Annotated in this window: 52 protein-coding genes (1 of these 52 only partly in view); 28 read left to right on the top strand and 24 right to left on the bottom strand. The window is 61.5% G+C overall.

Going from position 1 to position 56,585, the window contains the following annotated elements; genetic code table 11:
- Nucleotides 1-18 precede the first annotated feature (18 nt).
- Entirely contained in the window at nt 19-378 is a 360-nt protein-coding gene (locus M5G18_RS20340; RefSeq protein ID WP_273897664.1) for a hypothetical protein, read from the top strand.
- Between the two features lie 4 nt (nt 379-382).
- On the opposite strand, the gene trxA is transcribed toward M5G18_RS20340, so the two are convergent.
- Genes trxA through M5G18_RS20325 form a run of 3 tightly spaced genes read right to left on the bottom strand, consistent with a single transcriptional unit; the run spans nt 383 to nt 2,412 of the window.
- Nucleotides 383-1,255, bottom strand: coding sequence for a thioredoxin (trxA, locus tag M5G18_RS20335; RefSeq protein WP_007955581.1), 873 nt, complete (start codon nt 1,253-1,255; stop codon nt 383-385).
- 39 nt (nt 1,256-1,294) lie between these two features.
- Entirely contained in the window at nt 1,295-1,951 is a 657-nt protein-coding gene (locus tag M5G18_RS20330) for a class I SAM-dependent methyltransferase (RefSeq protein WP_273897665.1), read from the bottom strand.
- Nucleotides 1,948-2,412 carry a YbaY family lipoprotein gene (locus M5G18_RS20325; protein WP_273897666.1) on the bottom strand — a complete coding sequence of 155 codons (465 nt, stop codon included), beginning with the start codon at nt 2,410-2,412 and terminating at the stop codon, nt 1,948-1,950. The genes M5G18_RS20330 and M5G18_RS20325 overlap by 4 nt, the downstream gene beginning before the upstream one ends.
- 128 nt (nt 2,413-2,540) lie before the next feature.
- On the opposite strand from M5G18_RS20325, the gene nrdR reads away from it, so the two are divergent.
- From nrdR to M5G18_RS20265, 12 genes are all read left to right on the top strand, one after another.
- Nucleotides 2,541-3,005: a transcriptional regulator NrdR gene (gene nrdR, locus M5G18_RS20320; RefSeq protein ID WP_003228656.1), complete on the top strand. Its 465-nt coding sequence runs from the start codon at nt 2,541-2,543 to the stop codon at nt 3,003-3,005.
- Nucleotides 3,002-4,135: a bifunctional diaminohydroxyphosphoribosylaminopyrimidine deaminase/5-amino-6-(5-phosphoribosylamino)uracil reductase RibD gene (ribD, locus tag M5G18_RS20315; RefSeq protein WP_273897667.1), complete on the top strand. Its 1,134-nt coding sequence runs from the start codon at nt 3,002-3,004 to the stop codon at nt 4,133-4,135. Before nrdR ends, ribD begins: the two co-directional genes overlap by 4 nt.
- A gap of 47 nt (nt 4,136-4,182) precedes the next feature.
- Nucleotides 4,183-4,845, top strand: a complete 663-nt coding sequence (locus M5G18_RS20310; RefSeq protein ID WP_007955571.1) for a riboflavin synthase — start codon at nt 4,183-4,185, stop codon at nt 4,843-4,845.
- A gap of 16 nt (nt 4,846-4,861) precedes the next feature.
- Nucleotides 4,862-5,953, top strand: a complete 1,092-nt coding sequence (gene ribBA / locus M5G18_RS20305; RefSeq protein WP_007955569.1) for a bifunctional 3,4-dihydroxy-2-butanone-4-phosphate synthase/GTP cyclohydrolase II — start codon at nt 4,862-4,864, stop codon at nt 5,951-5,953.
- Between the two features lie 91 nt (nt 5,954-6,044).
- Nucleotides 6,045-6,521 (top strand): 6,7-dimethyl-8-ribityllumazine synthase, encoded by a 477-nt coding sequence (ribH, locus tag M5G18_RS20300; protein WP_003228649.1) that lies wholly within the window; start codon nt 6,045-6,047, stop codon nt 6,519-6,521.
- Complete coding sequence (gene nusB / locus M5G18_RS20295; RefSeq protein WP_007955566.1) at nt 6,518-7,018, top strand: transcription antitermination factor NusB; 501 nt, start codon at nt 6,518-6,520, stop codon at nt 7,016-7,018. Before ribH ends, nusB begins: the two co-directional genes overlap by 4 nt.
- Before the next feature lie 27 nt (nt 7,019-7,045).
- The gene (gene thiL / locus M5G18_RS20290) at nt 7,046-8,011 is read left to right on the top strand and encodes a thiamine-phosphate kinase (protein ID WP_273897668.1); all 966 of its coding nucleotides are present in this window, start codon (nt 7,046-7,048) and stop codon (nt 8,009-8,011) included.
- Nucleotides 8,008-8,511, top strand: coding sequence for a phosphatidylglycerophosphatase A family protein (locus tag M5G18_RS20285; RefSeq protein WP_007910933.1), 504 nt, complete (start codon nt 8,008-8,010; stop codon nt 8,509-8,511). The genes thiL and M5G18_RS20285 overlap by 4 nt, the downstream gene beginning before the upstream one ends.
- A 28-nt stretch (nt 8,512-8,539) precedes the next feature.
- Complete coding sequence (locus tag M5G18_RS20280; RefSeq protein WP_207984086.1) at nt 8,540-9,265, top strand: substrate-binding periplasmic protein; 726 nt, start codon at nt 8,540-8,542, stop codon at nt 9,263-9,265.
- 133 nt (nt 9,266-9,398) lie between these two features.
- Entirely contained in the window at nt 9,399-10,016 is a 618-nt protein-coding gene (gene ribA / locus M5G18_RS20275; RefSeq protein ID WP_007955551.1) for a GTP cyclohydrolase II, read from the top strand.
- Nucleotides 10,013-10,432, top strand: a complete 420-nt coding sequence (locus M5G18_RS20270; RefSeq protein ID WP_273897670.1) for an MFS transporter — start codon at nt 10,013-10,015, stop codon at nt 10,430-10,432. Before ribA ends, M5G18_RS20270 begins: the two co-directional genes overlap by 4 nt.
- Complete coding sequence (locus tag M5G18_RS20265; RefSeq protein ID WP_273897671.1) at nt 10,432-11,232, top strand: cobalamin-binding protein; 801 nt, start codon at nt 10,432-10,434, stop codon at nt 11,230-11,232. Before M5G18_RS20270 ends, M5G18_RS20265 begins: the two co-directional genes overlap by 1 nt.
- 109 nt (nt 11,233-11,341) lie before the next feature.
- Here the strand turns inward: M5G18_RS20265 and M5G18_RS20260 are convergent, their stop codons facing one another.
- The 5 genes from M5G18_RS20260 to M5G18_RS20240 all read right to left on the bottom strand — a co-directional run bounded on the left by M5G18_RS20260 (nt 11,342) and on the right by M5G18_RS20240 (nt 17,722).
- Complete coding sequence (locus M5G18_RS20260; protein WP_273897672.1) at nt 11,342-13,225, bottom strand: TonB-dependent receptor domain-containing protein; 1,884 nt, start codon at nt 13,223-13,225, stop codon at nt 11,342-11,344.
- A gap of 154 nt (nt 13,226-13,379) precedes the next feature.
- Nucleotides 13,380-15,278: a 1-deoxy-D-xylulose-5-phosphate synthase gene (gene dxs / locus M5G18_RS20255; protein ID WP_273897673.1), complete on the bottom strand. Its 1,899-nt coding sequence runs from the start codon at nt 15,276-15,278 to the stop codon at nt 13,380-13,382.
- 91 nt (nt 15,279-15,369) lie between these two features.
- Nucleotides 15,370-16,257, bottom strand: coding sequence for a (2E,6E)-farnesyl diphosphate synthase (gene ispA, locus M5G18_RS20250; RefSeq protein WP_273897674.1), 888 nt, complete (start codon nt 16,255-16,257; stop codon nt 15,370-15,372).
- Nucleotides 16,254-16,496, bottom strand: coding sequence for an exodeoxyribonuclease VII small subunit (locus M5G18_RS20245; protein WP_007894317.1), 243 nt, complete (start codon nt 16,494-16,496; stop codon nt 16,254-16,256). Before M5G18_RS20245 ends, ispA begins: the two co-directional genes overlap by 4 nt.
- Before the next feature lie 80 nt (nt 16,497-16,576).
- The gene (locus tag M5G18_RS20240) at nt 16,577-17,722 is read right to left on the bottom strand and encodes a Fic family protein (protein ID WP_273897675.1); all 1,146 of its coding nucleotides are present in this window, start codon (nt 17,720-17,722) and stop codon (nt 16,577-16,579) included.
- Nucleotides 17,723-17,998: 276 nt separating this feature from the next.
- Here M5G18_RS20240 and M5G18_RS20235 point away from each other — a divergent pair, with 276 nt between their 5' ends.
- From M5G18_RS20235 to M5G18_RS20210, 6 genes are read left to right on the top strand one after another with little or no spacing between them, the layout of a single operon-like run.
- Entirely contained in the window at nt 17,999-18,790 is a 792-nt protein-coding gene (locus M5G18_RS20235; RefSeq protein WP_102716662.1) for a YfaP family protein, read from the top strand.
- A gap of 35 nt (nt 18,791-18,825) precedes the next feature.
- Entirely contained in the window at nt 18,826-20,538 is a 1,713-nt protein-coding gene (locus tag M5G18_RS20230; RefSeq protein WP_273897676.1) for a DUF2138 domain-containing protein, read from the top strand.
- Complete coding sequence (locus M5G18_RS20225) at nt 20,508-21,173, top strand: DUF1175 domain-containing protein (protein WP_273897677.1); 666 nt, start codon at nt 20,508-20,510, stop codon at nt 21,171-21,173. The genes M5G18_RS20230 and M5G18_RS20225 overlap by 31 nt, the downstream gene beginning before the upstream one ends.
- Complete coding sequence (locus M5G18_RS20220; protein WP_273897678.1) at nt 21,170-25,735, top strand: alpha-2-macroglobulin family protein; 4,566 nt, start codon at nt 21,170-21,172, stop codon at nt 25,733-25,735. Before M5G18_RS20225 ends, M5G18_RS20220 begins: the two co-directional genes overlap by 4 nt.
- A 1-nt stretch (nt 25,736) precedes the next feature.
- On the top strand, nt 25,737-27,356 hold the full coding sequence (locus M5G18_RS20215) for a DUF2300 domain-containing protein (RefSeq protein WP_273897679.1): 1,620 nt from the start codon (nt 25,737-25,739) through the stop codon (nt 27,354-27,356).
- 3 nt (nt 27,357-27,359) lie between these two features.
- Entirely contained in the window at nt 27,360-28,172 is an 813-nt protein-coding gene (locus tag M5G18_RS20210) for a YfaP family protein (protein WP_273897680.1), read from the top strand.
- 102 nt (nt 28,173-28,274) lie between these two features.
- On the opposite strand, the gene M5G18_RS20205 is transcribed toward M5G18_RS20210, so the two are convergent.
- The 10 genes from M5G18_RS20205 to exaC form a co-directional block, all read right to left on the bottom strand.
- On the bottom strand, nt 28,275-28,448 hold the full coding sequence (locus M5G18_RS20205) for a hypothetical protein (RefSeq protein WP_273897681.1): 174 nt from the start codon (nt 28,446-28,448) through the stop codon (nt 28,275-28,277).
- Nucleotides 28,449-28,851: 403 nt separating this feature from the next.
- Nucleotides 28,852-29,592, bottom strand: a complete 741-nt coding sequence (locus M5G18_RS20200) for a S24 family peptidase (protein ID WP_273897682.1) — start codon at nt 29,590-29,592, stop codon at nt 28,852-28,854.
- A gap of 221 nt (nt 29,593-29,813) precedes the next feature.
- Nucleotides 29,814-30,341, bottom strand: a complete 528-nt coding sequence (ppa, locus tag M5G18_RS20195) for an inorganic diphosphatase (RefSeq protein WP_007933577.1) — start codon at nt 30,339-30,341, stop codon at nt 29,814-29,816.
- Between the two features lie 114 nt (nt 30,342-30,455).
- Nucleotides 30,456-31,268, bottom strand: coding sequence for a M90 family metallopeptidase (locus tag M5G18_RS20190; RefSeq protein ID WP_273897683.1), 813 nt, complete (start codon nt 31,266-31,268; stop codon nt 30,456-30,458).
- 4 nt (nt 31,269-31,272) lie between these two features.
- The gene (locus M5G18_RS20185) at nt 31,273-31,923 is read right to left on the bottom strand and encodes a DedA family protein (RefSeq protein ID WP_273897684.1); all 651 of its coding nucleotides are present in this window, start codon (nt 31,921-31,923) and stop codon (nt 31,273-31,275) included.
- Nucleotides 31,924-32,150: 227 nt separating this feature from the next.
- Nucleotides 32,151-32,612, bottom strand: coding sequence for a GNAT family N-acetyltransferase (locus M5G18_RS20180; RefSeq protein WP_007958617.1), 462 nt, complete (start codon nt 32,610-32,612; stop codon nt 32,151-32,153).
- 116 nt (nt 32,613-32,728) lie between these two features.
- A complete protein-coding gene (gene eutC / locus M5G18_RS20175; RefSeq protein ID WP_420793309.1) occupies nt 32,729-33,562 on the bottom strand; it encodes an ethanolamine ammonia-lyase subunit EutC in 834 nt (277 codons plus the stop codon).
- Complete coding sequence (locus M5G18_RS20170) at nt 33,559-34,953, bottom strand: ethanolamine ammonia-lyase subunit EutB (protein ID WP_273897686.1); 1,395 nt, start codon at nt 34,951-34,953, stop codon at nt 33,559-33,561. Before M5G18_RS20170 ends, eutC begins: the two co-directional genes overlap by 4 nt.
- An 80-nt stretch (nt 34,954-35,033) precedes the next feature.
- Complete coding sequence (gene eat, locus M5G18_RS20165; RefSeq protein ID WP_011336115.1) at nt 35,034-36,404, bottom strand: ethanolamine permease; 1,371 nt, start codon at nt 36,402-36,404, stop codon at nt 35,034-35,036.
- Nucleotides 36,405-36,605: 201 nt separating this feature from the next.
- Complete coding sequence (exaC, locus tag M5G18_RS20160; RefSeq protein WP_007958625.1) at nt 36,606-38,126, bottom strand: acetaldehyde dehydrogenase ExaC; 1,521 nt, start codon at nt 38,124-38,126, stop codon at nt 36,606-36,608.
- 299 nt (nt 38,127-38,425) lie between these two features.
- Here exaC and M5G18_RS20155 point away from each other — a divergent pair, with 299 nt between their 5' ends.
- From M5G18_RS20155 to M5G18_RS20140, 4 genes are all read left to right on the top strand, one after another.
- Nucleotides 38,426-40,345 (top strand): sigma-54-dependent Fis family transcriptional regulator, encoded by a 1,920-nt coding sequence (locus tag M5G18_RS20155; RefSeq protein WP_273897687.1) that lies wholly within the window; start codon nt 38,426-38,428, stop codon nt 40,343-40,345.
- A 266-nt stretch (nt 40,346-40,611) separates the two neighbouring features.
- Nucleotides 40,612-41,961: a UDP-N-acetylmuramate:L-alanyl-gamma-D-glutamyl-meso-diaminopimelate ligase gene (gene mpl, locus M5G18_RS20150; RefSeq protein WP_007958628.1), complete on the top strand. Its 1,350-nt coding sequence runs from the start codon at nt 40,612-40,614 to the stop codon at nt 41,959-41,961.
- Entirely contained in the window at nt 41,958-42,605 is a 648-nt protein-coding gene (ubiX, locus tag M5G18_RS20145) for a flavin prenyltransferase UbiX (RefSeq protein ID WP_007958630.1), read from the top strand. Before mpl ends, ubiX begins: the two co-directional genes overlap by 4 nt.
- Nucleotides 42,598-42,882 (top strand): YceK/YidQ family lipoprotein, encoded by a 285-nt coding sequence (locus M5G18_RS20140; RefSeq protein WP_273897688.1) that lies wholly within the window; start codon nt 42,598-42,600, stop codon nt 42,880-42,882. Before ubiX ends, M5G18_RS20140 begins: the two co-directional genes overlap by 8 nt.
- Nucleotides 42,883-42,925: 43 nt before the next feature.
- Here the strand turns inward: M5G18_RS20140 and M5G18_RS20135 are convergent, their stop codons facing one another.
- The 4 genes from M5G18_RS20135 to M5G18_RS20120 form a co-directional block, all read right to left on the bottom strand.
- Complete coding sequence (locus M5G18_RS20135; RefSeq protein ID WP_273897689.1) at nt 42,926-45,520, bottom strand: hypothetical protein; 2,595 nt, start codon at nt 45,518-45,520, stop codon at nt 42,926-42,928.
- 244 nt (nt 45,521-45,764) lie between these two features.
- Nucleotides 45,765-46,406 (bottom strand): oxidoreductase, encoded by a 642-nt coding sequence (locus tag M5G18_RS20130; protein ID WP_007958634.1) that lies wholly within the window; start codon nt 46,404-46,406, stop codon nt 45,765-45,767.
- Between the two features lie 27 nt (nt 46,407-46,433).
- Nucleotides 46,434-48,161: a C13 family peptidase gene (locus M5G18_RS20125; RefSeq protein ID WP_273897690.1), complete on the bottom strand. Its 1,728-nt coding sequence runs from the start codon at nt 48,159-48,161 to the stop codon at nt 46,434-46,436.
- Nucleotides 48,162-48,271: 110 nt separating this feature from the next.
- Complete coding sequence (locus tag M5G18_RS20120; RefSeq protein ID WP_007909575.1) at nt 48,272-48,727, bottom strand: MaoC family dehydratase; 456 nt, start codon at nt 48,725-48,727, stop codon at nt 48,272-48,274.
- A 193-nt stretch (nt 48,728-48,920) separates the two neighbouring features.
- Here M5G18_RS20120 and M5G18_RS20115 point away from each other — a divergent pair, with 193 nt between their 5' ends.
- The 3 genes from M5G18_RS20115 to M5G18_RS20105 are packed head-to-tail and all read left to right on the top strand — an operon-like array spanning nt 48,921 to nt 50,600.
- Nucleotides 48,921-49,283: a CidA/LrgA family protein gene (locus M5G18_RS20115; RefSeq protein ID WP_007958636.1), complete on the top strand. Its 363-nt coding sequence runs from the start codon at nt 48,921-48,923 to the stop codon at nt 49,281-49,283.
- A complete protein-coding gene (locus M5G18_RS20110; RefSeq protein WP_007958637.1) occupies nt 49,283-49,999 on the top strand; it encodes an LrgB family protein in 717 nt (238 codons plus the stop codon). Before M5G18_RS20115 ends, M5G18_RS20110 begins: the two co-directional genes overlap by 1 nt.
- 10 nt (nt 50,000-50,009) lie before the next feature.
- On the top strand, nt 50,010-50,600 hold the full coding sequence (locus M5G18_RS20105; RefSeq protein ID WP_273897691.1) for an LON peptidase substrate-binding domain-containing protein: 591 nt from the start codon (nt 50,010-50,012) through the stop codon (nt 50,598-50,600).
- A gap of 12 nt (nt 50,601-50,612) precedes the next feature.
- Here the strand turns inward: M5G18_RS20105 and M5G18_RS20100 are convergent, their stop codons facing one another.
- Nucleotides 50,613-52,106, bottom strand: a complete 1,494-nt coding sequence (locus M5G18_RS20100; RefSeq protein WP_273897692.1) for a hypothetical protein — start codon at nt 52,104-52,106, stop codon at nt 50,613-50,615.
- Nucleotides 52,107-52,293: 187 nt separating this feature from the next.
- The gene (locus M5G18_RS20095) at nt 52,294-55,794 is read right to left on the bottom strand and encodes a calcium-binding protein (RefSeq protein WP_273897693.1); all 3,501 of its coding nucleotides are present in this window, start codon (nt 55,792-55,794) and stop codon (nt 52,294-52,296) included.
- A 184-nt stretch (nt 55,795-55,978) separates the two neighbouring features.
- On the opposite strand from M5G18_RS20095, the gene M5G18_RS20090 reads away from it, so the two are divergent.
- Both M5G18_RS20090 and M5G18_RS20085 read left to right on the top strand, forming a co-directional pair.
- A complete protein-coding gene (locus tag M5G18_RS20090; RefSeq protein ID WP_273897694.1) occupies nt 55,979-56,170 on the top strand; it encodes a hypothetical protein in 192 nt (63 codons plus the stop codon).
- A 48-nt stretch (nt 56,171-56,218) separates the two neighbouring features.
- A protein-coding gene (locus M5G18_RS20085; protein ID WP_273897695.1) for a hypothetical protein crosses the window boundary here: on the top strand, nt 56,219-56,585 show its 5' portion. 212 nt of this gene lie beyond the right edge of the window; only the first 367 of its 579 coding nucleotides appear in the window; the start codon lies at nt 56,219-56,221; the stop codon falls past the right edge of the window.

Raw genomic sequence — 56,585 nt, 5'->3', positions numbered from 1 at the left:
TGTGCGGGAGCGAAGCTTATGTTGCGGATACGCGGAACCGTCGGCGAGTTGCCGGTGGATTTGACCCTGGAACTGGATGAAAGCGACTGGGCGCGGCTCGGTGCGCAGTTTGGCGTGCAGGTGCAGACGGCCCAGCCGCAGACAGCAGCGGCGGCGCCTGTGGCGAAACCGGTGAATCAGGATGATACGTTGTGGCAGGTCGCCAGGGATCTGTTGCGCAAGGCCGGACAACTCAGCGGGCCGGAATTGCTGGATCAGCTCGAAGGGCTGACCGGCAGTGCGGCGGCGGGCAAGCGCTTGCTGGTGCGCCTGCGTCATTCGGCCGATGTGAAAGTGCTGAGCGGCGGGGATACGCCGCTCTACAGCTGGATCGAGTAAGCGCTTAGTACAGCGCCGCAAACACCTTGCGCCGGTAAGCGGTCACCAGCGGGTGATCGTTGCCCAGCAGTTCGAACACTTGCAGCAAGGTCTTGTGCGGCAGGCCTTCGCCGTAGCTGCGGTTGCGGATGAACAGCTTGAGCAGTGCGTCCAGCGCCGCTTCGTATTGCTGACGGGCCAGTTGCTGGATCGCCAGTTGATACACCGCTTCATCGTCCTGCGGGTTCTGCGCCAGACGGCTTTTCAGGTCGGCGGCATCCGGCAGGTCACGGGCCAGACCAAGGAACTTGATCTGCGCCTTGGCACCGGCCAGTGCAGCCTTGTGCTCGTCACTCTTGACCGCGTCGAGCACGGTTTGCGCCTCGCCCAGCTCACCGCGTTCGGTCAGGCAGCGAGCGTAGAGGATCAGCGCCTTGGCGTTGGTGTTGTCTTCGCCCAGCAGCGTAACCAGTGTCGCTTCCGCGTCGGCGTAACGGCCTTCGTCAAACAAGGCCTGAGCCTGTTCGAACGGATCGGCGGCGGACGGCGCGGGCATCTGCACATGCGGTTCAAGCAGGGCGCGCACGGCGGATTCCGGTTGCGCACCGGCAAAGCCGTCCACCGGTTGACCGTCCTTGAACAGCACCACGGTCGGCAGGCTGCGGATACCGAAGCGGGCAACAATGTCCTGTTCGATATCGCAATTGACCTTGGCCAGCAGCAACTCGCCCTGATAGCTCTCGGCGATGCCTTGCAGCATCGGCATCAGCGCCTTGCACGGCGCACACCATTCGGCCCAGAAATCCACCAGCACCGGTTTTTGAAAGGAAGCCTCGATCACCGACTGGTCGAAGTCGGCCGTCGTGGCGTCGAAGATGTACGGCGTTTGCTGACTCATGGGGTATCTCGTAAAAGCGTGAATGGGGCAACTATACGGTCAGGCGCGGGCCGCATGGTAGAGGCTGACATGGCGAAACTCTTCGGGCTCGGCCAGATCCGGCAGGGTCATGGCTTCGAGCATTTCGATGCGCCGGTACAGCGGGTGACGGAAATCCCGGACCCGCGAATCCGCCACCAGCGCTTCGCGGCCACGGCTCAGGAAGGCCTCGAGCAACGGCAGGTTTTCCCGGTCGTACAAGACGTCGGCCACCAGGATCAGATCGAAGCGATCCGCCTCGGCGAAGAAATCCGTGGAATAGCTCATCTGCACATCATTGAGTTCGGCATTCGCCCGACAGGCGGCAATCGCCAACGGATCGAGATCGCAGGCCACCACCTCCAGCGCGCCGGCTTTCACCGCTGCAATGCCGGCGATTCCGGAACCGGCGCCGAAATCCAGCACCCGCTTGCCCCGAACCCATTCGGGAAACTCCGCCAGATAGCGTGCCACCGCCAGACCGCTGGCCCAGCAGAAACTCCAGTAGGGCGGTTCATGCAGGATTCGTTGGGTTTCCTCCTGGCTGAATTCGCGCGCCATGTTGTCGCCGTCAATCAGCCACAGCTGCAAATCGGTGTCCGGCAACGCACAGGCTTTCAGTCGCGCGTCGCCGAGCAATTCGCCCAGCGACTGTTGCAGGTCTAGCGGAGCATTCATGGTGCTTTGACAAATTGCAGCTGGCCCAACGCCTGGGTGGTCGGCTGAGTGATGGTCTGCGACGGCAGGTGCAGGATCAACTGGCCGGACTGGCTGGCGCGGCCGCGCAGTTCAACCCGCGCCCCGGCCGGAAAAGCCTCGGGGTTGAAGCGCAAGTGGAACGGCAGAATCTGGTTGTTGCCGATCAGGCTGGAACTGGCGAGCAATTGTTGCGGACGATCCTTTGCGTCGATCACCAGCAGCGCCAGTTCGACTTCGGCGCCGGCCGGCACGCCTTGCAGGGTGCCGCTCAGTTCCCGTTGATACGCGGGCAGCGGGCCGAGATCGGCGGCTTCCCGGGCTTTTTTCTGCGCCTGTTGCGGCGCCGGGCCCGGCGTGGGCGGCTGAGGCTTGGGCGCATCGCTGCCACAGGCCACCAGCAGGCTGAAAACACTGAGCAAAACGAGCGGTCGTAGGGACATTGGCGGCTCCAGCAAAATGAAATCCATGGATCAAACGATCATGGCAGTCTGTATACCGCAAAGCCTATGGCTTGTCTTGCCACCGGGATGCGCTACCATGGCCCTCCCTTTTTTTGTTGCCAGCCACCATGCACTGTCCCTTCTGCGGTGCCAACGACACCAAGGTCATCGACTCGCGTCTGGTCGCCGAGGGCGAACAGGTGCGCCGCCGGCGTGAATGCCTGGCCTGCGGCGAACGTTTCACGACGTTCGAGACGGCCGAACTGGTGTTGCCGCGCCTGATCAAAACCGACGGCAGCCGCCAACCGTTCGACGAAGAAAAACTCCGCGCCGGCATGCAACGCGCCCTGGAGAAACGTCCGGTGAGCGTCGAGCGCCTCGAATCCTCGCTGGTCCATATCAAGCACAAGCTGCGCGCCACCGGCGAGCGCGAGGTCAAGTCCCTCGTGGTCGGCGAACTGGTGATGGCCGAGCTGCAAAAGCTCGATGAAGTGGCCTACATCCGTTTCGCTTCCGTGTACCGCCGCTTCCAGGACCTCAACGAATTCCGCGAAGAGATCGACCGCCTCGCCCGCGAACCGGTGAAAGAATGACCACCGCCGCCGAGCAGGCCATCCTCGACGCCCACTTCATGGCCCGGGCCCTGGAGTTGGCGCGCAAGGGTCATTACACGACTCATCCCAATCCACGGGTTGGCTGCGTGATCGTGCGTGACGGGCAGATTGTCGGCGAAGGCTGGCATGAACGCGCCGGCGAACCCCATGCCGAAGTCCACGCCCTGCGCGCCGCCGGTGAACTGGCCCGGGGCGCCACGGCTTACGTGACCCTCGAACCTTGCAGCCACCACGGCCGCACACCGCCGTGCGCCGATGCTTTGGTGAATGCCGGCGTTGGCCGGGTGGTTGCGGCGATGCGTGATCCGAATCCACAAGTCGCCGGACGCGGTCTGCAGCGCTTGAGCGATGCCGGCATCGCCACCGAAAGCGGCGTGCTGGAAGCTGAGGCGCGCAAGCTCAATCAAGGTTTTCTGAAGCGCATGGAACACGGCTTGCCGTTCGTGCGGGTCAAGCTGGCCATGAGCCTCGACGGCCGCACGGCGATGGAAAGCGGCGAGAGCCAATGGATCACCGGCCCTGCCGCGCGTTCGGCGGTGCAGCGTCTGCGCGCCCAGGCCAGCGTAGTGCTGACCGGCGCCGACACGGTGCTGGCCGATGGCGCACGCCTGACTGTTCGCGGCGATGAGCTGGGGCTGGATGCCGAACAAGCCGCGCTGGCCCTGAGCCGTCCGCCGCTGCGGGTACTGATCGACGGACGTCTGCGGGTGCCGCTGGATGCGCCGTTCTTCAAGGCCGGCCCGGCGCTGGTCGCCACCTGCGTGGCCATCGAAGAACAGTACGCCCACGGTCCGGAATGCCTGATCGTGCCGGGCGATGACGGTCAGGTCGATCTGCATCAATTGCTGATCGAGCTGGCCAACCGTGGCGTCAATGAAGTGCTGGTCGAGGCCGGTCCGCGACTGGCCGGCGCGTTTGCCCAGCTCGGTCTGGTCGACGAGTTCGTGATCTTTATCGCCGGCAAGTTCCTCGGCTCCACGGCGCGTCCGCTGCTGGACTGGCCGCTGGCCTATATGAAGGATGCGCCGGAGCTGAAAATCACTGAAATTCGCGCGGTTGGCGATGACTGGCGAGTCACTGCAATCCCTGTCTCATCGGCGAGCGTATAATTCCCGGCCATCGCGTTAGCGCTGGCTTCGTTCTCAAGGAGAACCCCATGTTTACCGGCATCATCGAATCCATCGGCAGTATCCGCGCACTGACCCCAAAGGGCGGTGATGTGCGGGTGCATGTCGAAACCGGCAAGCTCGACCTGAGCGACGTCAAACTCGGCGACAGCATCGCGGTCAACGGCGTGTGCCTGACCGCGGTTGAACTGCCGGGCAACGGCTTCGCCGCCGACGTCAGTCGCGAAACCCTCGACTGCACCGCCATGAATGACCTGAAAAGCGGCAGCCCGGTCAACCTGGAAAAAGCCCTGACCCCGACCACCCGTCTCGGCGGACATCTGGTCAGCGGTCACGTCGACGGTGTCGGCGAAGTGGTCTCGCGCAGCGATAATGCCCGCGCCGTGGAATTTCGCATCCGCGCGCCGAAAGAGCTGGCCAAGTACATCGCCCATAAAGGCTCGATCACCGTGGACGGCACCAGCCTGACCGTGAACGCGGTCGATGGCGCCGAATTCCTGCTGACGATCATTCCGCACACCCTGAGCGAAACCATCATGGCGTCCTATAAGCCAGGTCGCCGGGTGAACCTGGAAGTCGACTTGCTGGCGCGTTATCTGGAGCGTCTGCTGTTGGGCGACAAGGCTGCAGAGCCAACGTCCGGTGGCATCACTGAAAGCTTTCTGGCCGCCAACGGCTACCTCAAATCCTGACTGAAGGGGGTGCCTTGTGGCGCTCAATAGCATCGAAGAACTGGTTGAAGACATCCGCCAAGGCAAGATGGTCATCCTCATGGATGACGAAGACCGCGAGAACGAAGGCGACCTGATCATGGCCGCCGAATGCTGCAAGGCCGAGCACATCAACTTCATGGCCAAGCACGCCCGTGGCCTGATCTGCATGCCGATGAGCCGCGAGCGCTGCGAAACCCTGAAGCTGCCGCTGATGGCGCCGCGCAACGGTTCCGGTTTCGGCACCAAGTTCACTGTCTCGATCGAAGCCGCCGAAGGCGTGACCACCGGCATCTCCGCCGCTGACCGCGCACGCACCGTGCAAGCGGCCGCTGCGAAGGACGCGAAAGCCGAAGACATCGTCAGCCCGGGCCACATCTTCCCGCTGATGGCCCAGGCCGGTGGCACCCTGGCCCGCGCCGGTCATACCGAAGCCGCCTGCGACCTGGCGCGCATGGCCGGTTTCGAGCCGAGCGGCGTGATCTGCGAAGTGATGAATGACGACGGCACCATGTCCCGTCGCGCCGAGCTGGAAGCTTTCGCGGCCGAACACGACATCAAGATCGGCACCATCGCTGACCTGATTCACTACCGGATGATCCACGAACGTACCGTTCAGCGGATTGCCGAGCAGCCACTGGACAGCGAACTGGGCCAATTCAACCTGGTGACCTATCGTGATTCCGTGGAAGGCGACGTGCACATGGCACTGACCCTGGGCACCGTTTGCGCCGAAGAACCGACCTTGGTTCGCGTGCACAACATGGACCCGCTGCGCGACCTGCTGATGGTCAAGCAACCTGGCCGCTGGAGCCTGCGCGCCGCCATGGCTGCGGTCGCCGAGGCCGGCAGCGGTGTGGTGCTGTTGCTCGGTCACCCGCTGGATGGCGACGTGTTGCTGGCGCACATCCGCGAAACCGGCGATCAGGCGGCGGTGAAAAAACCGACCACCTACAGCATCGTCGGTGCCGGTTCGCAGATCCTGCGTGACCTCGGCGTGCGCAAAATGCGCTTGATGTCTGCGCCGATGAAGTTCAATGCGATATCCGGTTTCGATCTGGAAGTTGTAGAATACGTGCCCTCCGAATAATGACCGGTTGTTTCCGGCTCCGAATTCGCGGCAAATAAATCACTGAGGGACGCGAAACAGACGCGTCCCGGCTCTTTAAGAGATCTGACGAATGACCCTGAAGACCATCGAAGGTACCTTCATCGCCCCTAAAGGCCGCTACGCTTTGGTAGTGGGCCGCTTCAACAGCTTCGTGGTTGAAAGCCTGGTCAGCGGTGCAGTTGATGCCCTGGTTCGCCACGGCGTGAGCGAAAGCGACATCACCATCATCCGCGCACCTGGCGCCTTCGAAATCCCGCTGGTTGCGCAGAAAGTCGCCCAGAAAGGCGAGTTCGCAGCAATCATCGCCCTGGGCGCGGTCATTCGTGGCGGTACTCCGCACTTCGAATACGTGGCTGGCGAGTGCACCAAGGGCCTGGCCCAGGTGTCCATGGAGTTCGGCGTACCGGTCGCTTTCGGCGTCCTGACCGTTGATTCCATCGAGCAAGCCATCGAACGTTCCGGCACCAAGGCCGGCAACAAAGGTGCTGAAGCTGCCCTGTCCGCTCTGGAAATGGTCAGCCTGCTGGCGCAGTTGGAGGCCAAGTGATTAGCGACGAAAGCGATCGTTTCAACCCGCGCGATCCGAAACCTGCGGATGCCGGCAAGCCATCGAAAAGCGCCAAGCGCCGCGAAGCCCGTCAGCTCGCGACCCAGGCCCTGTATCAATGGCACATGGCTCGGCAGTCGTTGAACGAGATCGAAGCGCAGTTCCGGGTCGATAACGATTTCACCGATGTCGACGGTGCTTACTTCCGCGAAATCCTGCACGGGGTTCCGCAGTTCAAGACCGAAATCGACAACGCGCTCACGCCTTGCCTGGACCTGGCGATCGAAGAGCTGGACCCGGTTGAGCTGGCGGTTCTGCGGCTGTCCACCTGGGAACTGCTCAAGCGCGTCGACGTGCCGTACCGCGTTGTGATCAACGAAGGTATCGAACTGGCCAAAGTGTTCGGTTCGACCGACGGCCACAAGTTCGTCAACGGCGTGCTCGACAAGCTGGCTCCGCGCCTGCGTGAAGCTGAAGTGAAGGCGTTCAAGCGCTGATCCGCGCTTGAATACTTTTTCTCGGCCATGGGCGAGTTTGAGCTGATCCGCAATTTCTTCGCCGCCGCGCCTTGTGCGCAGGGCGGCGAAGGCGTTGCACTGGGGATCGGCGACGACTGCGCCTTGCTGGCGGTTCCTTTCGGGGAACAGCTGGCGGTTTCCACCGATACGCTGGTGGCCGGCGTGCATTTCGCCGATCCCTGCGATCCGTTTCTGCTCGGTCAGCGCTCGCTGGCCGTGGCGGTCAGCGACCTCGCTGCCATGGGCGCCACGCCCGTCGCCTTTACCCTTGCCCTGACTCTGCCGACGGTGACTGCCGATTGGCTGCAAGCCTATGCCCGCGGTTTGAACCGCATGGCGCAGGGCTGCAGCGTGGCACTGGTTGGCGGCGATACGACGCGCGGGCCGTTGAGCCTGACCGTCACCGTGTTCGGCCGCGTCCCGGCCGGCAAAGCGCTGACCCGCAGCGGCGCACAACCGGGCGATCTGCTGTGTGTCGGTGGTGAGCTGGGCAATGCCGCCGGCGCTTTGCCGCTGGTGCTGGGCCAGCGTGACGCCGAACCCCATATCGCCCAGCCGCTGCTCGATCATTACTGGTCGCCGCAACCGCAACTCGCCCTCGGCCAGGCCCTGCGTGGCAAGGCCACCTCGGCGCTGGACATCTCCGATGGCCTGCTCGCCGATTGCGGTCACATTGCGCTGGCCTCGAAGGTTCGCCTCGAAGTCGAGCGCGAGCGTGTTCCGCTGTCGGATGCGCTGGTGGCGTTTCTCGGTCAGCGCGGCGCCGAGCGTGCGGCGTTGAGCGGTGGCGATGATTACGTGCTGGCCTTCACCTTGCCGTCCGTCGAGTTACCGGCGCTGCTCGCCGATGGCTGGCCGATCCATGTGATCGGCCGCGTGACGCAGGGTCAGGGCGTGGTGCTGCTGGATCGCGACGGGCACGACATCACCCCGCAAATCCGGGGTTATCAACATTTTCAGGAGTCACCGTGACAGATCACCCGAAACAGGTTCCGGCCGAATTCGTTCCGCCGTCGGTCTGGCGCAATCCCTGGCATTTCCTCGCGTTCGGCTTCGGCTCGGGCACCTTGCCCAAGGCGCCGGGCACCTGGGGCTCGTTAGTTGCGCTACCCTTTATCCCGTTGTGGCAGATGCTGCCGGACTGGGGTTACTGGCTGATGCTCGGGATCACCATGCTGTTCGGCTTCTGGCTGTGCGGCAAAGTGGCCGACGATCTGCGGGTGCACGACCACGAAGGCATCGTCTGGGACGAAATGGTCGGGATGTGGATCACCCTGTGGCTGGTGCCGGAGGGCTGGTACTGGTTGCTCGCCGGGTTCCTGGTGTTCCGCTTCTTCGACATTCTCAAGCCATGGCCGATCCGCTGGATCGACCGGCATGTTCACGGCGGCGTCGGCATCATGCTCGACGACGTGCTGGCCGGCGTGTTTGCCTGGCTGGCGATGCAGGGACTGGTGTGGATTTTCGCCTGATTTCCAGGCGTGGATGAGGGACACAGGGATGACTCGACGCTGGTTGGCGATAGTGGTTTTGACCTTGCTTGGCGCCATGGCCCAGGCACAGGACGCGCCGCCGTCGGTCATTCACCTGGCCAGCGAAGAGTGGGAAGACTACACCGCCGCCGACGGCCATGGCCTGGGCTGGGATGTGTTGCGCAAAGTGTTCGAGCCAGCCGGCGTGACCTTGGATATTCGCACCGTGCCCTACACCCGCTCGGTGGGGTTGGTGCAGTTGAAGGAAGCTGACGCGCTGGTCGGTTCCTATCGCGGTGAAGCCGAGCAGGTGCTGTACCCGAAATGGAATTTCGACTCCGACCACATCTACGCGCTCGGCCTGGCCAGCAATCCTTCGCCGACCCAGGCGACGCTGGGTAAATACCGACTGGCCTGGGTACGCGGCTATCGCTACGAAACCTATTTGCCGAATGTCAAACGCTTCAACCAGATCGAGCGCCGCACCGGCATCCTGTCGATGCTCAAGCAGGGGCGGGCGGATTACTACATTGATGCGCTGACGGAAATCGAAGCAGTGGTGAGAAACGCCGCCGACCCGTCGCAGTACCGTTATTCGCATCTGGCGGAATTGCCGCTGTACCTCGGTTTCGCCGACACCCCGCAAGCCCGCGCACTGATGTCGATCTACGACCAGCGCATGGAGCAACTGGTGAAGAGCGGCGAGTTGAAGCCGATCTTCGAGCGCTGGAAACAACCATATCCCTTCGAATGAACGCGATAAGGGCGAGCCTGTTATCAAACTTTTTGATCGTTATGGCCGATAATTCAGCCTAAGCGCCTGCGGGAACCTGCTGTTACAATGCCGCCCAGCGAATCTTCAGACTTTTCAGATCAGGAGCACACCGGTGCCTGTCGTTTTTGTCGCCGCTTCCAAGCTGCCAACGCCTTTTGCGCAATTCACCATGCACGGTTTTCTCGATGAAGCCACCGGCCGCGAGCACGTCGTGCTGAGCCTGGGTGAGATTGCCGACGGTGCCCCGGTACTCGGCCGTCTGCACTCCGAATGCCTGACCGGCGATGCCTTGTTCAGCCAGCGTTGCGACTGCGGTTCGCAACTTGAAGGCGCCCTCAAGGCCATCGCTCGCGAAGGTCGTGGCGTGTTGCTGTACCTGCGTCAGGAAGGACGCGGCATCGGTCTTTTGAACAAGATCCGTGCCTACGAATTGCAGGACGGCGGCGCCGACACCGTTGAAGCCAACGAGCGTCTGGGCTTTGCCGCCGACCAGCGTGACTACGCCATGTGCCTGCCGATGCTCGAGCATCTGGGCGTCAAATCGCTGCGCCTGATGACCAACAACCCGCGTAAGGTCAAAGCCTTGACCGACATGGGTATCGTCGTCGCCGAGCGCGTGCCGCTGCACACCGGCCACAACCCGCACAACAAACTCTATCTGGCGACCAAGGCCAGCAAGCTCGACCACATGATGGGCAACGAGCATCAGGGCGAGGTAGACCGGGCGTGACCCGCGGGCAAGTGCGGCGCCGTCTGTCGATCACCTGGTGGAAATACCTGGCGCTGGCACTGGTGCCGCTGTTCGTGATCAACGCTGTGTTCGGCCAGGGCGAGGCCATTCTGCCGGTGCTGGCGATGCCTTTCTTTATCGCTGGCGTGGCCTCGATGTTTGTCAGCCTGAAGTTTTTCGGGCGCTACAAACATGCGCTGATCGCCACGCAAAAAGCCCTCAATACCCCTGAAGAACCCGCTGCCTGGATCGCCCTGGCGGCCTGCCTTCGCAGTGCATTCGTGGTCGCGGCGCTGCCGGCATGGATCGGCGCGCTGGCGGTGTTTGTCGGCCTTGAAGCGGTGCCGCTGATGTTGCTGGCGCTGTCCACGGCGGTGCTGTTCTACCTCTACCGTATCCCGCGTCAACTCGCTTGATGCGGCGCCTCTGGCTGGCGGTTCTGCTGCTGGCCGTCAGCGGTGAAACGCTGGCCGCCCTGCGGGTGGTCAGCCTCGCGCCATCCCTGTCTGAAATCGTGGTTGAACTGGATTCGGCCGACCTGCTGGTCGGCGTGCTGGATGCCGGTGAGCGGCCATCCGCAATTAAGGACGTGCCTTCGGTGGGCCGTTACGGCCAGCTCGACATGGAACGGCTGCTCAGCCTCAAGCCTGACTTGTTGCTGTTGTGGCCCGGCAGTGTCGGCCCGGCTCAGCGCGACCAGCTCAAACGACTGAATATCCCGACCTTTGTTGCCGAGCCCCACAGTCTCGAACAACTGACCGCGCAGATTGAGGCCATCGCGACACAGCTCGGTCGTCCTGAGCGTGGGAGCGCGCGGGCAAGCGAGTTGCGGCAAAACCTCGATGAGCTGCGTCAGCGCTACTGGCGGGCAGTGCCGCTGCGGGTGTTCTATCAGGTCTGGGACAAGCCGCTGTACACCATCGGCGGCGAGCAGATCATCAGCGATGCGCTTGAAGTGTGCGGCGCGCGCAATGTGTTCGGCGACCTGAGCCTACCGGCGCCGCAGGTGAGCATCGAAGCGGTTTTACAGCGTGATCCCGAAGTGATTCTGGCCAGCGATCAGCCGCAACTGGATGCGTGGAAAGCCTGGCCGCAGGTGGCAGCGGTCAAGCACGGGCAATTGCTGCTGGTCACCGATAAAGGCCTTGAGCGCCCCAGCGGGCAGATGATCGAGGCGACTGCCAAGCTCTGCCAGCTGATCGCGCCAGACCGCTGAGACCTCGGCGTCTATTTCGCGAGCAAGCTCGCTCCCACAGGTTCAGCGTGATCCCTGTGGGAGCGAGCTTGCTCGCGATGGGGCCCGTCAGATCAGTGGAAGTTCTGGATCAGAGCTGCGGCGTCCAGGTCACCCCGAACATGAACGCCCGACCTTCTTCTCGATAGCCATACTGACTGCCGTCATGGCTGTACAGTGCCCGGCTGTAGCCCTTGTCCAGCAGGTTATCGACCTTGAAATCCAGTTTGATCTCGCGGTTCAGCGCCCAGCTGCTGCGCAGTCCGAGCAGTGCATAACCGCCCAATGGTTGCTGATTGTTCAGGTCGTCATAACTGCTGCTGACGGCCTGCCAACTGGCACCGAGGCCGAGGCGATCGAATTGTCGGTCCAGATCCCAGCTCAAGGTGCGACGGGCACGCCGCGCCAGGGTGTGGCCGGTGTCGCGGTCGCGGGGATCGATGATCGCCACGCCGAGGTTGCTCTGCCAGCCGAACAGCTCCTGTTTCAGCGCTGCTTCGAAACCGTTGATCCGCGCCGAGGCGACGTTTTCCGGGCGTGAGTTGCTGCCGAAGATGATCGCGTCTTCCAGATCGGTCCGATACAGCGAGGCTTCGAGGTGAGTGCTGTCGCTCAACTGACTGCGCCATTGCAGCTCGTAGCTTTTCGAGGTTTCCGGTTTCAGGTCGGGGTTGCTGAAGTCCGGGTAGTACAGATCGTTGAAGGTCGGCGCGCGGAAGCCTTCGCTGTAGCTGAGCAGCAGATCGTTGTCCGGATTGACCGGCAACGTCAGCGTGCCGCTCCAGCTGTTCTGGCCGCCGAATTGCTGGTTGTCGTCGCGGCGCAGGCCCAGTTCGGTAGAGAAGCTGTCGGCCTGGAAGCGATGCTGGATGAACGCGGCGCGGTTCCAGCGGCTGTCTTCGTCGAACGCGGTGCTGCTGTTGATCCGGTCTTCGTACCAGTCGCCGCCAAGGATCAGGCTGTTGCGCGCATCGAGGGTCAGGTCGTTCTGCCAGGTCACCGAATCACGGTAGGTGTTGAACACCGAGCGTTCGTCGCTGAGCTTGTCGAAGGTTTTTTCACGGTTTTCGCTGTGGCCGAGTTCCAGGCGCGACTTCCAGCGCTCGTTGATCCGCGCGTCGATGTAGCTGCTGAAACTGCTGACGGTGAAATCGCTGTAGGGCTGCTGCTGAACGGAGTCGAAGGTCACCGGGTCAAAGCGCCCGAACGGGTTGTCGAACTCGCTTTTGCCACGGTTATCCAGCAGGTTGGCGCCGACTTCGATGTCATCGGTCAGCGCATGGCTGAGGCTCAGGCTGATGGATTTGTTGCGGTAGGCATCGTGATCGCTGTCGCTGGAGTACGACTCGTGGGTGCGGTCGAGGCCGGCGGTTTCATCGAGGCTGGCGCCGAGGTTGAAGCGGGTTTTCTCATCGCCTCCGGACAGACCGACACTGCGCTCCCAGGTCTGGTTACTGCCGAATCCGACATGCATCCGCGGCTGCAAGCCTTGCTCGCCACCGCGCCGGGTGAAGATCTGAATCACCCCGCCAATTGCATCGCTGCCGTAGATCACCGAACGCGAACCGCGCAGCACTTCCACGCGCTCGATCTGCTCGATGTTCAGGTGTTGCAGGTTGCTGTCGCCGGACGTCGAATTGCCGATGCGCTGGCCGTCGACCAGCACCAGGCTCTGCGCCGATTGCGTGCCGCGAATGTAGACCCCCGGCAGGCTGCCGCGTCCGCCGGTTTGTGCGACTTGTACGCCCGGTACCCGTTGTAGCAGATCGGTGACGCTGCGCGGTTGCAGACGCTCGATGTCTTCGCGGGTGAACACGGTGTTGGCGGCGCTGCTGTCGTTGCGCGCTTCGACCTGGCGGTTGGCGCTGATCAGCACGTCCGGCAGCTTCAGGGCCTGATCGCGTTCGAAGGTGTCGGCGAGGGCGTTGGCGGTGGGCAGCAGCAGGAGGGGCAGGGCGAGGCGCGAGAGGTTCATCGGTATTCCGTTGGTATTTCTGGTGTGCACAAAATTTCTAGCGACACAAAACACTGTGGGAGCGGGCTTGCCCACGATGGCGTCGGTACATCCAACATCAATGTTGACTGTGCCGACCTCATCGCGGGCAAGCCCGCTCCCACAGGGATGGTGATTACTTGTTGAGCAGAGTCAGGCGCTCACGCACCGCCGCTTCGATCCCCACTTCATCCAGCCCGCACTCGGCCAGCATCTGCGCCGGCTTGGCGTGCTCGACGTAAACGTCCGGCAAGCCCAGGTGCAGCACCGACTTGAGGATGTTCTCGCGGGCGAGGAATTCGCTGACCGCGCCACCGGCGCCGCCCATGATCGCGTTCTCTTCGATGGTCACCAGCAGCTCGTGGCTGTTGGCGATTTCGCGTACCAGCGCTTCGTCCATCGGTTTGACGAAACGCATGTCGACCACGGTCGCATCCAGCGTCTCGGCGACTTTCAGGGCTTCGGCCATTTGCACGCCGAACACCAGCAGGGCGACTTTGCTGCCCTGACGACGCACCACACCCTTGCCGATCTCGATCGGTTCGAGGTCTTTCTCGATGGTCGCGTTCGGGCCGGTGCCGCGCGGGTAACGCACCGCCGCCGGGCCGTTGTACAGATGGCCGGTGGTGAGCATCTTGCGCAGTTCGTTTTCATCGCTCGGGGTCATGATCACCATGCCCGGGATGCAGCGCAGGAACGACAGATCGAAGCTGCCGGCGTGGGTCGGGCCGTCTTCGCCCACCAGACCGGCGCGGTCGATGGCGAACAGCACGTCGAGGTTCTGCACCGCGACGTCATGCACCAATTGATCGTAACCGCGTTGCAGGAACGTCGAGTAGATCGCCACCACCGGTTTCGCGCCTTCGCAGGCCATGCCGGCGGCGAGGGTTACGGCGTGTTGCTCGGCAATCGCCACGTCGAAGTAGCGCAGCGGGAAACGTTCGCTGAACGCCACCAGATCCGAGCCTTCCTTCATCGCCGGGGTAATGCCCACCAGGCGTGGGTCGGCAGCAGCCATGTCGCACAGCCACTCACCGAACACGCCAGAGTACTTCGGCCCGCCGGCCTTTTTCGGCGCAGCGGCCGGGGCGTCCAGCGGTTCGAGTTTGGTGATGGCGTGGTAACCGATCGGGTCGACTTCCGCCGGGGCGAAGCCTTTGCCCTTCTTGGTGACGATGTGCAGGAACTGCGGGCCTTTCAGATCGCGCATGTTGCGCAAGGTGGCGATCAGGGTCGGCAGATCATGGCCGTCGATCGGGCCGATGTAGTTCCAGCCCAGCTCTTCGAACAGGGTGCCGGGAACCAGCATGCCTTTTGCGTATTCTTCGGTACGACGGGCGATTTCCCAGGCGCCGGGCAGGCGCGACAGCACTTTCTTGCTGCCTTCACGCATGCTCGCGTAAGTGCGGCTGGAAAGGATCTTCGCCAGATAGTTCGACAGCCCGCCGACGTTGCGCGAGATCGACATGTCGTTGTCGTTGAGGATCACCAGCATGTTGGCGTCGACTTCCGGCGCATGGTTCAGCGCCTCGAACGCCATGCCGGCGGTCAATGCGCCGTCGCCGATCACCGCAATCGCCTTGCGATCACTGTTCTGCAGGCGGGCGGCGATGGCCATGCCCAGCGCAGCACTGATCGAGGTGCTGGAGTGGCCGACGCCAAAAGTGTCGTACTCGCTCTCGGAGCGGCGCGGGAAGGCGGCGATGCCGTCCTTCTGGCGCAAGGATTCCATGCGCTCGCGACGACCGGTGAGGATCTTGTGCGGATAGGCCTGATGACCGACGTCCCACACCAGCCGGTCGTCCGGGGTGTCGAAGACGTAATGCAACGCGATGGTCAGCTCGATGACGCCCAGGCCGGCACCGAAATGCCCACCGGTCTGGCCGACCGTGTAGAGCAATTCCAGGCGCAACTCATCAGCCAGGGTTTCCAGCTCGGCTTCGCCTAACCGGCGCAGGCCGTCCGGCGTGTTCGCGCGGTCGAGCAGGGGCGTGGTCGGGCGCTTGCGGGGAATCTCATGAAACGTCGTGGGCATCAGGCGAATCGTTATAGGTATAAAAGATGCGGCAGTTTACCTGATGCATCGCCCCCTGCCCACGCGTTGGTCTTTTTTGGCTGATTAGCCTTCAGTTACGCCGATCGACGATATACCGGGCCAGATCGCGCAATGGCTCGGCAGCCGCGTCAAACGGTCGCAGCGCGTGCAGGGCCTGATCGCGCAGTTCCAGCGCGTAAGCCTTGGCGGCGTCGAGGCCGAGCAGCGCCGGGTAGGTCGGCTTGTCGCGGGCAATGTCGGCGCCCTGGCGTTTGCCGAGGGTTTCGGTATCGCTTTCGACGTCGAGGATGTCGTCCTGGACCTGGAATGCCAGGCCGATAGCCTGTGCATAAGTCTGCAGGGACTTCAGTTCATCCTTCTCGGCACGGCCGCTGGCCAGGGCGCCGAGCTTGACGCTGACTTCGATCAGCGCGCCGGTTTTGTGCCGGTGCATCTGTTCCAGCGCTTTCTGATCAAGCTTGAGGCCGACCGAACCGAGGTCGATGGCCTGACCGCCGACCATCCCGGCCGGGCCTGCCGCGTGCGCCAGCGCTGTGACCTGTTGCAGGCGGATGTCCGCGCTCAGGTCGCTCAGGCGCGGGTCGAGCAGGGCGCTGAACGCCAGGCTCTGCAAGCCGTCGCCGGCCAGAATCGCGCAAGCTTCGTCGAATTTCTTGTGGGTGGTCGGCTGGCCGCGACGCAGATCGTCGTCGTCCATCGCCGGCAAATCGTCGTGCACCAGCGAATACGCGTGGATCAGCTCAACCGAACACGCCGCGCCGTTGGCCTGTTCGGCCTTGCCGCCGAGGGCTTCGCATGCCGCGTAGGCCAGCAGCGGGCGCACGCGCTTGCCGCCGTTCATCACGCTGTAGCGCATGGCTTCATAGAGGCGCGCCAGTTCTGGCAGCGGGGCGTTGAACAGGGTTTCCAGTGCCGCGTTGACCCGCGCCTGGCTGGTGGCCGAATACGCTGCAATCATTCTGGCTGATCCGCGTCGAAGGGTTCCTCGGCGAGTTCGCCATCGCGCTCCAGCAACACCTGAACCTTCTGCTCGGCCTGGGCCAGCGCCGCCTGGCAGTCACGGGTCAGGCCGATGCCCTGCTCGAAAGCGGTCAGCGAGTCTTCCAGCGACAATTCACCGTTCTCCAGACGCTCCACCAGCGTTTGCAGGTCGGCGAGGGACTGTTCGAAATCCAGTGCAGCTTTTTTGCGGGCCATGGCGGCTAATTCCGGTTGACGTTAAACCGGCGCGACACTAGCAGATAGGGGGGGTATGGGCAAATGAGCGGGGCCTTGGATCACTCCGCGGATTTGCCTGGAAAACTGATCTGATAGCGCGTGCTGCGCCCACCGCCGGGCAGGCGTTCGAGACAACCTTTTTCCAGCAGCTCCGCCAGATGTCGGGTCGCCGTGGCCTTGGAGACTTTCGCCACGGCCTGATACTGCGCCGCGCTGATACCGTGCTCGAAACCGCGTTCACCACCGTCGAGCAGGCGGTTAAGCACTTTGATCTGCTCCACCAACAGCTCGGATTCCCGGTGTGTTTGCCAGAAGCGTGACTTGCCCAGTACGCCTTCAATCCGCGCGATGGCCTGTTGTAGGCTGCGCAGCAGGGTTTGCAGGAACCATGCGAGCCAGTCGGTGATGTCCAGCGTGGCTTTCTGGCTGGATTCTAGAATTCGGTAGTAGCCCGTGCGGTCATCGAGAATGCTGGCGGACATCGCATAAAAACGAATCGCCTGCGCTTCACCCTGAGCCAGTGCCAGATCGGTGAGAGTGCGGGTAAGACGGCCGTTGCCGTCATCGAACGGGTGCAAGGTGACGAACCAGAAATGCGCGATGCCTGCTCGCAGTAAAGGATCGAGGCCTGCCTGATGCTGACTGGCGTCGAACCATTTGAGAAAACTGTCGAGTTGTCGCTCAAGCCCTTGTCGCGGTGGCGCCTCGAAATGCACGGTCGGGCGGTCGATTCGCCCGGAAACCACCTGCATCGGCTCATCGCCGCGTAGAGCGCCGACATTGATCGCGCGCGCGAAGAATCCGTTTTCCTGTTCTGGAAACAGCCACGAATGCCATTCCAGCAAACGCTCCAGCGTCAGCGGTTCGGCGAAGCGCCGGGTCGCATCAAGCATGAGCTGCGCCAGCCCCTCGCTGCGTTGACTGACTTTGTCGCCATCGGGTAATTCCAGCCCCAGGCGCCGTGCCAGTGAAGATCGCACGGATCCGACATTCAACTGCTCACCCTCGATGGCCGAGGAGGTCACGATGTTTTGCAGCAAAGCGTCCAGCTCTGTCTGCGCACTCAGTGAACGGCTCACTGATCCCGCCATGCCCATCAATTGACCTTGTGCCTGAACACACTCGCGCAACAACGGTGACAGGCGTTCCGCCTGCCAGTTGAAGTCGGGCCAATCAGGTTGCTGCCAGATCCACTGAGTCGCCATTTATTGCTGTTCCTGAGTGCGTGAGCCGATTAAAACCGCTATTCGGCTCATTTCGTGAGCCGAATATGACGCCTATTCGGCTCATCGTCCACTGGACGCCGTGATTCCCACCGCAAATCCAGATGTATCCGATTGTTAAAAAACTGCCGAATCGCTAACCTTCGCGCCTTCTACGACCCGACAGTCACGGGTCTTTCAGACGAAACGCAGTATCGCCCACTGTGAAGCGCCGAGGATCGGGTGCAAGGTTTCGTCAGGCATGGCAGGAGGCATCACATGCGTTCACTTCTTTTGCTGCTGATCGGGTTGGCCTGCGCGCCCGCGCTGCTGGCGGCGCCGAGCGCGGAGCTGTCGGAACCGGTGGGCGGCTGGCGCTATCACGGTCTGCTCGATCGCACGGAAAACCCGCAAGTCGCCTATCCCACGCCGCCGATTGATCGCGGCATCCAGCGCAATCGCACGATGATCGAGGGTCAGCTCAAGGCCATCGGACATCTGCGCCCGCCTCATAGCCTGGCGGTGAATGGCAATCCACTGAATCTGTACACCGACGACCAGGGCCGTTTCGCCCGGCCGTATGCGTTCGGCGCCGGTTCCAACAGCGTCGAGGTGATCAGCGCCGACGGCCAGTCGCTCAAGCGCGTTCAATTCTACGAAGCCAACAATTTGCGCACGCCGGCGCGGATCCGCGTGGTGCTCGGTTGGGACGACCCTAAAGCCGAACTCGACCTGCACGTCATTACGCCTGACGGCCAGCACGCCTTCTGGGCGCGTCCGGCGATGAGCAACGGCGGCGGCCTCGATCCGGACGGCGTCGATGGCCCTGGCCCGGAAATGTTCACCATGACCGCGCCGCTGCACGGCACCTATCTGGTTTACGTCAACTATTGGGGCAACTTCGGTAACGGCGGCTATAACTTCGAGGAGACCAGCAACCAGAACGAGGTCATCACCTCGCAGATCACGCTGGTACTCAACGAAAACACCGTCGACGAAAAACGCGAAACGTTCATCGTGCCCCTGCGGGCCATCGGTGATCTGCTGCTGGTCAAGACTTTCAACTATTAAGCATCCCGCCACGGATGAACTCGGGTTCTGGAAAGATGAGCGATAACACTGCTACACCGGCCGCCGTAACACCTGCGGGCAAACCTTCCCGGCGCTGGCCGTTGCTGGCGGTCGGGCTGTGCCTGGTGGCCGGCGTGGCGGGTGGGCTCGGCTGGCTGATGCACAAGCCGAAGGCGCCGCCGGCGGAGTTGGCCAGTGACAAACTTGGCTTGAGCCGCCCGGATGCGCTGCTGGAAACCCGCTCCCTGAGCCAGTTGCCCAAGGACCTGCTGACGGTGCCGTTCCTCAAGGCCACGCTCACCGAGGATTTCGTCTTCTATTACGAAACCCACGCCGACCGTCTCGGGCTGATCGGCAGCCTGCGGCGGATCATTTACGAGCATGATCTGAAGCTGCAGGACAGCCTGATCGAGCAGCTCTTCGATCAACCGGCAGACGTGGCGTTGTGGCGTGGCGCCGACGGTCGCTTGAAGGATTTCCTGCTGGTGATGGATCGCGGCGGGCTGGCCAAAGTGCTGGAGCCGCTGGCGAAAGTCGCGCTGGATGATTCGCAACTGAGTGTGTTCAGCACCCTGAAGGTCGGCGGCGATGAAGTGCCGCTGTATCAGCTGACCTACAACGCCGGCAAATCCCTGTTGTTCGCCTCCCGTGGCGACAAACTGGTGGTGCTGTCGAATCCGACCAAATTCTACGACCCGGAAAGTGGTGCTTCCGAGGAGTCCGGCCACGTCTCGCCGCAAGCCCTCGCTGCGCTGCTCAACGGTGAAAAACTGTTCCCCGAAGCGTTCGGGCTCACGGCCAAGACACCTGAAACCAAGCAGCGCCTGTCGGTCAATTCCAGCGTTCTGGCCATGGGTTACCAGCGCTTCATCCCGAACTTCGCCGGCCTGCGTTTCGATATGGACGACAAGGGCTGGCACAGCTTCCTGGCCATGGATGAACTGGAAAACCAGCCGGACTTCGATTTCAAACCGGTCTGGCAAGCCATGCCGCTGGGCGCCAGTGCCTGCGTGACCTTGCCGGTGGCGGCCGAGCCGCAAAAACCGTTGCTGGTGAAACTCGGCGCCGAAGAAGCGGTGGCGCAGAAACTCACCGAACACGTGGCCGGCGCGGCGGGTCTGTGCTGGTACGCCGATTCGCGGCTGTACACGCCATTGCTGGTGGCCAGTCTGAACGACGAAGACAACGGCAGACTCGACGCGGATATCGGCACGTTGTTCGATTCGATGGTCGGCGCCTACGAAGGCAAGGTCGACGAGCACGCGTTCCCGGTGGTCGAGAAACAGGAAGGCCAGAGCCACCTCTGGCAGCGTCAGGTCAGCTCCAACTTCGGCCCGTACGCGGCCAAGGATGCCGAGAACCCGGACGCGATCACCGGCCGTGCCTTCATGAAAGTCAGCCTGGCGCGCCACGGTTCGACGCTGCTGTTTTCCCTCGACGACAAACTGGTCGACAAGGCCCTTGGCACCCTCGACAAGCGCTTCCCGCCGATGGCCGATGTCTTGCCGAAAGACGTGCTGATGCCGATCTACTTCGGCCCGGACTCGATGGCGCAACTGATCCAGCAGGAAACCCTCGACAGCCTGCCGCAGGACATGGAGCCGGTGTTCTACAACGCCGCGCAAACCTACCTGATCCCGAAACTGCGCACCCTCGGCGGCATGGGCAAATACGCCCTGACCTTGCCGGAAGGCAGCGAGCCTGACGGTCACTGGCAATGGCTGCCGCTGGAGTGGAAAGCGCTGTGACCGGACTGATTCGCAGCCTTGGCTTGCTGGCGCTGTTGCTCAGCACTGGCGCCCGAGCCGTTGAGGCGCCGGCCCTCGATCCGCAGCAATCCCAGGTCTTTCGCGCCTGGTTCGTGCGCATCGCTCAGGAGCAGTTGAGCAAAGGACCGAGCCCGCGCTGGTACCAGCAGGACTGCGCGGGGCTGGTGCGTTTCGCCGCCAACGAAGCGCTGAAAGTCCACGACGATAAATGGCTGCGCAGCAATGGCGTGTCCAACCGCTACCTGCCGCCGGAGCTGGACCTGAGCGCCGATCAGCGCAAGCTCGCCCAGCAATGGCAGCAGGGCGGCGGCAAGGTCGGGCCCTACGTCAACGCGATCAAACTGATTCAGTTCAACAGCCATCTGATCGGCCGCGACGTGTCCCAGGCACGACCCGGCGATCTGATGTTTTTCGATCAGGGCGACGACCAGCACCTGATGATCTGGATGGGCCGCTACATCGCCTATCACACCGGCACGACCACCCCAACCGACAACGGCATGCGTTCGGCAAGCCTGCAGCAACTCATGACATGGAAGGACACCCGATGGATACCCGACGCAGCCAACCCCAACTTCATCGGCGTCTATCGACTGAACTTTCTCTCCCAATGACCGGTGCCCGCATGCTGCGTTTACTGCCTTTTCTGTTGCTGTTAGCCCTGCCGTTTTCGGCCGTGAATGCCGAAGACACTGTGGAGCCGAGTGGCTACACGCCGGTGTCCGGTGAGAGCTTTTTCCTGCTGGCCGACAGCAGTTTCGCCGCCGACGAACAGGCGGTGGTACGCCTCGAAGCACCGGGTCGCGACTACCGCCGTTTCCGCATGGAACCGTACGGCGGCGCCGACATCCGCGTGTACAAGATCGACAAACCGCTGGACTTCCTCAAGCGCCAGAAGAACCTGCACCGCGTGGTCAGCGACGGCCAGTTCAAGGGCGAAGGCCTGTCGAACACCCTCGCGTACCTGTGGGACAACTGGTACCGCAAATCCCGTCGGGTGATGCAGCGTGCGTTCTCTTACGAGTCGCGTCAGCAAGTCACCGAAGAAGTGCCGGAACTGAAAATGGGCAACGCCATCGCCGCGCCGACGCCTTACGACGCGCAACCGCAGTTTGCCCTGATTCCGGGCCTGCCGGTGGTCAGCCAGTTCCGCTATCCGCTGTGGCAGGCCAAGCCGATCCAGCCACCGACCGGGGTGAATTTGGCCGGGTCTTCCAGCGAGTTCGTCAGCGTTGCGCCGGGTAATGTGTACATCCCGCTGGGCAACCTGAAACCTGGCCTTTATCTGGTCGAAGCGCTGATCGGCAAGTACCGCGCGACCACCATGGTGTTCGTTTCCAACACCGTGGCGGTGAGCAAGATTGCCGGTGATGAATTGCTGGTGTGGGCCGCGCGCAAACACGAAGGCAGCTCGGTGCCGAAGGTCAATGTGCTGTGGACCGACGGCCTCGGCGTGATGAGCAGCGGTGCCACTGATACCGATGGTCTGCTGCGCCTGAAACACGTCAGCCCGGAGCGTTCGTTCGTGATCGGCGAGGACGAAGAGGGCGGGGTGTTCGTCTCGGAAAACTTCTATTACGACAGCGAAATCTACGACACCAAACTCTATGCTTTCACCGACCGGCCGCTGTATCGCCCGGGTGATTGGGTGTCGCTGAAAATCGTCGGCCGCGAATTCAAGAATGCGCGGGATTCGGTGCTGCCGGGGGCGGCGGACGTCAATGTCAGCGTGCTCGATGCCACCGGCACCGAGTTGCAGCGTCTCGATCTGAAGCTCGATTCCAAGGCCGGCACCCAAGGCCGTTTCCAGTTGCCGGACAACGCCGTGGCCGGTGGTTACGAGCTGCGTTTCAACTACAAGGATCAGGCCTACAGCAGCGCGTTCCGGGTGGCGGAGTACATCAAGCCGCACTTCGAAATCTCGCTGAATCTGGCCAAGCAGGATTACCGCACCGGCGAACCAGTGAAGGGCAGCCTGGTGCTGCTGTACCCGGACGGCAAACCGGTGGCCAACGCCAAACTGACCCTGAGCCTACGCGCCCAGCAACTGTCGATGGTCGACAACGAACTGCAATACCTCGGGCAATTCCCGGTGGAGCTGACCAGCACCGAACTGACCACCGACAGCAAGGGCAACGCGACCCTCGACCTGCCGGCCGCCGACAAACCGAGCCGCTACATGCTCACCGTGTTTGCCAGTGATGGCGCGGCGTATCGGGTCAAGACCACCAAGGAAATCCTCATCGACCGTGGCGCCGCCAGCTTCCGCCTGACCGCGCCGCAGCGCTTCAGCGCGGTCGGTGACAAGGTCGCGTTCAGCTACGCCAACGAGGGCGGTAGCGTGCAGGCGCAAGCCGTTGTGCCGAGCAGCTACAACTGGGTGCGTCTGGAAGACCAGACCACCGGCGAAGGCAAACTGGCGGCGAAGGACAAAGGCTTCAGCGTGGCTTTCGAGCGCCCGGGCACCTACAACCTGTCGCTGAAAGATCAGCACGGTCGAGTGCTGGGTGCGACTGGTCATTCGGTCACCGGCGATGGCGTCAAGGCTGTGCCGGGCACCGTGGAAATCGTCCTCGACAAACCCGAGTACAAGGCCGGCGACGAAGCGCTGGCGCTGATCACGTTCCCGGAGCCGGTCAGCGATGCACTGCTGTCGCTGGAGCGTGACAAGGTCGAAGCCACCGCGCTGCTGGCCAAGGGCGGCGACTGGCTGAAACTGGAAAAACTCAGCGACACCCAATACCGCGCACGCATCCCGGTGAAGGACAACTTCGCGCCAAACCTGACGTTCTCAGTGCTGTACACCAAGGGTGGTCAGTACAGCTTCCAGAACGCCGGGATCAAGGTGGTCGCGCCGCAGATCGACGTGGCGATCAAGACCGACAAAGAGACCTATCAGCCGGGCGATACCGTGACGGTCGACCTGACCACGCAGTTCGCCGGCAAGGCTGTGCCAGCGCACCTGACAGTCAGCGTGGTCGACGAAATGGTCTACGCGCTGCAACCGGAAGTCGCGCCGACCATCGACCAGTTCTTCTACCACCCGCGCCGCAACAACGTGCGTACCAGCGCCAGCCTGTCGTTCATCAGCTACGACGTGGCATTGCCGGGCAGCCCAGGCGCACCGGGCAAGGCCAACCGCAGCGAACGCGGGGTGAAAGTGCTGGAGCGGCCGCGCCGCGAAGACGTCGATACCGCCGCGTGGCAGCCAGAGTTGCTGACCGACGCCGACGGCAAAACCCGTTTCACCTTCAAGATGCCTGACTCGCTGACCCGCTGGCGCATTACCGCGCGGGCGATTGCCGATGACGGTCAGGTCGGGCAGAAGAAACAGTTCGTGCGCTCGGAAAAGCCGCTGTACCTGAAGTGGAGCGGCCCGAGCAAATTCCGTAAGGGCGATCAGCCGCAACTCGGCGTGTTCGCGTTCAGCCAGGCCGAAAAACCGGTCAAGGCCGAGCTGGTGACGCACTACGCCGGCGCCGAACAGCGCCTGCCGGTGACGCTCAACAACGGCATCAACTACCTGCCGCTACCGGCCTTCGCATTGGCCACCGGCGAATGGACCGCCGAGCTGGTGCAGGACGGCAAGACCGCCGATGCCTTGGCTGTGCGCCTGACCGCCACCGGCGAAGGCTGGCAAGTGACGCAGACCCAGAGCCTCGACGTGGCCAGTGGCGACACGCCGCTGAGCCTGCCGGCAGACGCCACCGATATTCGCCTGCGTCTGGATGACAGCCCGCAAGCGCTGTTCCGTTCGGCCCTCGACGATCTGCTGAGCTATCCGTACGGCGGCGTCGAGCAGACCGCCAGCCGCTTGCTGCCGCTGAGCATCGCCTATCCGTCGCTGGCGTCGAGCCCGCAGATCCGCGACCGCTTGCGTCTGATCATGCAGAACAGCCGTTTGCGGCTGGTGCAAATGGCCGGGCCGTCGGCGAGCTTCACCTGGTGGGGCTTCGATGGCGAGCCGGATGCGTTCCTCACCGCTTACGCTTATTACGCCGACTGGAATGCCAGCCAGGTGCTGGATCTGACCTTGCCGCCGGAGCACTGGCAGCGGGTGCTGGAGGTCTACGCCAAGCAGGCGCCGAACACACCGTTGCTGCAGCGGGCGCTGATCCTGTCGTTCGCCAAGCAGATGCATCTGCCGGTCAACACGCTGCTCAGCGGTTTGATGGAGGATCTGGCCAAGGCCGGGGAAGGTAATGCCGAAACCCTGATGGACGACGGCGAAGACAGTCTGGTGATGGGCGATCCGGATTCGGCGCTCGGTCTGGCGGCGGCGCGGGTCTTGACCGCATCGCTAGCCACCCAGTCGAAAGTCGCTTTGCCGGACGCGTTCAATCGTCAGCTGGGCGCTGCGCAACGGCGCTTGTCGGTCAGTTCGCAGCCGTTTGCCGAAGCGCTGAACCTGTCGCTGCAACCGTTCGATCAGGCTCGCGCGACAGCGTTGCTGCAACGCCTGTTGCCACAGCAATCGACCCTTGAACGTGCGCTGGCGCTGACCTGGCTGCAACGCAGCATCGCCCAGGCGTCGCCGACCATCGCGCTGGCTCCGGGCGAAGGGTGGAAGAAAAACTACGGCGCGACCGGCGAGATGTACTGGACGTGGCAGGGGGCTGCGCCGGTGCCGACCGTGTTGACAGTGTCGGGCACTCAGGAGCGTCCGCTGCGTGCCGCACTGAGCTTCCAGACTCAGCAACCAGCGGTCGATCCGATGGCGGTGACCATCACTCGTCGCCTGTCGCGTCTGGTGCCGGGTGATGAAGCGTTCACCTTCAAACTGGAGCCGGTCGGCAGCAAGCCGTTGTCGAGCGACAGTCTGTATCTGGACGAAGTGATCCTCACCAGCAAAGCGCCGAAACCGCTGCGCTACGGCATGCTCGAAGTGCCGCTGCCACCGGGCGCGGATGTCGAGCGCACCACGTGGGGCATCAAGTTGCAGGGCAAGGACGGCACCGAGCCGACCGCGCTGGAAAAAGCACGGTTCGAGCCGGGCCAACTGGCCTACGCGGTGCCCGTGGATGCGTTGAGCGGTGAGTTGCGTCTGCGGCATCTGGTGCGCTTCTCGCAGAAGGGCCAGTTCAACCTGCCGCCGGTGCGTTTCACTCAGGTCTACGCGCCGCAGCATCAGGCCAGGGAAGCGAAAGCGGCCCTCGGTCAGGTCACGGTCAACTGACATGACCCGGCCGCTGCTGTGGCTGCTGATGTGTGTGATTCCTGCGCTGGCGACGGCGCAGGATGAGCCATTGCGCGTGGCCTACAAGGGCGAGTTGCTGTCGCTGAACACCATGCAACTGACCGCTCGCGAGCCGTTGCCTTCGTCGCTGGAGACGCCGCTGGGCAGTCTGTGGAAGGTGTTCGTTTACGCGTGGCTGGTGGATACCGGCGCTCGCGAGCCGGCGTATGAATGTCGCGGGCAGACGAAGGAAGAAGTCTATTGCTGCACGGCGGGCGGGAAGATCGAGCGTGATCAGGCGCTGGTGAAATCCTGCGGGCTGTATTTCGAGCCGGCGCGGTTGGGCATAACCGCTGGCGAATGGAGAACCTATTGGCAGGCGCGACAGGGGCCGTCGTGGTTGCTGGATCTGCCATCGGTGCAACCGGCTACTCGGGTTTCCGTGGCTGACTTGCTGAAGGTTTTATCCTGGCTGCCGGCTCAGGATCAGATGCGCCGGGTGCTGCTCGATGTGGTGCTGAACGCGGCAGACGGCAATGTTGTGGGTGAACTCGGCGGGCGCTTGCGGGTGAAAACCTGGAGCTGGCTCGGCGATCAGGACCCGCAATCACGCCAGGGTGGATTCGCTGGCTGGACAGCGGATGGCGCGCCGATCTGGGCCGGTGGCCGGGGTACCAGTCAGATGGTTTTGCGGCATTACGGTTCGGCGTTGGCGACGGTGTTGCCCGCATCGTGGCCGGCGGAGGTGGGGCGTTGTGTTGAGGTGGGATTGTTCTCGCGTTATCCGGTTTCGCGGGTTCTGGTCGGTGATCGAGTGGTGAGTTCCGGCCCGTTGCAGGGCGATTACCGCGTCGAATTCGCTAATGGCAATACGCTGGATATCCACAGCGATGGCGAACTGTTTCTGCTCAACGACAAACTGGTCGCCCGGCTGGATCGCGAAGAGTACGTCGCCCGTGTGCTGGAGCGTGAAGCCAAACCCGAACCCGCCGAAGCCGCCAAAGCGTTGGCCGTGGCGATCCGCACGTACCTGCTGCAAAACGCCACGCGCAACGGCGAATGCCTGAGCATCGACGACAGCAGCACCCGCCAACGCGTCGCCCCGCGTCCGGCCTCCGCTGAATCCCGCAACATCGCCGCATGGACGGCGGACCTGGTATTGGCCGGCAGCACCGTCACCTATCACTCCGATCAACCCGGGCCCGACAAACTCGCCTGGCAGCAAGCCGTCGAGCAAGCCAAGGCCGGTCAGCGTTACGACACGATCCTGCTGCACGCCTATCCGCGCGCCAGCCTCAGCCGCTGGGACAACCCGGTGGCATCCTGCGAAGCGCTGCCCGCTGCGCAAGACTGGCTGCAAAAACAACGTCGCGGCTGGCGTCCGAAGCTGGAAAGCGAAACCGGCTACAACGAAGTCAGCACTTTCGCCGTCTGCAAACTCGCTTTCGGCCGACCCTTCGTCGACCGCGAACGCCAGCGCATCTACGTGCGCGGTGTGCTGTCCTTGCAGGACCGCCTCGACCTGACTCACGAATACCTGCACCTGGCCTTTGAAGCACACCCCAACGGCCAGGATGAAATCTATATCGAAGGGCTCGCCCGTCACCTTTTGCTGGAATAGACCATGACACTCCGTTATCCACAGGTCTTGCTGTTGCTCTGCGCGCTTAATGCATTGTCAATGGCGATGGCCGCCGACAGCGTCAAACTCGACACTCCAGTCGGCGGCTGGCGCAGCGGCGCGCCCGAAGGCGAGGGCGAAAGCTTCCGCCAGACCGTCAACTACCCGGCCTCCTCGGTGAACACCCCGATCGGCCAGGCCAACACCGCCCGCATCAGCGGCGAAATCAAAGCAACCCCGAAGAACAAAGAGCCCGGCCGCCTCATCGTCAACGGCGTCAGCATGCCGCTGAAAATCGACGACAGCGGCCGCTTCGATCGCCCGTTCTCCTTCCCCAATGGCAGCAACAGCGTCGAAGTTCGCAGCCCGGACGGCCAGCAACGGCACCGCACGCAGTTCCTCAACGCCAGCGGCGGCGCTACTCCGGCGAAACTGCGAGTGTTGCTGGCGTGGGACAGTGATGGCACCGACCTCGACCTGCACCTGATCACACCCGACGGCGCGCATATCTGGTACGGCGACCGCGTCGCGCCCAACGGCGCGGCTTTGGATGTTGACGTGACCACCGGCTACGGCCCGGAAATCTTCGCCATGCCGGCACCGATCAAGGGGCAGTATCTGGTGTATGTGAACTACTTCGGCGGTGGCTATCGCGGGGATGATGAGGGTGGGGAAGAGGCGGTGCAGCCGCTGACCACAGCGCAGGTGACGGTGATTACAGAGGAAGGGACGCCGAGCGAGAAGATGGAGACGTTCCTGGTGCCGATGCGGGCGGTGGGGGAGTTGACGTTGGTGAAGTCGTTTAGTTATCCGTGAGGCGATTGTGCAACGGGCTGTTGCACAATTGAGTTGGGCAGCAGCCTGTTGCCCGATTGAGGGATCAAATCTCCCGAAACTACGGCTCGACGGGATTCCACGTTACAAGTCATCCAGGCTTATCTTGACTCGCTGAGGGGTGACAAGACGTTCGTTGACTGCGGCGATAAGCGCCACATCCTCCTTGCAACGTAACTCTGCTTCGAGCAGTAACTGATCCGGATCAGAGAAGTGAGGCTTCTGACCGTCATCACTATGGATTTTGGTGGAGTCCATGATGGAGCGCCGCAAGGAGTTTGCCGTTACGGTAACAAGGAAGATTTCTGGACGGTAGATCTGGTTTTCTTTCAGGCATTAAAAAGCCGGCTTGTGGCCGGCTTCTCGGGGACTGGCTTGGTTTATTTTTGGTAAACCGCGCCAGCCTTCAAAACGTACATCCGGATCTTGCGTCCGGCTGTGGGACTTGGTCAGACAGTGGTCTGCCGCGTCAGGCGTCATCTGGGCCGCTTGGCGGGTCGATGCGCGAATGTGGGGCGCAGGATACTGAGTTTTGTTGGGGATTCCCAGTGCGAAGTACGGGATAGAGCGTTCTATCCGGGAAAAAAACCGAATTTGTACCGACTATCCGGGCCTCATCGCCAGCAGGTGGAGAGACTCACCGCTCTGGAGCCAATACAGATCAGAGAAACGGCACCACCGGCCGCCGCTTCCCCAGAGTCGACCACCAGAACACCCACCCCAATACATGAATCCTCTGCTCCTCGATCTGCGCGGCCCGGAAGATTTCGTCCGGATATTCCGCGCTGTTGTGGCTGCGCAGGCGCAATGCATTGCCGGGCATGCGGTGCAGGTATTTGATGCGCAGCATGCCGTCGTGTTCGATGGCGTAGATTTCGCCGTCCACCACCTGGGTGAGGCCGCGGTCGATGGCGAGGGTGGAGCCGTCTTCGATTTTCTCGGCCATGCTGTTGCCGATCATGTGCGTGCAGATGGCGTCGGTGTGGCGGATTTCCAGGGCTTCGAGGTGGCTGCGGGGCAGGCGGATGGTTTGTTCCGGGTCCTTGATGACGTGGGTCTTGCCGGAGCCGGGGGCGGTCGGGGTTTCTTTGTAGAGTGGCAGTTCGATGTCGTTGGTTTCGAGCACCGTGTACACGCCGCGAATGGCATGGGCATCGAGGATGTCGCCCGACTCTGTATGCAGGTGCGGGGCGTCTTTCGGGCCTTCGCCGGTCTTCAGCCATTGGCTGTTGACGGACAGCAGGCGTGCAACTTCTTCCATGCGGTACGCGGGTACGCCCCGGGTGTACCAGTTATGAACGTTTTGGGCTTCCGTGCCCCAGAACTTTGCGAATCCCGTGGTGGTGATGTTCGCAGCTTCCAGGAGTGCCTTGAATCTTGGACCGCTAGTGTTCTTTCTCATAAACACGAGTCTACGACCGGCCTAGAGCGGTTTGAATAAACCTTGCGTTCAAAATCAGGGCAAATTTTGCGACGGGATGTAAGACGTCCTTGTGGGAAATTACACACACCAAAACTTTTCTGTAGGCCGCTATAAACAAGCTGTTTAATCACCCTTCGACCAGGCACAAAAAACCCCGGATCAACCGGGGTTTTCTTCAAGCGTGTCGCAGGTCGCGAGGCTTAGCCTTTGTAGGCAGCAACCGACTTGGTGATCGCGGCGCGGGCAGCGTCAGCGCCGTCCCAGCCTTCGATTTTCACCCATTTGCCTTTTTCGAGATCTTTGTAGTTCGCGAAGAAGTGCTCGATCTGCTGGATCAGCAGGGCTGGCAGGTCGGTGTATTCCTTCACGTCCACGTACAGCTGGGACAGCTTGTCGTGTGGAACTGCGATGACTTTGGCATCGCCGCCGCCGTCGTCGGTCATGTTCAGGATGCCGACCGGACGCGCACGGATCACCGAACCTGGAGCAACCGGGTAAGGGGTTACAACCAGCACGTCCAGGGGATCACCGTCGTCAGCCAGGGTGTTCGGGATGTAACCGTAGTTGGCCGGGTAGAACATCGGGGTGGCCATGAAACGGTCAACGAACAGGCAATCGCTGTCTTTGTCGATTTCGTATTTGATCGGCGCGTGGTTGGCCGGGATCTCGATCGCGACGTAGATGTCGTTCGGCAGGTCTTTGCCAGCCGGAATCTTGCTGTAGCTCATTGGGCGTTGCCCCCGTTAGTTGACCAAAAACACTTGGCCGGATTGACCAAAAAGTGGCGGCGATTATAGGCATATTCTGCCGTGGACGCCACGTACCGGAAGTCGTGCAGACCTTTACTCGTGAGCCTGATAGACCGGGTCGGTGGCCTGAAGTTGCTTCAGGCGCGCCAACGGATCCTGGCGGTAGAAAAGCTGCAGCTGCGCATACACCTGTGGATAAGCCTCGTGCAGCAGATCCGGAGCGCTGAAGAAGTACTCGCTGGTGACGGCGAAGAATTCTGCCGGGTTCTCGGCGGCATACGGGTCGATGGCGGTTTCGGCGTCGGGATGGCGGTCGAGCTGGCGGTTGAGGTCGTCGTATGCCGCCTGCATCACCTCGGCCCAGTCGCTGACCCGCATGTCGGCGTGCAGCGGCGGCAGGCCGTTGGCGTCGCCGTTGAGCATGTCGAGTTTATGTGCGAGCTCGTGGATCACCAGGTTGTAGCCTTCCCAGCCACCACTGGCCATCACCCCGGGCCAGGCGAGGATGATCGGCCCTTGTTGCCAGGCTTCGCCGCTGTGTTCGCCGTCCCACTCATGCTCGACGCCGCTGGCATCGCGATGGCGCTGAGGGCTGAGGAAGTCGTCGGGGTAGAGGACGATTTCGTGGAAACCCTGATACCAGTTCAGATCGCCAAGATGCAAAAGCGGCAATTGCGCCTGGGCGGCAAGCTGCAGGCGTTGTTCCTGGTGCAGCTCGACGCCGGGCAGGGCGGTCAGGTGTTTGTCTTCGAGGAACAACACGCTGGCTTCGCGCAGCCACTGGTCTTCAGCGGCACTGATGCCATCTAGAAAACTCAGGTGATGGCGCACCCGTTGCCACATATCGTCGGCAATCGGGTGCCTGGCCAGAATGCGCCGGCGGCGCCAGGCGCTGAGCGACCACATCGGCTTAGTGCGATTGGGCTTTGGTGCCGCCGAAACGGCTGCGAACCACGCCGATGATCATCGGAATCAGCGACAGCAGGATGATGCCGACCACCAGCAGCGACAGGTTCTTCTTGATGAACGGTACGTTGCCGAAGAAGTAGCCCAGCGTCACCAGACCGCCGACCCACAGGACCGTGCCGAACACGCTGAAACCGAAGAAACGCGGATAAGGCATCTTCGCGACACCGGCCACGAACGGTGCAAAGGTGCGGATGATCGGCAGGAAGCGCGCCAGGGTCACGGTTTTGCCGCCGTGCTTGTCGTAGAAGTCGTGAGTCTGTTGCAGGTAATCGCGGCGGAAGATTTTCGAGTTCGGGTTGCTGAACAGCTTCTCGCCCGCCGTTCGTCCGATCACGTAGTTGGTGCTGTCACCGAGGATCGCCGCGAGCATCAGCAGGCCGCCCAGCAATACCGGATCCATGCCGCCGCCTGCAGCCACTGCGCCGGCGATGAACAGCAGGGAATCACCCGGCAGGAATGGCATCACCACCAGACCGGTCTCGCAGAAGATCACCAGAAACAGGATGGCGTAGATCCATGGCCCGTAATTATTCACCAGCAGGTCGAGGTAAACGTCGAGATGCAGGATAAGGTCGAGCGGGTTGAAATCCATGGAGGCACCTGTGGTGACGGCCTGACTCGGCAGACCTGTGCGGATGACTTCGTGTAAGCCTACAAGCGGGTGTAGTTTTTCTTACAAGCCGGAAAGATCGGGATTATACGGGCTGAAGGGTGAAAAGCGCGTTGGTTTTGTAGCGGGGGATGTCGGTGTGAATAAATGTCGGGTTGGAATTCATTTTGGGGAGGGAGTCTGCTCCCTCCCCGCAGGGCACTCCGAAATCAAAGCTCGTCGCTGATCGGCAGCACGTAGTTCTTGAACTCGGTGTCTTCCTTGAACCCGATGGATTCATAGGTTTTCTGCGCCACCTCGTTGTCGGCACTGGTGGAGACGCGCATGCGCACGGCCTGGGTTTCCTTGGCCATTTTCTTCGCGGTGCGGATCAGGTTGTCGGCGACTAACTGGCGGCGGGCGTCTTCGGCGACGTAGATGTCGTTGAGGATCCATACGCGCTTGAGCGACAGGGAGGAAAAGCTCGGGTAGAGCTGGCAGAAGCCCATGAGCTTCTTGTCGTCGTCATCGGCCAGGGCCAGGTAGATCACCGATTCCTTGCGTCGCAGGCGCTTTTCGAGAAAGGCCCGGGACGAGTCCGGATAAGGCAGGGAGCCGTAGAACTCGCGGTACTTAACGAACAACGGGGTCAGCAAATCCAGGTGTTCGAGGGTCGCTTGGATAATCCGCATGGTAGGTCTCGTCCTTCAAGTGGCTGTCTTCACGTGCTCTGACGGCGATGGGAAACCCGGGCGGCCGTGCATCGATCCTGCCTCAAACCCGCGCAGAAAGGCAATGCGGAAACGGTTCAGGCTGGGGGCGGATCGAGTAGGAAATTACTCTTCATGTCTGCACCGGCTTCCGATTCCAGCGTCTGAACCTGCGCTTCGTCCTTCAGATTGACGCCCGACAGCTGTCGCCGACAGGCTTCCCGCATCAGGTACAGCAAGCGATGCGCCGCCATGCCGTAACTGAGCCCTTCCAGCCGCACATTGGAGATGCAATTGCGGTAAGCATCCGTGAGGCCGACCTTTGGATTGTAGGTGAAATATAAACCCAGGCTGTCCGGCGAACTGAGGCCCGGACGCTCTCCAATCAGCATCACGACCATTTTGGCGCCCAGTAACTGGCCGATTTCATCGCCAATCGCCACGCGGCCCTGTTCCACCAGCACCACCGGCGCTGTTGACCATTCGTCGGCGCTCATCTGTTCTTCCAGGCGGGTCAGGAACGGCAGGGTATGCCGATGCACCGCCAGCGCCGAGAGACCGTCCGCCACCACAATCACCAGATCCACGCCGCCCGGATGCGCCTGGGCGTATTCGCGCAGGTTTTGCGCCGATTGATCGCTCAGCTTGCGCCCCAGATCCGGGCGTTGCAGGTAGCTGTTGCGATCCGCCGCCGCACTGTGCAGCAGCAGACTGTCACGCTGGCGCTCGGTCAGTTGGGCGCTGAGCCCTGCGTGATCGAACGGCAAATGCACCGCGTCCCGAGCCTGGGCGTGGGCGTACTGGAAATCCAGCTGTGCACGGGTCGGCAGGCTGGTGCCGGTACGACCGAGGGCAATACGCGCCGGGGTCAGACGTCGCAGCTCCAGCCACGGGTTTTGCGGATCGACGGGCGGTTTTTCCATCTGACTCATCCCAGTTGCGCCAAGGCCTGGCGGAAGGCCGGGGGCAGGTTGTTGCCGAAGCGGACCTTGCCGTCCGCCTGGGTGAAGATGCCCATGTTCGCCAGCCACTGTTCGAACTCCGGCGCCGGTTTCAGGCCCAGGGTCTGGCGCGCGTAGAGCGCGTCGTGGAACGAGGTGGTCTGGTAGTTGAGCATGATGTCGTCGGAGCCGGGGATGCCCATGATGAAGTTGATCCCCGCCACGCCCAGCAGGGTCAGCAGGGTGTCCATGTCGTCCTGGTCGGCCTCGGCGTGGTTGGTGTAGCAGATGTCGCAGCCCATCGGCACGCCGAGCAACTTGCCGCAGAAGTGGTCTTCGAGGCCGGCGCGGATGATCTGTTTGCCGTTGTAGAGGTATTCCGGGCCGATAAATCCTACGACGGTGTTCACCAGAAACGGCTTGAAATGGCGCGCCACGGCGTAGGCCCTTGTCTCGCAGGTCTGTTGATCGACGCCATGGTGAGCGTTGGCCGACAGCGCGCTGCCCTGGCCGGTTTCGAAATACATCAGGTTCTGCCCGAGCGTGCCGCGATTGAGGCTCAGCCCGGCGTCATAGCCTTCCTGCAAGATATTCAGGTTGATGCCGAAACTGGCATTGGCCGCTTCGGTGCCGGCAATCGACTGGAACACCAGATCCAGCGGCACGCCACGGTTGATCGCTTCTATAGACGTGGTGACGTGGGTCAGCACGCAGGCCTGGGTCGGAATGTCGTAGCGCTGGATGATCGCGTCGAGCATTTCCAGCATCGCGCAGATCGAGGCGATGCTGTCGGTGGCCGGGTTGATGCCGATCATGGCGTCGCCGTTGCCGTACAGCAGACCGTCGAGAATGCTCGCGGCGATGCCGGACGGTTCGTCGGTCGGGTGATTGGGTTGCAGCCTTGTGGATAACCGTCCACGCAGGCCGAGGGTGCCGCGAAATTGGGTGACGACACGGATCTTCTGCGCCACCAGCACCAGATCCTGCACCCGCATGATCTTCGACACGGCAGCGACCATTTCCGGCGTCAGGCCGGGGGCGAGGGCACGCAGGCTGGTCTCGTCAGCCGCTTCGCTCAGCAGCCAGTCGCGAAATCCGCCAACTGTGAGATGGCTGACGACCGCAAAGGCCTGTTTGTCGTGACTATCGATGATCAGTCGGGTGACTTCATCGGATTCGTAGGGGATCAGCGCTTCCTGCAGGAAATGCGTGAGCGGGATGTCGGCCAGCGCCATTTGCGCGGCCACTCGCTCGCCATCGTTGAGCGCGGCGACGCCCGCGAGGAAGTCCCCGGAACGCGCGGGGCTGGCCTTGGCCATCACGTCCTTGAGGCTGTCGAAGCGGTAGGTCTGGGCGCCGACGGTATGGGCAAATGCGGCCATTGGGCGCGTTCCTCCTGAATGAATGCTTTTAGTGCGGGCACCGAGCCCGAGGCCCGATGCCGGTGCAGCTCAGTTAGCGTTTAGATACCTTCGAGCATAGCGTCTGCCGGGGCTTCGGAGCGTTGCTTGGCGGTCAGCTGGAAGTACAGGTAGCCGGCGGCCATGAAACCAAGGAACACGCAGCCGATCAGCGTGTTGAACCAGGCCATCGCCACCAGACACACCACGGCCAGAAACAGCGCGATGGCCGGCACCACCGGATAGCCCGGCGCGCGGAAGGTGCGTTCCAGGTTGGGCTCGGTTTTGCGCAGTTTGAACAGGCTGAGCATGCTGATGATGTACATCACGATGGCGCCGAACACCGACATGGTGATCATCGCCGCCGTCAGGGTCATGCCTTGCAGATTGACCAGTCCGTCGCTGTAGATCGCCGCGATGCCGACCACGCCGCCGGCCAGGATCGCCCGGTGCGGCGTCTGGAAGCGTGAGAGTTTGGCCAGGCCTTTCGGCAGATAACCGGCCCGGGCCAGGGCGAAGAACTGCCGCGAGTAGCCGAGGATGATCCCGTGGAAGCTCGCTACCAGACCGAACAGGCCGATCCACACCAGCATGTGCATCCACGTCGAATTGTTGCCGACCACCGCTTTCATCGCCTGGGGCAGCGGGTCGTTGATATTCGACAGTTGACGCCAGTCGCCGACGCCGCCGGCCATCACCATCACGCCGATGGCCAGGAATACGAGGGTCAGGATGCCGCTGACATAGGCCCGTGGAATGGTGCGCTTCGGATCCTTGGCTTCCTCGGCCGCCATGGCCGCGCCTTCGATGGCGAGGAAGAACCAGATCGCGAAGGGGATCGCCGCGAAAATACCGGGAATCGAGCCCATCGTGAACTCATTGGCACCCGACCAGCCGTTCAGCACGAAGTTGCTGAAGCTGAAGCCCGGTGCGACCACGCCCATGAACACCAGCAATTCGGCGACGGCGAGCACGGTCACCACCAGCTCAAAGGTCGCGGCGATGCTGACGCCCAGGATGTTCAGGGTCATGAACACGAAATACGCGCCGACCGCTGCGAGTTTGGGGTCGAGTCCCGGATATTGCACATTCAGATACGCGCCGATGGCCATGGCGATGGCCGGCGGGGCGAACACGAATTCGATCAGGGTGGCGATCCCGGCGATCAGTCCGCCTTTCTCGCCGAACGCCCGACGGCTGTAGGCAAACGGCCCGCCCGCATGGGGAATCGCGGTGGTCAGTTCGGTGAAACTGAAGATGAAGCAGGTGTACATGGTGGCGACCATCAGGGCCGTGACCAGGAAACCCAGGGTTCCCGCCGTGCCCCAGCCGTAACTCCAGCCGAAGTATTCGCCGGAAATCACCAGGCCGACGGCAATGCCCCAGAGGTGCAGGGTGCCGAGTGTGGGTTTGAGCTGTGTGGTGGAAGTCATAAGTCCTCTCTGTCTTTTTTATTGTTCGATCTGTTGGACTTTCGGGTGCAGCGGTTGAGTGGGTGGATGCTGTTCACGCAGCGGCAGTGTTCACGCAATTCTTGAATGACGGGTACGCAAGGCCCGTGCCAGAGCGGCCAGGCCAGGGATTGTCATCGGGATGAAAAGGGCGACACCGATAGTTCGGTGTCGCCCGGTTTTTTAGAAGAAGCCCAGCGGATTGATGTCGTAGCTCACCAGCAGGTTTTTGGTCTGTTGGTAGTGATCGAGCATCATCTTGTGGGTTTCACGGCCGACGCCGGATTTCTTGTACCCGCCGAACGCGGCGTGCGCCGGGTACAGGTGGTAGCAGTTGGTCCACACACGACCGGCCTTGATGGCGCGGCCCATGCGATACGCGCGATTGATGTCGCGGGTCCAGAGGCCGGCGCCCAGGCCGAACTCGGTGTCGTTGGCAATCGCCAGGGCTTCGGCTTCGTCCTTGAAGGTGGTGATGCTCACCACCGGGCCGAAGATTTCTTCCTGGAACACGCGCATTTTGTTGGTGCCCTTGAGCAGGGTCGGCTGGATGTAATAACCGGAGGCCAGGTTGCCTTCGAGTTTTTCCACCTTGCCGCCGGTCAGCAGTTCGGCACCTTCGCCCTTGGCGATTTCCAGGTACGAAAGGATCTTGTCGAATTGCTGCTCGGACGCCTGGGCGCCGACCATGGTGTCGGTGTCGAGCGGGTCGCCGCGTTTGATCTGGCTGACCTTTTTCATCACCGCTTCCATGAACTGCGGATAGATCGATTCCTGAACCAGTGCACGAGACGGGCAGGTGCAGACTTCGCCCTGGTTGAAGAACGCCAGCACCAGGCCTTCGGCGGCTTTTTCAATGAAGCTTGGCTCGGCCTGCATGATGTCTTCGAAGAAGATGTTCGGCGACTTGCCACCCAGTTCCACGGTCGACGGAATGATGTTTTCGGCGGCGCATTTCATGATGTGCGAACCGACGGGGGTCGAGCCGGTGAAGGCGATCTTGGCGATGCGTTTGCTGGTGGCCAGGGCTTCGCCGGCTTCTTTGCCGAACCCTTGCACCACGTTGAGCACGCCCGGCGGCAGCAGGTCGCCGATCAATTCCAGCAGCACGCTGATGCCCAGCGGAGTTTGCTCGGCAGGTTTGAGTACCACGCAGTTGCCGGCGGCCAGAGCCGGGGCGAGTTTCCACGCGGCCATCAGGATCGGGAAGTTCCACGGGATGATCTGGCCGACCACGCCCAGTGGTTCATGAATGTGATAAGCGACGGTGTTGCCATCGATTTCGGCGGCGCTGCCTTCCTGGGCGCGCAGGCACCCGGCGAAGTAACGGAAGTGGTCAGCGGCCAGCGGGATGTCGGCGTTGAGGGTTTCGCGGATGGCTTTGCCGTTGTCCCAGGTTTCGGTGATCGCCAGGGTTTCGAGGTTCTGTTCGATGCGGTCGGCGATTTTCAGCAGGATCAGCGAGCGCGCCTGGGCGGAAGTGGAACCCCAGGCATCGGCAGCGGCGTGGGCGGCGTCCAGGGCTTTTTCGATGTCTTCGGCCGTGGAGCGCGGGAATTCGGCAATCGGTTGGCCATTTACTGGCGAGGTATTGGTGAAGTACTGACCTTTGACAGGCGCGACGAACTCGCCGCCGATGTAGTTACCGTACTTGCTCTTGAACGAGACTTTGGCGCCTTCAGTACCGGGGTGAGCGTAACGCATGATGTTCTCCTTGGCTGTTGTACTTATCAGAGAGACGCGGATGAGCGCTTGCTATAAGCGTAGAGCAAAGGTCGGGCCACTGCCGTGCAGGTCAGGCAAATCAAGGCCTTGCGTGATTTCTGTCGGACAAATGGCAAGCGCCTGTGACGGTATCGGTACAGCTCGGGTGACAGTTTGTACCGCTTCTGGCACAACCCGTGACCGGACGGTCTTGCCAGCATTGCAAAGACCGGTTGGCTGGAGGATGCTGGGCACCACTTCACGCATGGGCCGATGAGCCTCGGGGAGAATAATAAGAAATGCACGACAACCATTTGAGTCGCCATGCCCAACAGGTTCTCACCGTCACCCAGGGCAAGCCGCACTTGCACGGCCCCGGTGCCGACCCGTCGATTGCCCGCTCGTGGCTGCGTTGTCTTGAGGACTATCACCTCGACCCGGCCCTGACCATGGCGCCGACCGTGCTCGAACACGGTCGCGTCCTCGAAAGCCGCGAACGGCTGCAACAGGTGTTGCAGATCGCCGGCAATGAAATGAGCAGCCTGCATCAACAACTCTCCGGCGCCGGTCATGCGGTACTCCTGACCGACGCGCGCGGGGTGATCCTCAACTGCGTCACCGCGCCCGCCGAACGCAAGATCTTCGAACGCGCCGGCCTGTGGCTGGGTTCCGACTGGAGCGAGGCCTGCGAAGGCACCAACGGCATCGGCACCTGCTTGGTGGAACGTCAGGCCCTGACCATCCATCAAGACGAACACTTTCGCGGCCGCCACACCGGCCTGACCTGCTCGGCGAGTCCGGTGTTCGACCCGCACGGTGAATTGCTGGCGGTGCTCGATGTTTCCTCGGCGCGGCATGACGTATCGCGGCAGAGCCAGTTCCACACCATGGCGCTGGTCAATCTGTCGGCGAAGATGATCGAGAGCTGCTATTTCCTGCGCTGTTTCGATAACCAATGGTTGTTGCGCTTCCATCTCCAGGCCGAGTCTGTCGGGCTGTTCAGCGAAGGGTTGCTGGCGTTTGACGGGGAAGGGCGGATCAGTGCGGTCAACCAGAGCGCCTTGAACCTGCTCGGGCACATCCGTGGCGGCTTGCTGGGCAAACCGGTGGAGGCGTTTTTCGATTGTTCGCTGGATGAATTGCTCGGGCGCGCCAGTGTCAATGCCAGCGCCAGTTGGCCGTTGCGCACTCGTGATGGGCGGCACCTGTTTGCGGTATTGCGCGGCGAAACCCGACGGCCGCTGCCGGTAGCGCCGGTTCCCGCGCCTGTCGAAGCGCCGCGTCTTGCAGGCATTTGCCTGGGGGATGCCGCGTTGCAGGCAGATTTCCGCAAGTCGCTGCGGGTGTTCGAGCGCGACGTGCCGCTGCTGATCAACGGTGAAACAGGCTCCGGCAAAGAGGCATTCGCCAAGGCTGTGCACAACGCCAGCCAGCGCGCCGGCAAAGCGTTCGTCGCCCTCAACTGCGCGGCAATTCCCGAGAGCCTGATCGAGAGCGAGCTGTTCGGTTATCGCGGCGGTAGCTTCACCGGTGCGCGCAAGGACGGCATGCGCGGCAAGTTGCAGCAGGCCGATGGCGGCACGCTGTTCCTCGATGAAATCGGCGATATGCCGCTGGCCTTGCAGACCCGTCTGCTGCGGGTGCTGGAAGACCGGCAAGTGGTGCCGATCGGCGGCGAGCCGGAAGCAGTCAACGTGCGGATCATCAGCGCCACACACCGTAATTTGCTGGAGCGGGTCGGCGACGGCAGTTTCCGGGAAGACCTTTACTACCGGCTCAACGGGCTGGAAGTGGCGCTGCCGCCGTTGCGCGAGCGCAGTGACAAGTCGCAGCTGCTGGATTTTCTGCTGGCCGAAGAGGCGGGCGGGGAAACGATCCTGATCGACGAAGCTGCGCGCCAGGCACTGCTGGGCTTCAACTGGCCGGGCAACGTGCGGCAGATGCGCAATGTGCTGCGCACGCTGGCGGCGTTGTGCGATGAAGGGCGGATCGGGTTGGAGGATCTGCCCGCGATGTTTCGGCAGGTGCAGCCGCTGTTGGTCAAAACCGATGAAGTGTCATCCGGGCAGCCGCTGGAAGATGCCGAGCGGCTGGCGTTGCTCAATGCGCTGGAACACACGCGCTGGCATATGACCCACACGGCGCAGCAACTGGGCGTCAGTCGCAATACGCTCTATAGAAAGCTGCGCAAGCATGGGATCGAGCGGCGTGTCAGTTAGAGCCCCCTCACCCTAGCCCTCTCCCAAGGGAGAGGGAACTGACCGATGTGTTCTCTAAAGTTACGTCGACATGAGATATCCGGTCGAACTCAGACTCTGAATGCCACACAAATCGGCCCCCTCTCCCTCCGGGAGAGGGCTGGGGTGAGGGTAACAGTCTCCAGTCGGGCCGAGATGTTGTGATCCACTCACCCGGCTCCATCAGCTAAAGGATGCGGTTTTCACCTCCCTGCGCTAACCTGCGGCCATGTTTTACGAGGTCGACTATGCACATTCATATTCTGGGTATCTGCGGGACTTTCATGGGCTCGATGGCGGTTCTGGCCAAAGAGCTGGGCCATCACGTGACCGGCTCCGATGCCAACGTCTATCCGCCGATGAGCACTCAGCTCGAAGCCCAAGGCATTCAGCTGACTCAGGGCTACGACCCGGCGCAGCTTGACCCGGCACCGGATCTGGTGGTGATCGGCAACGCCATGTCCCGCGGCAATCCGGCAGTGGAGTATGTGCTGAACAAAGGTCTGCCGTACGTGTCTGGCCCGCAATGGCTGGCCGACCATGTGCTGCAAGGTCGCTGGGTGCTGGCGGTTGCCGGTACGCACGGCAAGACCACCACCAGCAGCATGCTCGCCTGGGTCTTGGAACACGCCGGCATGAGCCCGGGTTTCCTGATCGGCGGCGTTCCGCAGAATTTCTCGGTGTCGGCACGTCTGGGCGGCACGCCGTTCTTCGTGATCGAGGCCGACGAATACGACAGCGCGTTCTTCGACAAGCGGTCGAAGTTCGTCCACTACCGTCCGCGCACGGCGATCCTCAACAACCTTGAGTTCGATCACGCCGACATCTTCCCCGATCTGCCGGCCATCGAGCGGCAGTTCCACCACTTGGTGCGGACCATCCCGAGCGAAGGCCTAGTGATTCACCCGACCACCGAACCGGCCTTGCAGCGTGTAATCGAGATGGGTTGCTGGACCCCGGTGCAAACCACCGGTGCCGGCGGTCAGTGGCAGGTCAAGTTGCTGAAAGACGACGGCTCGGCGTTCGAAGTGATGTTCGAAGGCGTGTCCCAGGGCGTGGTCGAGTGGGAACTGACCGGCCAGCACAACGTTGCCAACGCATTGGCCACTCTGGCCGCCGCGCGTCACGTCGGTGTTGTACCGTCGATGGGCATCGCAGGGTTGAGCGCATTCAAGAGCGTCAAACGCCGGATGGAGAAAGTCGCGGAAGTGCGCGGCATCACCATCTACGACGACTTCGCCCACCACCCGACTGCAATTGCCACCACCCTTGATGGCCTGCGCAAACGCATTGGCGATGCGCCGCTGATCGCGATCATCGAACCGCGCTCCAACTCGATGAAGCTCGGCGCCCACCGTGACGGTCTGCCGGACAGCGTGGTCGATGCCGATCAAGTGATCTGGTACGCCCCGGCCAACCTCGGTTGGGATCTGGCAGGCACCGCCGCGTTGTGCACCGTGCCGTCGATCGTCAGCGATTCGCTGGAAGGCATCATCGAACGCGTTAAGAGCCAGGCCCAGCCCGGCACCCACGTGGTGATCATGAGCAACGGCGGCTTCGGCGGCCTGCACGGCAAACTCGCCGAGGCGCTTAAATGAATACGCGTCTGGCGAGCAATGGCCCCGAGCGCATCACACTGGCGATGACCGGCGCCTCCGGCGCCCAGTACGGCTTGCGCCTGCTGGACTGCCTGGTGCGCGAGGATCGCGAGGTGCACTTCCTGATCTCCAAGGCCGCGCAACTGGTGATGGCCACCGAGACCGACGTGTCGCTGCCGGCCAAGCCGCAAATGATGCAGGCGTTTCTCACCGAATACACCGGCGCGTCCGCCGGGCAGATTCGCGTGTATGGCAAGGAAGACTGGATGTCGCCGGTGGCCTCGGGCTCCGGCGCTCCGGCGGCGATGGTGGTGGTGCCGTGCTCGACCGGCACCTTGTCGGCCATTGCCACCGGCGCCTGTAACAACCTGATCGAACGGGCGGCGGACGTCACCTTGAAGGAGCGTCGCCAGCTGATTCTGGTGCCGCGCGAGGCGCCTTATTCGAGCATTCACCTGGAACACATGCTCAAGCTGTCGAACATGGGTGTGACCATCCTGCCGGCCTCGCCAGGCTTCTATCACCAGCCGCAGACCATCGATGACCTGATCGATTTCGTGGTGGCGCGGATTCTCAATCTGCTGGGCATTCCCCAGGACATGCTGCCGCGCTGGGGCGAACATCACCTGAGCAGCGATGAATAAGCTGCTGGCGATTCTGCTGATCTTGCAACTGACCGGCTGCGCCACGGCGCGCACGCTGGATGCCGCCAAGCCCGGCGCGCCGGTGGTGTATTCCGGCACCCGGCTGGATCTGTATGCAATGAATGGCGGGTGTTGTGCAATGGACCGGTTCGGCGCCGAGGCGCCGAGCTATCCTGGAGTCGACCTGCCGGCCAGCGCATTGCTCGATACGCTGCTGTTGCCGTTGTCGTTGCTGACGGTGCTGGGTGTCGGGTTTCAGGCGACTGGCGGGTTATGAAAAACATTGGCACGACCCCACAGGAGCGTGCCAATGAAGCTCCTTACAACGTGATCGTTTCGGGCGGAAAAACAATGTCGTCGGAGAATATGTCCTGTCGCTCAGGCAATTCGATAACGCGCTTGCCAGCTTTCGCCACCTCATCGATCAACGCGTCATATTCTTTCCGGTTCAATTCTCCTGCCCGTGTGCGTGCTTCGATGGCATCGGCAGGGTTCTGATCCGATCCCGTGGCGTGCTTCAGTGCCTGCAAATGAATATCTTCCACTGTCGCCGCGCGAGTCATGCCTGAGTTGACCAGCCAGACGCGCCTCGACGTGAAGCCGATCGACGACATCGATACATGGCCCTCCATCCTCATGCTCGGGAACAACGTTTTGCCGTCCGTGGGGCTTCGTTCGAGCCGCGTCGGGTTGTAGGCGCGATTGTCTTGCCCTGCAACGACCTCCACATTGCGGGTATCGAGCAGGTAGCAAAACAGGATGCGTTGAGTGGGGGGCGTCGTAGTACCGCTGGTTGTCTGGTGCGCCTCCTTGCCTGTCACTCCCCTGGTTTCGTTCGCAAAGTCCATGGCCGTCTTCAGACTGAACATTGCACTGACAGGTATCTCGCTCGTGGCGCCCACCGCCGATATCACGCGTGGAACCATGGCCGCGGGCCGGGCTATTTCGAAAGGTGTCCGGTCATCCACTTTGAATACGGCGGGAATGTCGGTTCTGTACAGATAATTGTGTTTGTTGCGTTTGAAGCCGCTGAGCCGCAACAGCTCTTGAAAGAAGGGTTCGGTCAGACTGGCCTTCAGCAGGCTGGTGCCTTCTCCGTGATTTCTCAGCTGGATGATTTCAGCATCGATTTCCGGCAGAAACGGATCGAAGAGTTTTTCGTTGGTTACCAGCCGGGTGCGTTCTTGATGGGTCCTGACCCACGCAGGCATTTCATCATTGATCAGGTTGTTGAACTGCCCCGTCGGCGACAGCTCGTTGCTCAGTCGCACCAGTTGCTGGACAGAAAGATTGTAGGGCTGGAACCGGGCGACGATTTGCTCTCGTGATTTGAGTGGAGAATCAGGATTGCTCCATAGCCGCAGGTAGTCGATCAATTGTTCACGCTGGGAAGGGTATTCCCGTTGTTTGACCCAGCCAGGCGGTTTCTGATGGAGCGCAACGTCCCGACGAAAGCGTGCGATGTCGGGTCCTTCGATCCGGTAAAGGTTCCAGATGTCGATGTCCCGCCAGAAGGGGCGCAGAACACTCTCTTTGTAGATCGGATAATCGGTGGGTTTGACGACAGTGAGTCTGGCACCTTCACGAAATGCCAGTTGGGTAAGCGGCCCATGATTGTCATTAAGGCCAGGCTTGCGCTGCATCTCGACATAACCATGGAAATTCGACTTGTCGAGATCCCAGGTGTAGTGGCGCTGATCACCGTAGGCAATCATGGCATCCGCTGTCCTGGAAGTGTCGGGTGTTGATGGGCGTGGAGAGGGCGAGCCGGGTGTCGGCGGGCTTGGCAACGGCGTTTGCGGGCCAGATGTGCTGCGGTGCAAGGTGACTGATTCGAGGTGTTCTGCCCATTGGGCGGGTGTGCGGTTTTGATGGTTCAGGAGGCTGTCGAACATGCCGCGATCCATGTCCATGCCAGACCAGCGGTAGAGCTCGTCAAACAGGTAGGCGTTCTCCATCCGTTGCGCCCGAACGGTCGCCCACAGAGGTTTCTTGCCAGCGCTGTGCGCTTCGGTGCGGAAACGGGTGATTTCTGCGCCCTGTATCCCGTAGAGATCCCAGATGTCGCGGTCTGTCCAGGCAGGCAACAGTTCGGCTGGTTGATCGATTCTTGAAGCGGAAGGCTCAACACTGACAAACGAGCCGCCATCGTCCATGAACGCATGATGCAGCAGCGGCCCGACCGAGTCGCCCCGGCGCATTTTTCGGTGCAGGACCACATAGCCATGGTGATTGATGGCGTCTTTGTTCCATACGTAGTGTCGGGTGTCGACGTAAATCGTTGTCATGTCCGGTTGCGTCAGTACCTGTTCCTGCCGTTGGGTCTGAGGTTTCTGTCCCGGGTTATCGTCGGTGTTTTCTACCTGTCGGTGTACCGTCGATTCGAGGGGCTGACGGACAATCTGCGGCTCGCCGACCCGCCAGGTATTGCTCTGGGTGTCGAGGTACAGGAAGGGGCCCGACGGTTGCAGTTCCTGTGGTCGCATGGCTCGGTAGGTTCCGAGGGCTTCGTCCCAGGCCACCATGACCGTGGTTGTCGTGGTGTATTGCACCTCGGCATAAATGCGCCCCCTGTAGACCCGCAACCCTTCGGTATTGACGGCGGGCAATCGTGTTCGCAGTTGCGTAGGCAGTTCGTAGTGACGGATCGATTCGCTCGCGTGTGGGTTGCTGGTTGAGCCGTCTTCAGTGCCTCCCGCCGGGTGGGTCAGATCCCTGATCTGTATCGCGGGCAATGTGTCACTTGAAGAATGGGGTGCAGGCGGGTCCGTGGGGTGGACGGTGGTGCCTGTTTCCGGGGGGCGAATCAAACCCGGAAAATCATGACGCTGAGTCGACGACGATTCCGGAGTCGACCTGTCAAGGGTGGGGGGCGTTTTGCTGGGGCCTTTCGACGTTTTTGTTTGCGGTGCCATCAAGTAATCCTTTCATTGATTGCCTGACGTGCTGTGGTGTCATCCCGTGGCGGGATGGCCGTAGACGCAGGTGTGCTTGAGGGCACGTTATCGATGAAAGGGAGGGGGGACGTGGTAGATGGTTACGACACGCGGGTTGATTAGATTCAGTTCATTTCAGATGTCGGGCAGTTCAACGCAAGATCTTCGGACTTCATTGGAATGGCTGCCCGGGATCTGCGTTGAACCTGTGTGACGAGTGAACTTATTTGCCGAGTTTTCTCAGCTCATCCGACTCGACGATCCGCACACCATCTTGCTCCTCCAGCGCCAGACGCCACATGGCGCGGGCCAGTTGGCAGGCTTCGATGCCGCGGTACTTGCCGGGAATCAGTTTTGAGAACGGCGCAGCTAGCTGTTCGCCCAGGCGCGGCTCGCTGCGTTCGCCGAGCAACAGCGATGGCCGGCAAATGGTCAGTTGCGGCCAGTCCTGCGCGCGCAATGCGTATTCCATCTCGCCTTTGACCCGGTTGTAGAACACCGAGGATCGGCGATCAGCCCCCAGGGCACTGATCACGATCAGGTGCCGTGCGCCCATTTCCCGGGCGCGTTTGGCGAACGCCACCACCATGTCCAGATCCACGGCGCGAAACGCTTCTTCGGAGCCGGCCTGTTTGATCGTGGTGCCGAGGCAGCAATAGGCGATGTCGACGCGACCGGCCAGTTGCGGCAGGAAGGTCTGTGGATCGCCGACCGGGTTTTCCAGATGCGGATGTTCGGCCAGCGGCCGGCGTGAGGGGGCAAGGACGCGGCTGATCGTCGGCTCGTTGAGCAGGCGGTCGAGCAGATGTTCACCGGTCAATCCGGTGGCTCCGGCAAGCAAGACATGCTGAGGCGTCAAGTACATAGTGTCTCTCCCTTGATACTGTTCAGCTTAGTTGCTCTTTATCGCTCCGTCGTTCAACGCAGCACTTTGCAATGCTTTTCTCGCTTGCTGTTTACGCAGCAGTTGCCAGTGCGCCAGCACGGTTTTCGGCGCCCAGATCTGCGGTTCAGAGGCTTCGAAGTTATCCGCCAGTTCGCGCTCGGCGACGGTGGCCTTGGCTAGCTTGAAGGCTTGCTCCAGGTCGTCGGTCTGGTTCAGCGCCTGGGCAAACAGGGCATCGCCGAAGTAGGTGAAGTTGGCCTCCTCGGAGCAGCCGAACGACACGCGGTCGGCGCGCGAGGCGGTCATGATCAGCGTGCGTTCATCCTTCAACGCCGGAATGAAGCCCCCGGAATAGCACGAGGAAATGACGATGATCTTGTCGCGGTTCTTCAGCGGCGCGAGCACGGCGGCGAGTTCGTCGGCGGGCAGGTCGGCCAGTTCCATGCGCGGCTGGTCGAGTACCAGTTCGTGCTCGGCCGTGCCGTGGCTGGTCAGGTAGATGAACACCAGATCTTCCGGGCCGCTGCGTTCGGCCAGGGTCAGGGCTGCGCGGCTCAGGTTTTCGCGGGTGGCCATCGGCCGGTCGCCGAGGTGGTCGCGATGGTTGACCAGGCGAATCTGGCCAAACGCGCCGAAACGGCTGGTGAGCATGTTGGCCACGTAGTCGGATTCACGCAGGAACACGCTCTGCTTGCCGTCGCCGCCGAGGGTCAGGGTGAACAGCTCCACCGCCGGGGTCGAGGCCGGCACATTGGCCAGCGCCTCGTCGAGCAGACGACCCTGGGCCAGCAAGCCGAGTTCGAGGGTGTCGGGCAGCAACTTGCCGTCGGCATCGCGCACCCGTTGGCCATTGATCCAGGTGCCGCTGAGCACGCTGCCATCGGTGAGCACCAGAGTGCCGCGTCCGGAATAGCTGTCGCTGTCGAATCCGCCGACGTAGAAACTGCCATCGGACAGGTTCAGCCGGCCCTGACCACTGAAGCGCCAATCATTGAAGTAGCCAATGTAGTGGCTGCCATCGGCGCCGATCAGTTCGCCCTTGCCGGTCAGCGCGCCTTCCTTGAACTGCCCGAGCCAGACATCGCCATCGGCGTTTTCGTAGCGGCCCTTGCCGTGCAGTTGATTGTTCTTGAAGCCGCCGACGTAGATGTCACCGTCGGCACTGTTGAAGGTGCCGTTGCCTTCGAGCTGGCCGTTGACGAAGTGGCCGGTGAACTGATTGCCGCTGGCATCGCCGCGCTGGCCTTCGCCGTTGGGTTTGCCGTGGGCGAACTGGCCCTGATAGGAACTGCCGTCATCCAGCTCGAGGCGACCGAGCCCGGAGTACTGGTCGGCCTTGAATTCGCCGCGATAGGTCATCGCGTTTTCTTTGAGGGTGCCTTCGCCGTCGCGTCGGCCCAGCTTGAAACCGCCGGTGTAGCTGCCGGCCGTGGTGGTCAGCGTGCCCTGGCCGTCGAACAGTCCCTGCTGGAAGTTGCCGCGATAGACCTCGCCATTGCTGCCGTGCCATTCGCCCTGGCCATGCCATTGCCCCTTGTCGAACGCCCCGGCGTACCAGCTGCCGTTGGGGTAGTCGACCCGGCCCTGACCTTGCAGCAAGCCATCGACCAGTTCACCGCGATAGCGGCCGCCGTCGGGCAGGCGCGCATCCGGCGGCAACAGCGATTCGCCGTCGCCACACGCGGCCAGCAACAGGGTCAAGGCAAGGGGAGCAAGAGGAGCGAATGAGCGCATAGCGGGATCCGGGCAATTAGGCGACCGAGTATGCCGCAGCTATGTGACCTTATACAGCCGGCGGGGAGGAGCGGATGCGAAACAGCGTGAGCCGCTTCGCATCCAGGCGCTTAAACGAAGCAGAGCGACAGCGGTTCGGCGATGTAGGCCGGTTTGTCCGAGCCTTCGATCTCCAGGGTGGCGGTGGCCTTGAGCAGCCACTGGCCAGGTTTTTTCTCGGTCACTTCACCGAGATCGACCTTGAGCCGGACCTTGGAATTGACCTTGACCGGCTGGATGAAACGCACGCTGTCCAGGCCGTAGTTGACCACCATCTTCACGCCTTGCGGCAGGATCAGGATGTCTTCCATCAGTTTTGGGATCAGCGACAACGACAGGAAACCGTGTGCAATGGTGCTGCCAAATGGCGTTTGCGCGGCTTTGACCGGGTCGACATGGATGAACTGGTAATCCCCGGTGGCTTCGGCGAACAGGTTGATGCGCTCCTGATCGATGGTGAGCCATTCGGAACGTCCGAGTTCCTTGCCGACATAATCTTTGAGCTCTGCAACTGGAACATAGGGCATTGAGACTCTCCTTGGGTTCATCGGTTTTATAGTTTTTCAGGTGGGGGATTTGACCGCCCTGCGAACCACTGTAGATCATCATGGCGATTTGCTCAGGTCAACCGACCATGCTTTTGGCGAATGCCGATCCATAGCGCAGGCGTGCTTATAATGCCGACGACTTGCGGGTTGGAAAGTAAGACGGAGATGACGGATGTTGCTACGTGGCCTGACCATGCTGGTGCTGTTTCAATTGCTCGGCACGGCCCTCAATCATTTGCTGTTGCCGGTGCTGCCGGGGCCGATCATCGGCCTTTTGCTGTTGCTGGTATTTCTGATCGTGCGCGGTGAAGTCGGCGAACCGCTGAACCTCGCCGCCGGCAGCCTGCTGCGTTATCTGCCGTTGCTGCTGGTGCCGCCGGCGGTGGGCGTGATGGTGTATGCCACGGCGATTGCCGCGGATTTCTGGGCCATCGTCGGTGCGCTGGTGGTCTCGCTGATTCTGTCGATGGCCTTCGCCGGCGTGCTGATGCAGCGGCTGGTCAAACGTCACGCGCCGCATTCGGAGGAGTCCTGATGCTGTTCGACTGGCAAGGTGCCTGGGCGTCGGTGATTCACCATCCCCTGTTCGGCATCGGCATCACCCTCGGTGCTTATCAACTGGTGCTGGCGGCGTTCGAGAAAACCCGCTGGATCTTTCTGCAACCGGTGCTGGTCTCGATGCTGCTGGTGATCGGCGTACTGGTCGGCTGCGGCCTGACCTACGCCGAGTACCGCAAGAGCACCGAGATCCTCAGCATTCTGCTGGGCCCGGCGACCGTTGCGCTGGCGGTGCCGCTGTATCTGAATCTGCGACGCATCCGCCAATTGTTCTGGCCGATTTTTACTACGCTGGTGATAGGCGGCGTGGTCGCCACGGGCATGGGCGTGGCGCTGGGCTGGTGGTTCGGTGCCGATCACATGATCCTGATGACCATGGCGCCCAAGTCGGTGACCTCGCCGATCGCCATGCTGGTGGCCGAGCAGATCGGCGGTGTCGCGGCATTGGCGGCGGTGTTTGTGTTGATCACCGGGGTGATCGGCGCGATCTTCGGTCCGGCCCTGCTGACGCGTCTGGGCGTGCACAGCCCGGAGGCGCGCGGGATGGCGCTGGGCATGACAGCGCATGCGGTCGGCACGTCGGTGGCGTTGCAGGAAAGCGATGAATGCGGCGCCTTCGCGGCGCTGGCGATGAGTCTGATGGGCGTGGCCACGGCGGTGTTCCTGCCGTTGGCGGTGTCGATGGTGGTGTAAGGAAATGTCTATGAGTCTGCCGCTTTTTCCACTGAACACGGTGCTGTTTCCCGGCTGCAATCTGGATTTGCAGATCTTCGAAGCGCGCTACCTGGACATGATCGGCCGCTGCATGAAACAGGGCGGCGGATTCGGTGTGGTGTGCATCCTGGAAGGCAGCGAAGTCGGCGTCGCGCCGGAAGGTTTCGCCATGGTCGGCTGCGAAGCGCGCATCACCGATTTCCAGCAGCAGGACAACGGGCTGCTGGGCATCCGGGTGCAGGGCGGGCGGCGGTTCATCGTGCAGCGCACTGAAGTGCAGCGTGATCAACTGATCATGGCCGAGGTCGAGTGGCTGGACGAAGAACCCGAGCAACCACTGCAGGATGAAGCCGCCGATCTGGTGGCGCTGCTCAAGGCCTTGGCCGAACACCCGATGGTCGAAGCGCTGAACATGGGCATCGAAGCGGCGGGACAGCAATCACTGGCCAATCAGCTGGCGTATCTGCTGCCATTCGCCGAGGAAGACAAGATCGACTTGCTGCAACTTGACGACCCTCAGCAGCGACTGGATGCGATCCAGGCGCTGCTCGATGAATTGCAGGGCGAACTGTTCGCTTAAGACTCGGTTCGCTTATTCGGGCCAGACGATGTCGTTGGCGAACCAGTCCTTGCCGCTCGGCAATGAAAGGATCGGCTTGCCGGCCTTGGCCACCTTATCGATCAAGGCATCGTATTCACGTTGATTGGCCACGCCGCTGTGGGTCCGCGCCTCGATGTCGCTGCCGATGTAGCTGCTTTGGGCGAGGGCGGCAACGTCGTCGACCTTCGCGGCGCGGGTGAACGTCGAGTCAAGCAGCCAGAGGCGTTCCGATTCGATGCCTCGCTTCGACGTTGAAATCAGGGCTTCGAGTTCGTCATCGGGAAACCAGGCATTTTTTTCCAGTGCTGCCGGATTGAGCAGATGGTTTTCCTCGTTGAGGACCACTTCCATCCTTCGTGTATCGATGACGTAAGAGAAGATGAACTGCTGATTGTGGCGGGTCGTCTCGTAATTGCGCTCGTCGTCCAGCTCTATGTCCGATGCATCGGACCAGTCGTTATCGGATTCCCCCGAGTCGTTGTCGGACTCGCCCGGTTTCCTGCCGGGGTACTTGTTTCTCTGGCTGTTGTAACGCAGGTATTGCGGATCGGGAGCTTCGGTGCCCCTGCCGCCATACATCTTGACCAGCCTGTGGCTGACCGTGGCGCTGATCGGTTTCCCGGTCGTGGCGCCGCGGGGATGTTTCAGGCGAGGCAGCATGCGCCCGTCGTTGTAGAACTCGAACGGGGTGCGCTCATCGGCCCTGAACAGGCCCGGGATATCGGTGCGGTACAGGCAGTCGCTGCTGTTGCGCAGGTAACCCAGTCTGGTGAGAAAGGCCTCGAGAAATTCACCAGTAACGCTTTTGTCGAAATCGACCAGGTCGCTGCGCAGTGTTCCGTTTCTCACGGGCAGGAGCAGCGGTTCGATTTCTTCATGCAGCTGATCGAATCGGGTCGCATCGTTCACGTCCCGGGAACGAATGTGGTGCTGTTCGGCCCACGCCGGCATCACCCGGGGATTGGCGGTCAGATCGCTGTGCAACTGAATGTGTTGTCGCGGCGACAGATTATAGGAACGCAGCAGCTCGACGCGCTGGCCGAGGGTCATCAGCGGATGCATCGTGAGCAGTGAGTCGTTCAGCAATCGGGTGGTGGCTTCATGCGCCGACAATGAAGAGGTCAGTGGTTGTTTGGCTGGCACGTGGGTATCGGTTTCGCCGGCCTGCGGGTAGGGGCGTTTCAAGGAATTGTGTGAGGCCGGGCTCCAGGTCGAGTCGCCGTTGTTTCTGTAGAGCGCAGGCCCGGGGGACAACTTTTTGTACAGGTCCATGGCCCGATAGGTGCCCAGGTTCGCATCGAACTCCACGTACACCGTGCCGCTGTCTTTCACATCCGCGAACGCGCGGCCGACGATATAGCGCAGGCCGTCCTCGTTGGGCGGCTGCATGTTGCGCAGGAGTCCGGGGCTCAACAGGTAGCTGGTCAATCCGGTCGTCGTTTCGCGCGAGGTTACGGGTAAGTCGGATACCTCGATTTTCGGCAATTGAGGTGTGTCAGGTGCAGGCGGGGTGGCTCCCGGGTTTCGGTGATGCAAGGTCGTCAGGTCTGGCCACGAATGGATTTGCGGGTCTGGAACCTGCGGACGCAATCGCGCAGGGGGCGCGAGCGGGTCGCTGGGCGAAGGGAGTTTGGGAGGGGTTGGCAGCGAGGGTGGTTTTGGTCGCATGGTGTCATTCCTTGACGATGATTATTTGCTCGATTGGAATCGGGCGCGATGGCGTGGTTTTGCTGCTCCAGAGATTGGTCGCGGCGTTGTAGGTGAACTTCTCGCAAGTGCTTTCGCTGCTCCAGCCATGGGTGGCGGGGTTGTACGAGATCTTGACGCAAGCGCTCCCTTGCAGACGGACGTTGTGAACGGGCACAACATGGAACTCGAGCTCTTCGCGTGATTGATGGTCACGAACGTCCTGAACGATGGCCTGAACCGATGTGTAGGCTCGAGCATCGATGGCACTCAGACCGATCACCTCGAACAGCGGATTGATCCGGTAACGGTTCCCCGAGGAGACCACGACCTCAATGGTTTCCAGTGGCAACAGCGGATCGTTGCTGTCCGGCAGCTGAATCCGGATGCTGCCGATCCTCAGCAGGTTGTCCTTGATGGAGAGGTCGTGGTGGCTGATCTGTTCCTGCAGATGCTGCGTGTGAATAAACCAGGTGGAAGAGCCCGAAACGCGGGCATCTGTGTCTGCGGTAGACAGCCGGATGGAGGTTGCGCTCGCGGGAAACAGCTCATAGCTCGCCGAACGCCCCTCCAGCCAGTAGGTCGCGTTGTGCTCGGCGGCCAGGAAGTCGACCCTTTGCGAGGTGTTCTTCAAGGTGCGTTTCTCGACAGTTGGCCGGACGAAAAGGAACTGACCTGTCCGCTCTCGAAGCGAGGCCCTGCTTTGCAGGAGGGTATAACCCGGTTTTTTTGCATCGTCGAAATATGAATTGCGGGGGAAGTCGAGGTGATAGGACACGCCGTCGCGCATGACCAGCGTCACGGGATGATTCATCTGCCAGCCAGAGGCCATGATCCCGCCTCCCATGTCGTGTTTCCTGCCCGGGTTTTCGCTCACTGCGCCGTGCAATGAAAGCAGGCCGCCCTGGTGGAAAGAGAGGGTGAAGTGGACATTGCTGTAGCTGAGATAGGTGAAGGCGTTCGGCTTTGTCGTGGTAACGGTGTAGTTGGCCCGGACTTCGTCGATTTCCGTGCTGTCACGGTCGACGTACAGGGTACTTCGGGTCGGTTTTTCGTGAGGCGTTGCCGTCAGGATCGTGTGATGGGTCTGACGGGAGATGAAGTAATACGAGTGCGGGTTGTTCGAAATCCTGTAAGGACGATCGTTGACCGGCACTGGCGAGGTCTTGGTCGCGCCGGCAGTCAGGACGCTAACCTCAACGGTCAAATCGGCCAGGTCCGGGGTTTCGGCCGGCCATACGGGCTGCAAGTGGTAGCCGTCCTGCGTGATGAACGTCCACTTATCGTTGCGCAGTGAGCGCTTGCCATCGACCGTCCGGTACACCGCCTCAAGCGCCAGTTCTCGCATCGGCGGCTGGATGTCATCGTTGCGCAGTGAGTCGATGACCAGCGCATCATTGCGCACGTACCAGCGCTGAATGGCTTCAAGCGTCACGCCCAGATAGATCTGGCTCGGTTCCTGGCCATCTTCGTGGAGTGAAACCGTGAGACAGTTCGGGGCTATTTCGTAGGTATCGCTGCCGCTGCCTCCATCGACCGTGCCATGGAGGCCGCGAACGCCAATGCGGTCATCGCCGGCCCCGGCATTGACGCGATCATCGCCATTGGCACCGATGATGTCGGCGTGGTCGGAGCCGGTCACGCGATTCAGCGCGCCGGCAAGCGTCTCGACCTTTTCGATGGAATCGAGTGTTGAATGCAACACCGGCTCAGCCGCCGGGGCCGCCGGGCGCACTGCCAGCCTGCCGCTTTTCAGGTCGATGTCAAAACCGATATGGCGCGGCGGGTTGGCGCCATGGTCTTCGTGCCTGTGATTGCCTTGCAGCCAGAGCAGATCGGTGCCGTCACCGCCAGACAGCGCACTGACGGCGGTCGGGTCGTCAGACAGCGCTTCGGACGCCGACTGAAACAGAAAAGAATCATCCTTGTTGCCACCATCGAGGGTTTTGCGGCCGCTGGCATAGTCGAAGAAATTTGGCTTGTCCTCCACGCCTCGCACCGTGTCATGGCCGCCGCCCAGACTCCAGAAAACCCCTTTGGCCGGGTCGCTTTTCGTCCTGGCGATGATGGAGTCCGAGTCAGGTAATCCCTTCTTTGCATCGTAGGTGTCATCCGTGTCAGTGATGACGGGAACATCTTTGGTGATATAGGGTGTTTCACCTTTGGTTTCGTTCCATTGGAAACGATAGAGGCGCGTCGGCAGCAGCTTGACTTCGAACCGGCCATTGACGATCACATCGACGCTTTCCTTGAATTCATTGTCGAGCCAGCCAAGGCTGCGGGTCTTCAAGGCTTTGGAATAGTCGCTCGTGGTCTTGGCAACCAGGTAGCGATCCATCAAGGCTTTGTCCTGGCTTTGTCCGGTGAACGCAAACCAGCCGGCGCGCCAGCGTTCGTGGACGGTCAGCTCGATGTAATCGTCGATGTCGTCGACCATGCGTGCGGCGCCATAAATTCGGGCACCGACAATCATGACCGCCGCTGCTGCAATCCCCACCGGGCCCGCAGCCTGAAAGCCCATCAGAGCTGCGCAGCCAAGGGCGATGGACAGGGCGCCGCTGAACACGCTCAACCCGCCGGTGACATACAGATCCTGAGCTTCCTTGCCCTGGGTCCTGGCGGCATCATTGAAGGATTTGATGGCGGTGTAGATATCGAAGGGCAATGTCAGCACGCTGGCGATCAGGCCTGCCCCCCGGCACAGCCATTTACCCATGGTGGTCTTGCCGAATTGTTCGAGGGCCATGGAGCCCTGACGGATCATCTGTTCGCCGGTCTTGTTCAGCGCGTATTCGAGGCCCAGTGAAGTGATCTCGGCGAAAGCGCCCCCTGCATTGATCAGTACTTCACCCATCTGGCCTTTCTTGAGACCGTCAATGACACCCATGTAGGCGCTGTACAAACCGTATGCCTGAAGCCCGACACCAATGCTGGTCATGCCGCGACTCCTGGCTTTGTCGACCCAGCCCGGCAGGTGTTCGGGCAAAGGGCTCTTGTGGATATCCAGTCGTTGAGTGGCAGTCAGCAATTTGCTGATTTTCTGCATGGGCTGCTCAGCGTCACTGGCAGACATTTCGCGCAGCAGTGGTGCTGCATCGGGGGAGCGCAGGGTGACGATTTCGTAGAGTAGCTCCGGTACCCGTTGGCGCTCCTGGCCATCGACTGACTTGATTCGCTCTTCAACCTGGACGGGATCGAATTCCAGCCCGTCGGTGAAAACTTGATCGGGCTCGGAGAAGTACGTGTTGGCCGCTGTAATGGCCTCGCCGTTGACCAGGGCCCCCAACGCTTGAAGCGTTTGGCGGCTAACGGTCCGTTCGCCAAATCGAAGCGGCCCGAACAGTTTGTCCAGATCGTTCAGATCGGGAAATTTGCCGAACGGTGAATCGGTTTCGGCCGTTGCCGAGTTCGATGGAATGTTAATGTCGGAAATCGTTATGGGGTTTGTAAGAATAGTTTCAGAGTCGATATAAAAGGGTTTGGCCAAGGTCAGTGCTCTTTGAGTAAGTGTCGAGCGACTCTGGCATGAAGAAGAGTTGTCTTCGGTTGTTATTGTTTTTCTGATTGTATCGTTGTTTTTTGTATTGTCTTTGAAGTGGTCTGTCTGGCGTTTTTGATTTAGCGTTTATATCGACTCGCAGGGAGCGGGTTTCATGATCCAGGAGTGCGATATGACGATTTATGAAGATGAATGGGCATTTTGGGATGATATTGCCGGAAAGTATATTTTCAAGCATGCAGGTGTTGATCTTAATACCGATATTATCCTCAAGGCTGCCGGGTACTACGCGGACTCCATGGTGCTTGAACGTCGCAAGCGCAAGCGCGTAAAGAACGAGTTGGCTCAGGCGGCTGATAAATGAAGTCCTGTCTGTTGTTTAGTTTGGTTTTAACAAGAAGAGTGCTTTCATATGTCTGATGCCAATAATATTGCTTTCGCGGCGCAGCTGTTTGCGGATGGACTTCCGCTGGTGCTTAACTATCAAGTCATGGAGCAACGTTTAAAGCAGTCGCGAATTACCACGGGGCAACGATTGAGTGCAGAGATTGCCCTGAATGATGAAGTCAGTGCGCCAATTGTGACACTTGCAGATCATGATGATGCCGAGCCGCTGTTGTTGGAGTTTGTTCCGGATTATCAGGGGCGATATGCCCTTAATATCAAAACAGCCGGTCGTTACTTTAATTGGCAGCTGCGACTTGATCAAAGTACAAGGCATCTTCTGGCCGCAAAAAGTGGCGGTAGTTACTTTGAGCTGGAAACGTATGCCGGAAAAC

The organism is Pseudomonas aphyarum (genome assembly GCF_028657055.1).
GTDB classification, from domain to species: domain Bacteria; phylum Pseudomonadota; class Gammaproteobacteria; order Pseudomonadales; family Pseudomonadaceae; genus Aquipseudomonas; species Aquipseudomonas aphyarum.
This window is presented reverse-complemented; position numbering and strand designations above follow the sequence as displayed.

Excerpts from the sequence above, each read along its gene's own strand:
- M5G18_RS20340 (WP_273897664.1), top strand. The coding sequence starts at position 19 with ATGTTGCGGATACGCGGAACCGTCGGCGAGTTGCCGGTGGATTTGACC.
- trxA (WP_007955581.1), bottom strand. The coding sequence starts at position 1,255 with ATGAGTCAGCAAACGCCGTACATCTTCGACGCCACGACGGCCGACTTC.
- M5G18_RS20330 (WP_273897665.1), bottom strand. The coding sequence starts at position 1,951 with ATGAATGCTCCGCTAGACCTGCAACAGTCGCTGGGCGAATTGCTCGGC.
- M5G18_RS20325 (WP_273897666.1), bottom strand. The coding sequence starts at position 2,412 with ATGTCCCTACGACCGCTCGTTTTGCTCAGTGTTTTCAGCCTGCTGGTG.
- nrdR (WP_003228656.1), top strand. The coding sequence starts at position 2,541 with ATGCACTGTCCCTTCTGCGGTGCCAACGACACCAAGGTCATCGACTCG.
- ribD (WP_273897667.1), top strand. The coding sequence starts at position 3,002 with ATGACCACCGCCGCCGAGCAGGCCATCCTCGACGCCCACTTCATGGCC.
- M5G18_RS20310 (WP_007955571.1), top strand. The coding sequence starts at position 4,183 with ATGTTTACCGGCATCATCGAATCCATCGGCAGTATCCGCGCACTGACC.
- ribH (WP_003228649.1), top strand. The coding sequence starts at position 6,045 with ATGACCCTGAAGACCATCGAAGGTACCTTCATCGCCCCTAAAGGCCGC.
- thiL (WP_273897668.1), top strand. The coding sequence starts at position 7,046 with ATGGGCGAGTTTGAGCTGATCCGCAATTTCTTCGCCGCCGCGCCTTGT.
- M5G18_RS20280 (WP_207984086.1), top strand. The coding sequence starts at position 8,540 with ATGACTCGACGCTGGTTGGCGATAGTGGTTTTGACCTTGCTTGGCGCC.
- M5G18_RS20265 (WP_273897671.1), top strand. The coding sequence starts at position 10,432 with ATGCGGCGCCTCTGGCTGGCGGTTCTGCTGCTGGCCGTCAGCGGTGAA.
- M5G18_RS20260 (WP_273897672.1), bottom strand. The coding sequence starts at position 13,225 with ATGAACCTCTCGCGCCTCGCCCTGCCCCTCCTGCTGCTGCCCACCGCC.
- dxs (WP_273897673.1), bottom strand. The coding sequence starts at position 15,278 with ATGCCCACGACGTTTCATGAGATTCCCCGCAAGCGCCCGACCACGCCC.
- ispA (WP_273897674.1), bottom strand. The coding sequence starts at position 16,257 with ATGATTGCAGCGTATTCGGCCACCAGCCAGGCGCGGGTCAACGCGGCA.
- M5G18_RS20245 (WP_007894317.1), bottom strand. The coding sequence starts at position 16,496 with ATGGCCCGCAAAAAAGCTGCACTGGATTTCGAACAGTCCCTCGCCGAC.
- M5G18_RS20240 (WP_273897675.1), bottom strand. The coding sequence starts at position 17,722 with ATGGCGACTCAGTGGATCTGGCAGCAACCTGATTGGCCCGACTTCAAC.
- M5G18_RS20235 (WP_102716662.1), top strand. The coding sequence starts at position 17,999 with ATGCGTTCACTTCTTTTGCTGCTGATCGGGTTGGCCTGCGCGCCCGCG.
- M5G18_RS20230 (WP_273897676.1), top strand. The coding sequence starts at position 18,826 with ATGAGCGATAACACTGCTACACCGGCCGCCGTAACACCTGCGGGCAAA.
- M5G18_RS20225 (WP_273897677.1), top strand. The coding sequence starts at position 20,508 with ATGGCTGCCGCTGGAGTGGAAAGCGCTGTGACCGGACTGATTCGCAGC.
- M5G18_RS20220 (WP_273897678.1), top strand. The coding sequence starts at position 21,170 with ATGACCGGTGCCCGCATGCTGCGTTTACTGCCTTTTCTGTTGCTGTTA.
- M5G18_RS20215 (WP_273897679.1), top strand. The coding sequence starts at position 25,737 with ATGACCCGGCCGCTGCTGTGGCTGCTGATGTGTGTGATTCCTGCGCTG.
- M5G18_RS20210 (WP_273897680.1), top strand. The coding sequence starts at position 27,360 with ATGACACTCCGTTATCCACAGGTCTTGCTGTTGCTCTGCGCGCTTAAT.
- M5G18_RS20205 (WP_273897681.1), bottom strand. The coding sequence starts at position 28,448 with ATGGACTCCACCAAAATCCATAGTGATGACGGTCAGAAGCCTCACTTC.
- M5G18_RS20200 (WP_273897682.1), bottom strand. The coding sequence starts at position 29,592 with ATGAGAAAGAACACTAGCGGTCCAAGATTCAAGGCACTCCTGGAAGCT.
- ppa (WP_007933577.1), bottom strand. The coding sequence starts at position 30,341 with ATGAGCTACAGCAAGATTCCGGCTGGCAAAGACCTGCCGAACGACATC.
- M5G18_RS20190 (WP_273897683.1), bottom strand. The coding sequence starts at position 31,268 with ATGTGGTCGCTCAGCGCCTGGCGCCGCCGGCGCATTCTGGCCAGGCAC.
- M5G18_RS20185 (WP_273897684.1), bottom strand. The coding sequence starts at position 31,923 with ATGGATTTCAACCCGCTCGACCTTATCCTGCATCTCGACGTTTACCTC.
- M5G18_RS20180 (WP_007958617.1), bottom strand. The coding sequence starts at position 32,612 with ATGCGGATTATCCAAGCGACCCTCGAACACCTGGATTTGCTGACCCCG.
- eutC (WP_420793309.1), bottom strand. The coding sequence starts at position 33,562 with ATGAGTCAGATGGAAAAACCGCCCGTCGATCCGCAAAACCCGTGGCTG.
- M5G18_RS20170 (WP_273897686.1), bottom strand. The coding sequence starts at position 34,953 with ATGGCCGCATTTGCCCATACCGTCGGCGCCCAGACCTACCGCTTCGAC.
- eat (WP_011336115.1), bottom strand. The coding sequence starts at position 36,404 with ATGACTTCCACCACACAGCTCAAACCCACACTCGGCACCCTGCACCTC.
- exaC (WP_007958625.1), bottom strand. The coding sequence starts at position 38,126 with ATGCGTTACGCTCACCCCGGTACTGAAGGCGCCAAAGTCTCGTTCAAG.
- M5G18_RS20155 (WP_273897687.1), top strand. The coding sequence starts at position 38,426 with ATGCACGACAACCATTTGAGTCGCCATGCCCAACAGGTTCTCACCGTC.
- mpl (WP_007958628.1), top strand. The coding sequence starts at position 40,612 with ATGCACATTCATATTCTGGGTATCTGCGGGACTTTCATGGGCTCGATG.
- ubiX (WP_007958630.1), top strand. The coding sequence starts at position 41,958 with ATGAATACGCGTCTGGCGAGCAATGGCCCCGAGCGCATCACACTGGCG.
- M5G18_RS20140 (WP_273897688.1), top strand. The coding sequence starts at position 42,598 with ATGAATAAGCTGCTGGCGATTCTGCTGATCTTGCAACTGACCGGCTGC.
- M5G18_RS20135 (WP_273897689.1), bottom strand. The coding sequence starts at position 45,520 with ATGGCACCGCAAACAAAAACGTCGAAAGGCCCCAGCAAAACGCCCCCC.
- M5G18_RS20130 (WP_007958634.1), bottom strand. The coding sequence starts at position 46,406 with ATGTACTTGACGCCTCAGCATGTCTTGCTTGCCGGAGCCACCGGATTG.
- M5G18_RS20125 (WP_273897690.1), bottom strand. The coding sequence starts at position 48,161 with ATGCGCTCATTCGCTCCTCTTGCTCCCCTTGCCTTGACCCTGTTGCTG.
- M5G18_RS20120 (WP_007909575.1), bottom strand. The coding sequence starts at position 48,727 with ATGCCCTATGTTCCAGTTGCAGAGCTCAAAGATTATGTCGGCAAGGAA.
- M5G18_RS20115 (WP_007958636.1), top strand. The coding sequence starts at position 48,921 with ATGTTGCTACGTGGCCTGACCATGCTGGTGCTGTTTCAATTGCTCGGC.
- M5G18_RS20110 (WP_007958637.1), top strand. The coding sequence starts at position 49,283 with ATGCTGTTCGACTGGCAAGGTGCCTGGGCGTCGGTGATTCACCATCCC.
- M5G18_RS20105 (WP_273897691.1), top strand. The coding sequence starts at position 50,010 with ATGAGTCTGCCGCTTTTTCCACTGAACACGGTGCTGTTTCCCGGCTGC.
- M5G18_RS20090 (WP_273897694.1), top strand. The coding sequence starts at position 55,979 with ATGACGATTTATGAAGATGAATGGGCATTTTGGGATGATATTGCCGGA.